The sequence below is a fragment of the Clostridium ragsdalei P11 genome, from assembly GCF_001675165.1.
Lineage (GTDB): Bacteria > Bacillota > Clostridia > Clostridiales > Clostridiaceae > Clostridium_B > Clostridium_B ragsdalei.
Genome location: NZ_LROS01000003.1, coordinates 57,672 through 113,803, shown reverse-complemented (window position 1 = coordinate 113,803; position 56,132 = coordinate 57,672). Strand labels below are relative to the sequence as shown.

The following is a 56,132-nucleotide window of genomic DNA, read 5'->3' as shown; positions in this document are numbered from 1 at the left end:
TTGTCGCCGGATTTGGCTTTTCTAACAAGCTCTTCTATGGTAACCACCGCCTTTTTATTTGATTATACAGGTAAAAGGGCAGTGCTTGACCATTTTTTGACATAATGGAAAATATTGATTTTTAAGACCTATATTCAATAATGATATCCGGTATCTTACTCGATCTTGGATTTGTTTTTTCATCAGAATATCCAAGTGCAACAATCTCAACCAGTTCTTGCAGCATCCAATATTTTATTAAGAATGTCTATTGGTGTTTATTTAGATTTATACTTTTGTAGACTACTTCTATGCTCATTTAGTTCATCTTATTAAATTAGAATTTTCTAAAGATTTTGTATTGCTTGATTATCGTTTATAATATTAATTGCATTTTTTAAATACTGTAATCCTTGATTTATTTGTAATGTATACCAATTGTAATGTATCTGAAATAAGCATAAAGAAATATACATCATATAATGTATAGATTTGATGATTTCATTTGTTTTTTTAAAATTGCTACTAATATTTGACTCAACATTGTTGTGTAGTATCTGACTAAGACGAGAGTCTAGATTTGCAATATTTCTATTAAATTCTAGAACAAATGGTATATTATCAAGTTGTGGAAGTTTGTTGAATTCACCCAATAAATAATATCGTGTAGTTCTATTGCAAGTATCTGTATTAAATGTCTGTTTAACAATATTTTTATATTCATCTGCTTCTTTGCTCTTATTAGTTGCAATATCAATTTCTCCATTTGCTTTAAATGTTCTTGAAGCTGAATAACAATTTAAATAATTCATATATGCGTAATAAGGTTTCCCTTTAATATAAAGATTTAAAATGTCAGCATATTTTTCCAAAGATGACCTCATTATACAATAGATAGGACGCAAATCAAACTGATTAATATCTGGCATACTTTTTAACAAAAAAGTAATTGTGGAGTAATCGGCAAAAATTGCATTATTAAGCCAACAAAAATAATCTTGAGCAATAACTATATCATTCCATCGAATTCTACAAGTATCATTTCGTAATTGCCAAAGATTTGTTGTTGCTACATCAATATTTTGACATAATGAATAATTTAAATTCATAATTTTATAATACCTCCTAAAATTAATCTTATAAATTTAATATTTATATTACTGAGCCTTTAAACTGGAATTTTAGTTGAGTATTTCAATAGTTTTCAATTATACATTTTAGTTAATTGTGTTACAAATCAAAAGAATAGCACCTTCAAGACGTGATTCTTCTTGAAATACTCTTGCTCCATGTGCAACTAAATACTCTTTCCATGACCGATTTATGAGTTCATATATCCACAAGGACATATCCCCATGATTATGACAGTAACGAAGAAGATTATTGATAAGATTTTTGCTTAAACCTTTATTTCTCAGTGTTCCTTTTAATAGAATATTTGTTATTCTGATTTGTGCTTCACAATGTTCATGCTCTCTTTCATAAAAGAATTGTAAAACCATTTCTTTGTTCTCAAATCTAATTTGGTAAATATTATCTCCAACAATAAAACTTGTCACATTTAACTGTTCTACTTTTTGTGATTCAAAGTATATTAACAAATAATCTATCAATTCTTTATCAAATCTATCATTGTACATATTTCTGTCTCCCTTTCAAATTTACTATTTATAGTACTAACCTTTAAATTGGAATTTGTCTGCATGGTGTTATAAATATAATAGAAGTAAATAAATTCAAATTTTTCTATAATACTTATTCAATGCATACAAACTGATTACGAGTAGGAATAATAGTTTCATTTTTATCTGCATAATTTTATCAGCAATTCAATCGATGTTTTAAGCTCATCCTGCGTATACGTTTGGCCGGAATCAGGATGATCTATAGCATTGCGAATATATGTAGGCAACGTCTTATAGTTTGTGGTATTACCATGAGCAGTATGTGAAGAAGGCTTCCCATGCTTTAAAGGATCGTACGATGGGTGCATAGCAATATACTCATCACAGGCCTTTACAGAAGTTTTGTTTTCCTTACTTTGTAGATATCCATACAACTCAATGTGATAGTCAGTTGATACAATTCCGAATACCAAATAGTTGTTTTCTGCCGATGTAATAGTTGGAAGTACAGATGGAGCGGTTATCCTTTTCGCTTCAATATTGCCGGCATTTTGACTTAGAGCGATGATCAGAACATTGTCAGGATCATTCAGTGCGGAACGCAAAACATATTCGGAATGTGTCGCAATTATCAATTGTGCGGTTTGTATTCTATCATTTGTGAACAGATTGCGATAATATTGAAGGATTTTTTCCTGCCATTTTGGATGCATGCTTAATTCTGGCTCATCAATAAGTATTATACCTCCATTTAGGTTGTTGCTGTTCTTCAGCAAATGTGCACCACGGAAGACAATCTGCTTTTCACCAGTACTTAAATCATCCACGGAAATTTTTTTGCCGTTTTTTTCGAATACAATTTTTTTCTCATCTGAGGATGTATTATCAACTCCTACGAACTTCATGATATCGAAAAAGTCATTAAATGCTTTTTCAAATCTGTACTTTTTTGAGGATTTCTGAAATTCTGGAAAGGATATGTCAATTCCAGCTTTGGTTATATTCATCCAATTTGAGTTGTCTTGAGTATCGATGTCAACAATTAACTGCTTGATAAATGTAAAATCTTCTTTGCTATCTTCTTCATATTTGTCTTCATCTAATTGTTGCATGGTAGTTGCAGTAATTTTTTGCGTTCTAAAACCAGAGCGCGCTTTCGAATACGCACATCCATAATGACGAATATCAAAAGTATCCCTATCAATATTAGGTTTGTTATTGTTTCTATTGCTATATATTCCTATCTCAGTACCATCATTCTCATTTTTTCTTAAGTGAAAGCCCATCATAGGATTATCCTTTGGTGTTATCAAATACGGCACACCATCAACCACATATCGAATATATTTGAACGGCTCTATTGAACCAAGATTGAGGAATGCTCCCAATGTTTCCAGGATTGTTGTTTTTCCGGTACCATTCTCGCCTGCCAATAAGATTGTATTATAAAGTGTTCCATCAGGTTTTGAAAAATCAAGTTCCAAATTATCTAATACATAGTGATTATTCCATTTAACATTTTTAATCATTGCTCCACCTATTCTTTCTTATGTTCTTATTCGAGTATAAATCTAAATTTACCATTATTGCTATAATGTGACCTTTTAAAATTGTCAAATTACTATTTATAATACTTAGTCTTAAGTTGAAATTAATAATCAACTTAAAATTGAAATTTATTTGCTACATTGACGTTAAATATAAATATTCATAAAAACTCAACTGCAAATTGGAATCATTACTTGAAGTAGTTGTGAAGTCCTGTAAGACCAAATTGGGAAATGTCTCCTATATAGGAACAGTCTAATTCATAAGAACACCATACACACTTTATTGCTCCCACCCATTCAATATGTTCACTTATAATTTGTTCACCTGTTTCTTCATCAATATCATACTCATCATTCGAATCTTTAAAACTAATTATACTTTTTTCTCCACATACAGGGCATATATCCATATAATCATGCAAGTATTCTTTTGGAATTGGAATCTCGAATTGTGCCGAAGCTAATATTTTCTGTTTAATTAAATTTTTCTGCCCTTTAGAATAAATCCACAATTTTTTATTTTTTGAGGTTTGATTATAAGCAGCACGACCAAGCTCCTTAAGTAATGCTATTTTTTTGTGATTAGTTTCAGGCTTCTTACATTCTTTAATTATTTCTTCAAAAGGATCAATACCACAATGGAGTAATGGATATCTCCATTTTTTATCAAGACCCTTATAATAAGGATGATTAAATATATCTTGAATAATTGGGAAAATTTCTTTACCAATGAAGTTGTCCAACTCCTCAAATTTAAGTATAAATCGGCCTCGGTGTACAGCCATATTTCTATATTTATTTAGTTTTTTTAAAGCGTTATATTTTTGCTTAATAAAATCAAACGAACCATCAGGATATATTTTAGTAACAAGTTTTTTTATTCGGTCTAGTGCATCCGAAAATTCAACAGAATTGACGCCATCTGTATTTGTGTCAATTTTGTGTATCAAATCATATAGAGGTTCTATTGAATCCTTGTTTTTATACGTTGTTATTAAGAGTTCACTATCATGTGCCAATAAGTCTTTTATAGTGAGTTCAAAGAAATGTTGAAAAAAAACAATGCAGTCAATATAATATTCAAAGTACATGGCTGGATACTGGCTATTATTATTATCATCTGAATCTCTTATAATTACGTTGCGATGAATACCTTCGTATGTGCTAAAAAAAGATACCATTGCTCGTTTTAGTGAGATAATACCTAATGGATTGATTTTATAATTATCTAGTGTTTCAATAAATTCAATTCTAAATCCCTCATTTGTATTCATTTTTATAGTATAGACCTCCTTTTCATTAACATTAAACGTGAACTTCATCCAAGTTGACATTATATAAGTAATTTGTAGTTCAAAACTGCACAACAAATTACCATTTATGAATATTCTTATATAATAAATCAAACACTAACACCATAATAACACCATTTAATACAAGAATGAACCAAAAAGTATAAATTATCCATCATCCCATCCAAGCAGCTTCCTCTCAAGTTTCTTAAAATCATACTGCCTGCACTTCCCCCCATGATCCCGCATATTCTTATACTCTTTAACATCATTGGGAGTCTTCAAGCCTTTCTTTCTCCAGTTCTGCAGTATTCTACCAACGTAGTTTATATTCCTGGCATTGTACTTTAAAGCCTCCTCAACTGCAAGGATAATCACATCGCAATCTATAACACCGCTCCACATACGCAGTTTTTCTTTCTCAGCTTCCCCTGCAGGGTGTATGTTCTCCTCAAAAAATGTCAGCACAGTACTATAGGCGTCAAAAGGTACAGGTTCATCTGCACTCTTATTACTCCTTACTTCTTGCTTATTATTTATTATTTTTTGTTTATTACTTATTACTTCTTTACTTATAGGCTCCTTGTAAGCCCCTTCCAAGGGGCTTGTAAGGGGCTCTTTTAATTCTGTAGGTTCATTTTCAGAATCAGCAGAATTCTCTATTTCTATTCCATCAAAAATATTTTCAACATCCAGTTCTTCATTAAGACACTGTTTATAAAATAGTGAAATAAATTCTTTATTTTTAACACTTTTAAGCTCTCTATTGACACATTTTACAGCATTTAAATTATTTGGTTTATTGTATTTAATCCAGTTTAAAATCATTATTTCTTTTGTTTCATCCAGGTAGAATATCTTTTTATACTCCTGAAATCTGAGAAGCAGTTTGTCCACTGTTTCCCTGTTGTAACCCGTCTGGGTTTCTATAATTCGCTTAGGAAGCTCATAAATACCACATTGTGTAGTGTTCGAATTAGTCATCAAGTATATGTAAAAAAATTTTTCCTCGGGAGTTAAATCTAAAACAAATCCATCATTCCAGAAGTCAGTATGAACCTGTCTGTATTTAGCCATATAATAACCTCCTCATACTTTGCAAAACGTTTTCTCAGACTGCCTAGCCGTTGAATTCAAAATCCTTAACGTTATTTTTGATCCACTGTATTAGCTCATATTTTGGTATTCTTATTTTCTTAGGTCCAAGTCTAAGTACGGGAATTTTCTTTTGATACACCATTTCGTAAGCGGAATTCCTTCCTATCCTAAGTACGCCGGCCATTTCTTTAACTGTCAATAATACTGGAAGTTCTTTTAATTTTTCTTCTACCATAAATTGATCCCCCTCATAAGTATAGAAGTTATTACTCTAAAAAAATTTTTTCTATAGTAGTGTTAAAAAAACTAGCTATTTCTCCAGCTTCTTTAATAGTAAAATTTCTAAGTCCGAGCTCTTTGCGGCTGTAACATGAGATACTCATGTGAAGCATATTTGCAAGATATTTTTGAGTTATGTTATTGCTGGTTCTAATCAATTTCAACTTATTATTCTGTTTCATAGGCTTCCCCCAAAATTATTTATACAGGAAATATATCATGAATTTTAACTTTAAATGCTTTAGCTATAGATTGTTGGCTTCTTTTTCTGGGATAATTTTTACCATTTTCCCAGCTCCAGTAGACTTTTTGATTTGTATTGCATTTTTGGGCTGCATATTCCTGAGTCCAGTTATTAACTATTCTCAGTACTTCTAATTTTTTGTTCCATGGTAAACCAGTTAATGTATCAATAGACATATATACACTTCCTTTACATAGGTTAAACGTTATTTACGTTAGCCATAATATAACATTATTTTTATATATATTCAATACTGGAAATTAATTAATTGGAGTCTTTTTTCAAAATTATCTGAAAAATACTTTTTATAACGTCTATTTACGTTGAATTATTGACATATTAACGTTATAAACGTATAATGTTAATAATATTATACAGATAAAAATATAGTGTTCATGATTTTATACAGTGTGCTGGTTAAATTTCAGAACTATTGAAAAATTTGCGTTTAGTTTTTTGTAGAAGAAAATTCATCTCTTGTGAGCGTATATTTTTAATGTTATAAATCAACTAGCACATCAGGTTAACAAATAGGTTATTCATAGGAGGTGGATATTTTAATGTTAAGTAAAAGGGATCTAGGAAAACTTATAAAAGAGGCAAGAAAATATAAATCTGAAAAAATAAATAAACTTTATACACAGCAGATGCTTGCTAATGATATAAAAAAATCTCAAAGTTATATTGGTGACCTGGAGTCGGGGAGGACTTATCCAAGTTTTGCTTTGCTAACTCAAATAGCAGATGCCTGTGGTGTTTCAATAGGCTTTTTTCAAGATAAGAATTCTATAAACAGTGATATAGATAAATTTATAAAAATGCAGCTTAGTAATACTAAAGACTCCGAAGTATTAAAAATAAGAGAGCATTTAAAAAGGGATCCTGAGGTTAAAATTAACTATATATATGACTATATTCACAATTCAAATAAAGAATTGGACAATGCTCAAAAGGATTTTCTTAAAACTTCAGAAGAATGTGTATGTTTTATGCTTAAACAAAATCCTATGATAAAATTTTTGGGAATTGACATAAAGAAATTAAAGAAGGAAGATATGTATAATCTAGTAGAGGATGTTATAAATCAATTAAAGCTTGTAAGTTATAAGTATAAAAAATAATGCAATGGACTTTATTAGATTTAATTCTTAATAGAAGTATTTTAGATAAATATAATGATTTTCATGAATAAAGTCCCTCGGTAAATCAAACACTAATACTAATAAAAGGTAAGGGGTGAGATATTATGCCTGGCGGTAATATAAGAAAGCGGGGTAAAAGATATAATGTAATTGTTGAGGTAGAAAGAAATCCAGTTACAGGAAAAAGATTGCAAAAAAGTATTGGTGGGTTTAAGACAAAGAAGGAAGCTGAAAAGGCTTTAATTGAAGCGGTATCAAATATAAATAAAAATGAGTTTATATTTCCTGAAAAAACACTTGTAAAAGATTTTCTAACACTGTGGCTTGATACTTATGCTATAAATTTATCGCCTACAACATACAATGGATATAAAATGATAATAAACAATCATTTAATTCCATCCATCGGAAATAAAGAGCTCCAAAAGCTTCAGCCGCTCCATATACAGAAGTATTATAATGAAAAACAGAAAACACTTAAGGGGAAAACCCTTCTGCAGCATCATAGAGTTTTAAGAAAAGCTTTAAATTATGCCTGGAAGATGCAGCTTATAAGCAGAAATCCAGCAGATATGGTAGATGCTCCAAAAGTTCAGAAATATAGGGCTGTAGTTTTGGAACCTCCTCAAGTAAAAACACTTTTAAGTGCTGTAGAAAACACCAGGTTTGAAATTCCTGTTAATTTAGCTCTGGCACTAGGCCTTAGACTTGGAGAGGTTTTGGGACTCAGGTGGTCTGATATTGATTTTGAAAATGGTATTATAAATATAGAACAAACACTGGTAAGGGCAGGGACTAAGCTTATATTTAAAGAACCTAAAACGGAAGAAAGTGCAAGGAGTATATCTGCTCCTCAGGAACTTTTAAAACTTCTAAAGCAGCATAAGAAAAATCAATTGGAACTTAAGGTGCGTTCTTATGGTGAATATGAAAACAAGCATAATTTAGTGTGTACGAGGGATAATGGCCAGCCGCTTAATACATCTTCTTTTTCCCATGCTTTTGGTGATTTTATAAAGAAGGTTGATATACCTCATATCAGGTTCCATGATTTGAGGCACACTAATGCAACATTGATGCTGCTTTCTGGTACCGCTCCTAAAGTTGCATCTTCAAGGCTTGGACACAGTACTATTGGTATAACTATGGATTTGTATTCTCATGTACTTAAGGATATGAATAAAGAGGCAGCGGATAAGTTGAATGATGTTATATATAAATAATTAGAAACCAGTACGCCTATGGTAAGTACTGGTTTCCAATAAAATCACTAATCTTTAGGTTTTATTCCTTATTAATATCTTTAATATATTTAACAAGTTCGCCTATTTTTGTATTTGAATTACTTTCAACGATAATTCTACAATTTTTCTTTTTACCGCCATTGTAAGCCACCTTTAAGATATGGAATAGCTCCATATTTTCCTTGTAAGTATCCTTTTTCAATTGCAGCATCTTTTCTAACTGGAAAATCATCTAGTGAATATAAATCTGTACTATTGTCTTCTTTCTTTTCAGTAAACCATATTTGATCTCTTCTGAAAATATCCTGATCTAAAAGGTTGGTATCATGAGTTGAAAAAATAAGTTGAGCATTTTTTGTGTTTATTTCTTTATCGTGAAATAGTTCTACTAAGAACCTTGTTAGTTTAGAGTGTAATCTTATATCAAGTTCATCTACCACAAGCGTTGCTCCTGTATCTAATACTTCAATCCACGGACCAAGAAGTCCAAAAAGTTTTTTAGTTCCATCTGATTCCTCATCCAAATCAAATTCTACCAGTTCTTCTGAGTTATTCATTTTATGAAGAGTACTAATGTTAAAAAGTTTATTTGAACTATCCAAAAGCTTGGATTTTGCATCTTTATTTAAATATTTTAATATTGGATCATCCTTTGCATCAACTTCAATTTCTGTGAATTTTATATCTTCAATATCACTAACTACGGTTTTTAATAAGGATTTAACCCTCTTGTTAATAGATTCATTTGATTTCATTAAATCCATTGTTAATTCTTGTAGATCACTGTGATGAATAAGAACAATTAAATTGTCATTAAGCCATTTAAATGGTATTTGAGCTTTATCATATTCCCATAAGCTTGCAACTGCAATAAAAAGTTTATTTGGTGAATTAAATTTATCTTTTATTGCAGTTTGTTTTTCTATATCATTAGTAAACTTATAATTATTAGTATTTTTTCTTTCAAAAATTATTGTCTGCCTTCCATTTGGATAATAGTAAAGATACTCATCAATAACTTTTTCAGATGTAGCTGAAAAACCATAAGCATACTTTATACCTTCTGTCTTAAATATAATATCAAACTTACTTGGACTATCAAGGCATGAGCTATCAAGTTTAAATGGTTCAACTTCAATTTTTTTACCTTGCTGCATTTCATGTGATTTCCCTAAAAAATCAGTTAAAAAACTTATTGCTTTTATCACATTTGTTTTTCCTGATGCATTAGCTCCATATATAGATGCTATTTTTAATCCATTTAGGTTTTTATCTGCATTTTTAATAATATTGTTTTTGTGTGAGGTGTCTTTTGAAGCTAACATACTAAGCGTTACTTTATCCTTTATAGAGAGGAAATTCTGAGCACTAAATTCTATTAACATATTATTATCCTCCAGTATTTTCTTTCAGTTGTTTGGTATGCTTTTTATATAATATTATGCATAGTTATATTGTATCTATAAATATGTGATAAAACCACAAAATTTATAAATAAAACATTAAAATATATAGATTTATTTTATAAACTTATATACAAGACGTTGTATGGTCACTATATTTATATTAAGATAAACTTTTAATTCTTTAAATAAATATGTTGATTATAAGCCACAATAATTTGAGCTTAATTTTAAATAATTCCTATTCCATTTTTATCTAAAAGATATATTCTCTAAAAAAATAAAAACCCTTTAATAAATGAATATTATGATGAATTAGAACCATGTGTGTACTGATAGAGAGCCATCAGATAAAATTCGAAAGTATCCGATTAAAATTATAGCAGTAGCCAGGGCTTTTATTTGAGTGTAGGAAAGACTAAAGCTTGGTCACTGTTTCAGATCAATAAATAATTAAACTTAAAAGAAGAACCGAATGCGTTCAGTTCTTCTAAGTATAGACTGCAGGTATCTCTTATAATTTTAAGAATACTGTACTCTTAGCTAAATGTTTCTTATATCATCCCAAATTAAAGAGTGGCAAAATAATCCCTATCAAACTTATCCAAATAATATTTCCTATCTCCATAATTATTTATTACATATTCTATATAATCACACACTTTAATATAATCTGATTCATATAAGTTTCTGCCTTCTTTTATTGTCTTAAATTGAAGTGTAATTGGTGCTTTCATTAAATTTATAGTATCAATATTTTCTATTTTAAGTACATCTGTAATATCACAGGCAAAATTCATTTCCTCTAAATCATTTATATCTTTATCAAAAAGTATAGCAAAATCAATGTCACTATCTTCTCTTTGATATTCAGTCCCATAAGAACCTACTATCCATACTGCTAAAATATCAGATTGCTGACTAAAATATTTTTTTAAGTTCTCTATTTTATTTTCTATATTTAGCACATTAGTACCTCCGGTTTTTAAGTTGTTTTTCTAAACTCAATTAGAAATTAATATTTTTAACTATAGTTTTAATGAAAACTTCAAAGTCCTTCAAATTATTTTGTGTTATTTCATAGATTATTTCATTGTTAACGTCAAAATACATATGAACAATTCTATTTCTGAATTTTGCCATAGCAAAGTAAGTATTTATATATTTCTTTTCAATAATGCCTTGGTTTGCAAGTATCTCAAAACTTTCCTTATTAGTTTCTGGCCTTCCCCATCTATTTCTAGCTATTATATGATTGCTTATATCAAGCATTGCTTCAATTGTTACTTGTAATAGGTACTTAGCACTATCTACATTCCTAAAATCTTCTATGAATATATACTTATCAATCTTTTGTAATTTGTTTAATTTTTCTAGATTACTCTGCATAAACATTATCTTTTGCTTTATTTTAGGTAAATCGACATTATTAATCATAAATTATCCCCCTATGTATCTCAGTTCAATAAGTACACAAATTAAGATTACTTTTTTTAGTATATCTCAAAATGTATTTTTATTTTAAAATATACAAATACGTATCTAGGCTTCTATTTACTGCTGCAACAACAATACCTATGAAATCCTCTAAATTATTTTCAACACTTGCTTTTTCAAGAGCACTCATATATTCATTTCTGTCTTCCATTCTTATAACAGTGATTGGATATCCACATCTCATAAGGATTAAATTCATAAGTAATCTTCCACATCTGCCATTTCCATCTATGAAAGGATGTATAAAAGTAAATTTATGATGAAATTCTGCTGCAAGCTTTATAGGATGCAATTTATTTTTATTTTCGTCATACCACTTGATTAAGTCTTCCATTTCTTGTGGAACTAAGAAGTGCTCTGGAGGTCTATGTTTGCTGCCGCTTATGAGTACATTCACATTTCTGTATCTTCCTGCATTTTCATTGTTTATAGTTTTAAGAATAATGTAATGTAAGTTTTTTATAACACTTTCAGTAATATCTATATTTTTATCAACTATATCTTCAATGTAGTCCATAGCTTCTTTGTGATTAATAACTTCAAGATGTTCTCTAAGAGTTTTTCCTTTTCCAATAGTGATTCCATCTTCCAAAATAACTTTAGTTTCAGTGATTGTAAGGGTATTTCCTTCAATAGCATTTGAATTATATGTAAGTTCCACATCAAAATACTCTTTCAAATTTTTAATAGCAGTTTTATCAAACGGTCTCTTACTATCAAGTATTTTTTTCTTTTTATCTATCTCTTTAATCATAATATCCCCCTTACAAACAAAATTGTTATTTATAAAATACTCTTAAGCGTATTATACCATACAAAATTTATATTTATGGTAAAATATGAATATCTCGTAATTAGTATTATCAACTTTACTGAATTTATTTAACAAGTACTAAAAAATTTTTTCTATAACTATATTATATCCACTTTTCTTATTTCACTAATTTATATAGAAGTCTAAAAATAGATGATATAACACTTGTAAGTGAAAAAAGTTTAGCAAAGGATTGGCTTGATCCGGAGGATGATTCTGAAGAATTAAGCTTTTTTTCAGAATTATATGGAGTTAATTTAGATGAATTAATGTAACTAAATAAACAAGGGTTTGTGGGAGCATTCACAGGTCTTTATATGCATGAAGCTGTAAATAGCTCTTTAAAATATTTCTAAGCAATTTGTAGTACACAGGTGAAAGGGTGGACATGCTTCTAATACTCGGCCAAGATATGAGTATTATGTAGAATTTGCTTATATGGCCGGCATTACAAGGCAAGTCCACCCTATATAAAAAGTTATACTCATTTTGTAAATATAAGTAATAATATGGATTTATATGATATAATTAGGACATGATATCTTGTTGTATAGATGTGTAGTGGATTATGTTTATAATTAGAAGTTGGAATTTTATATAGTTATAGTAATTATGTGAAGTTCATACAGTATTAAAAATGTAAATAAAATGAAATAACAGCAAGTAAAATCAAGCAGTAATCTCCCTATTTCTTTATAATAAATGTAGGACGATTGAAACGAGGTGAACAGACGAATGTACGAGTGGCAGAAGCAAATTCAAATAATCGTTGATGAAATTGACAGATGTATTAAAAATTATAATGATGAAGCCTTGACACTACGCTTTCTTTCTCGCAAGCTGGGTTATTCCGAATTTTATACAACTAGAAAATTCAAAGAAATATCGGGTATGCAATTTAGGGATTATCTGCGGCATAGAAAATTAGCCTTTGCACTAAAAGAGGTTCGAGATAGTGAAAAAAGCCTTTTGGATATTGCCTTTGATTATGGTTTTTCATCACATGAAGCTTTTACTAGAGCTTTCAAGGGAACATATGGTGTAACTCCAAGTGAATATCGAAAAAAGCCTAAGCCTGTCATTCTTCGTACAAAAATAAACCCTTTTGACCGCTACTTTTTAGGATTGGGAGAGATTGGTATGATGAAATCTACAGCTGATGTTAAAATTTATTTTGTAACCATTCCCGCACACAAATTTTTGCACATTAAAAACTATGAAAGTAATGGGTATTGGGATTTTTGGCAAAAGCAAAGCCTTATTCCGGGACAGGACTGCGAAACAATTTGCGGCTTACTCGATAGTATCAAGGGCAAATTGGATGATGATGGTGGGAGCGAATGTAACAGCGGCAGCGGTCAGATTATGGCGTACATTAATGACCCGGATGGCAGACTCTGTGATTGGGGGATTCCACGTACAGAGTGTTATGGTGTACGTCTTCCTTTTGATTATAAAGGCGAAGTACCACCACAAATGCTTATGATTGATGTTCCTGAAGCCGAGTATATTGTTTTTGAACACGGGCCATTCGATTATGAGCAGGAAAATCGTAGTGTGGAGGAAAAGATTGAAAAGGCAATGGCAACTTTTGATTTTGCAGCCACTGGTTACTGCTTTGATACTTCCCCCGGTAGAATAATTTACTTTTATTTTAATCCGGAACGGTTTTTTAAGTATATCAGACCAGTACGGAAGTAAATAAAATCGACTGCCTACCAACTATTGTTTCTAACAAGAAAACCAAACAGGAAATAACAAATTCCAATTTAAGGTTGAGTAATATAAATACTAATTTTGAAAGGGGGATAAGATATGCCTTCTAGTCAAGAATATTTATATTTTAGTGAGTAAGGATGTGATAAAAAATGATATTAAAAACTGATAGACTAATTTTACGTCCTTGGAAAGATGAAGATGCACAGCAGCTATATAAATATGCAAAAGATCCCAATGTAGGGCCTATAGCAGGGTGGCCTATTCATACTGATGTTGAAAACAGTCGTCAGATTATTAAAGATGTTCTTTCTGTGAATGAAACTTATGCGGTTGTTTTAAAAGGTAAGGATTTACCAATTGGTAGTATAGGACTTATGATTGGTGAAAAAAGCAACATGGCTTTAAGAAATGATGAAGGTGAAATTGGTTATTGGATTGGTGTTCCTTATTGGGGACAAGGGTTAATTCCAGAAGCAGTTAATGAGCTTATGAGACATGGTTTTGAAGAACTTGGACTTAAAGTTATTTGGTGCGGGTATTTTGATGGTAATGAAAAGTCTTGGCGTGTTCAAGAAAAATGCGGTTTTCAATATCATCATACAGAAAAAAACATAGAATGGAATCTAATGAATGATATTAGAACAGAACATATTACTTGCATTACAAAAGAAGAATGGTACAGCAGACTATAAGTGCAATACAAATTTACAAATTTCAATTTGTCTGATTGAACAAAGTTGGCATAATGGGTGCTTTGGCTAATGCATATATTTCTAAATCGGTGACATTATCCATATAATTAGTAATTAAAATTAGCATTTTGGATTGTTATATATCCAATCCGTCCTTATACTTACCCTGTAAAGGGCATGTATAAGATGGACTAGCCCTGGGATTGTTAAAGGTGCCAGACGTGCGTGAAAAATCCAATTTAATTAAATGCTTTGTGCGCAGTAGGATTGACCCCAGAGGAATACACCGGCAGTACAGTTAAAAAAGGAACTTCTTACGATTTATTAAGGAAGCACTTTATCCGCAGAAAGCTTTCCGTTTATTTTTGTCTTTGGACAAGCCATTGATTTGAACGCTGCAGGGGAGAGACTGCAATTTAGAGAGTGTGTATTTCAGAGATTATTGAGGTATAAAATAAGTGAAAAAGAAAGTGCTTGTCTAAAGCTTCCATGCGAGGGAATCCGAGCCTAGTATAAGACCGAGGAGCATTACTTCCTGGGTTTGGGGCGGAGCATCCAATTAAAATTAAAGCCACTGGCCAAGCTTTTTGTCTGAGTGAGGGAAGAGTTAAAGCTTGGCTAGTACTACATAAAAAATTTGGTTTACGAACATAAAAACATCGTAAAATTTTTTGAAATAATATGGCGTTTCGGTAAATTATTCACTTTTTAATTGTTACGTTAAAATTAAATATTAAGGCATACTGTATATAAATATTATGTTCATGGTCTTACTGTTATAGAAATACTGAAAAGTGAATAGTTATGATATCTCTTGAAACAGCAACCAATTGTGCTATAAATAATTACAATAAGCCTAACTTTGAGTCTTTTTCTGTAATTATTCTTATTGGCTTACATGGATTACCATATGCAATATAGTTATCTGGTATATCTTTTGTAACAACACTGCCCGCACCGATAACTACATTATCTCCAATATTAACGCCGCCACAAACCACAACATTGCAAGCAATCCAAACATTATTTCCAATATGGATTTCCTTTGCATATTCGGACACAGACACATGGCCGTCCTCATATTTCATGGCAATTCTCTCTTCTGGAATAAGTGGATGCGAGCTTGCCATAAGGGAAACATTGGGTCCCATCATGACATTATCACCAATATAGATTTTACCATCATCTAAAATTGTAGCATTAAAGTTTGCAACGAAATTTTCACCAATAAACGTATGGCACCCATAGTTAAATTGTATAGGACCTTGAAAATAGTATTTTTGCCCGATTCTTCCCATAAATTCTTTTATGATTGGCAGGCGGCTTTCATCATACTCATCAAGCAAATTAAATTTCTGGCATAGCATATGTGTCTTATGCTTAATATCTAGAAGTTCTTTCTTACGAGCATCAAACAGTCTGCCAGCAAATATTTTTTCTTCTTCCGTCATAAATTACCTCCTATAAATAATAGATTTAATTTCTCTAATTTTAAGCTGAAATTTTTATTTTATTTAGATAGCATTTGTACTACATTTAAAGTGTAAAACATTAAAATATTTAAAACAATTACTAAAATATTAATGTGGGCTAGTACAGATTTATAGGCGAAATCATTTTGACATAATAATATAAAGAAGGTTGACATCACTTTTATGATACCAACCTTCTTTATACTGGTATTAATTTATCCAAACAACCTATTCTATATATTAACTCCAACAATGCCATCAACTGCAAGCCCGCTGTCTCTCTGAAAACCCTTAACAGCCTCCAGGGTACTCCCTCCCAAAAATCCATCAGCACCACATCTTCCAACACTGTAACCTTTGCTCATAAGTTTTTCCTGAACAGCTTTTACATTGTTGTCCTCCAAATTAGAATTTATTCTTATAAGATACCCAGGATAAATTAACTTACACCCGCTTCCTGCAGACTCATTTTTTATCCTATCCAGCGGAAAATTCTCTCCAGGGCAATCCGCAGAATAAAGCTCCCTGTGACCATATACTTTACTTATTCCATACTTACTTAACGTGGAGCGGGTTAATTCTAATAATGCACTGTATTGAGTTTGACCCATAACCGCAACATTGAAATCTCTTTCAGCACATATTCCTATGGATCTGAAATTATATCATGGACAGTGAGTACCTACAGCCTTTTCACTTCTTCACGTATATACATTACCATCTTTCCTCACAAGATAATGATAACCGCAGCCGCACCATCCATTTTCAAGGTACCACCTGTGGATGTCCTCTATGCTGCACATCAAATTTTATCTGGCCTTTTAAAAGGGCATTGAAGTTATTTACTATGGAATTTGTACAGTAAGTTGTAAAAGAGCGGTGGCTGACCATTTTTTGACATAATGAAAAATATTGATTTTATGATAAAAGTTTACTATTAATTTATTTTATCTCCATAATTATAATAATCATCTACACTCATAGATCTAGAACTTAAATATGTAAAATTTCCACTATCTAAATTAAATTTCCATGAGTGTATATAAAACATAAAAGTTTCTGCATTATCATAAAGAGAGGTTTCAAATATATTATCTTCTGTCTGATTAAAGAAAAGACTTCTAGAATTACTTGTTAAAACCTCATTAGAATCATTATTATTAGGATCTAGAAATTTTGCTTGATTAAGTTTTCCATCTTTTATATAATACACTTTTACATAAGAAACATTCGTGCATCCAGGTATCCCTATTAAAAGAAAATCTGGATTTCCAGTCTGAGAATTTTGATGAACTCTGACTAACTTTCTACTTAAATTCATCCTAATTTTATTATCTTCTGAATAAGAACCATTATTTATATTATTACTACTAATATTATCATATATATCAGGTGTATCCTTACCCTGTTTTGCCACTGCTATTTTAAAATGATCTTTACCTATCGTATCTCCTTCTGACGCGCCAGCCCATGGTAAAGACCAATCATCATCTGAGTTAAATGATGCTTCATTGTTTATAGTTTTAAGAATAATGTAATGTAAGTTTTTTATAACACTTTCAGTAATATCTGTATTTTGTTCAAATAATGATTGCTAAAATATGTTATGAGTTTGGTTATTATTATAAATTATAATACTATAGTGGTATCATATATAAAATTCAAATAATGGTTTATGATTGATACTGTACGTAGTAAAATGTTTACATAAAGTATTATTGTTAATTTACCATAAAGTCTAAAAGAAGCAATTAAATAAACTCCGATCCATATTTAACCTTAGGCTAAAGGATAATAGGTTAAGGCTAATATAGACGTTTAGGGTGTGAAAAGTAATTTTTATGCCTGCTATTTTGCAAAGGAGTTCATATTCATATAGGTAAACTATGCCTATTATGAGTATGAACTTTTTATATTATCAAAATATTTTTAATTTTTATTTTATACAAAAAATATATAAGTATATTATTACTCAAGTTATTTTTAAAGATACATAGAAATTTGAGTGATAATGATTTTTAGTTTCTACCGAGCCCTGAAATAAAAGGGGTGAGAGTTATGATTACGCCTATTTATAAAAAAGAAGGAGTGGAATTATTAATGGAAAAAAAGGTATTAACTGTATGTCCTTATTGCGGTGCTGGATGTCAACTGTATCTAATTGTTAAAGATGGACAAATAGTAAGAGCAGAACCTGCTAATGGAAGAACAAATGAAGGAACTCTTTGTCTTAAAGGACGCTATGGTTGGGATTATCTAAATGATCCTCAACTTCTAACTCCACGTATAAAAAAACCTATGTTAAGAAAAAATGGTAAATTAGTAGAAGTAACTTGGGATGAAGCTATTAAGTTTACGTCAGAAAAATTAACAGAAATAAAAAATAAGTATGGTGCTGATTCTATAATGACTACAGGCTGTTCTAGAGGTCCTGGAAATGAGACAAATTATATAATGCAAAAATTTGCACGTGCTGTAATAGGTACAAACAATGTAGATAACTGTGCTAGAGTTTGTCATGGTCCCTCAGTAGCAGGATTAGCTACAGTACTTGGAAATGGTGCCATGTCAAATACTATTCCTGAAATTGAAAATGCAGATTTGCTTCTTATATTTGGATACAATCCAGCAGAATCTCATCCTATAGTTGCTAGAAGAGTAGTTAAAGCAAAGGAAAAAGGAGCAAAAATTATAGTTGTAGATCCTAGGGTCACAGAAAGTGTGAGAATATCTGATCTTTGGCTTCAATTAAAAGGTGGTACAAATATGGCACTTGTAAATGCATTTGCCAATGTACTACTTAATGAAAATTTGTATAACAAAGAATATGTTGCTAATTATACTGAAAACTTTGAAGAATATAAATCAATTATACAAAAATATAATCCAGAATATGCAGGGAAAATAACAAATGTCCCTGCTGAAGACATAAAAAAAGCCATGAGAATGTATGCTAACGCAAAAAATCCAATGATTCTTTATGGTATGGGGGTATGTCAATTTGGTCAAGCTGTAGATGTAGTTAAAGGTTTAGCTGGCTTAGCGTTAATGACAGGAAACTATGGCAGGCCTAGCGTTGGTATAGGTCCTGTAAGAGGACAAAATAATGTTCAGGGCGCTTGTGATATGGGTGCTATTCCTAATTGTTACCCTGGATATCAAAAGGTTACGGATAAAAATGTTAGAGAAAAATTTGAAAAGGCTTGGGGAGTAAAGCTTCCTGATAAAGTGGGATATCATTTAACAGAAGTGCCTGAGTTAGTTTTAAAAGAAAATAAACTGAAAGCTTATTATATAATGGGCGAGGATTGTGTTCAAAGTGACCCAAATGCAAACGATGTAAGAAAAGCTTTAGATAAATTGGAACTTGTAATAGTTCAAGATATATTTATGAATAAAACAACTTTACATGCTGATGTAATACTTCCGGCTACTGCTTGGGGAGAACATGAAGGTGTATACAGTTCTGCTGATAGAGGTTTTCAAATATTCCGAAAAGCTGTTGAACCAAAGGGAGATGTTAAACCAGATTGGCAGATAATTTGTGAGTTAGCTACTGCCATGGGATATCCTATGCATTATAATAATACAAAAGAAATATGGGATGAAATGAGAAGTCTTTCTCCAAAATTTGCTGGTGCTAGCTATGAAAGAATGGAAAAGTTAGGAGGAATAATTTGGCCTTGTCCTTCTGAAGATCATCCTGGAACTCCTGTGCTTTATGAAGGAAACATTTTTAGTACACCAAGTAAAAAAGGTATTTTATTTGCTGCAGAATGGAGACCTACACAAGAATCTCCAGATAAAGAATATCCATTAAGTTTATGTACAGTTAGAGAAATAGGTCACTACTCTGTAAGAACAATGACTGGTAATTGCCGTGCTCTCAAGGCACTTGAAGATGAACCAGGTAAAATTCAAATGAGTTTGGAAGATGCTGAAGAACTTGCTATAAATGATGGAGATCTAGTACGAGTAAGTTCAAGAAGAGGTTCTGTAATGTCAAGAGCCTTAGTTACAGATAGAGTTCGTAAGGGTAATACTTATATGACTTATCAATGGTGGATTGGAGCTTGTAATGACCTTACTGTTGATAACTTAGATCCTGTATCAAAAACACCTGAATATAAATATTGTGCAGTTAAAGTGGAGGCAATAAAGGATCAAGATAAAGCTGAAAAATGTTTATTAGAAACATACAATGAATTACGTAAAAAAATGGGAGTAAAAAATATGTAGCATTTAGTGAAGTCGAACACTTGTTATATACAAAATATATATTAAGAAAGGAATAAATATAATGAATACTTTTGTTGTTGCAGATCCTAACAAATGTCTAGGATGTAGAACCTGTGAGATAGCTTGTGTAGTAGCTCATTCCGACAAAGATATATTTACATCAGAAAGCACTGAAATTGAATTTTATCCACGTTTGAGTGTTGTAAAAACAGCTAAAGTTAGCGCACCAATTCAATGTAGACAGTGTGAAGATGCTCCTTGTGCTAACGCATGTCCAAATAAGTGTATTACGAATAAAAACGGAGTTGTCTTTATAAATAAAAGCTCTTGCATAGGTTGTAAAACTTGTCTTATGGCATGTCCTGTAGGTGCTATTGACTTAGTTCCTGAATTTAATAACGGAAAAAAGGTAGTGCAACATGGCCTAAAAGTTACAGATGATGGTAAGTTATGTTTTAAATACAAAATGGTAGGTAATAAGTGTGATTTATGTAATGGCAGAGAAAAGGGACCAGCTTGTGTAGAAGTTTGCCCAACTAATGCATTTAATATAGTTAAATCTGATGAGCTTCATGAATCTATTAAAGAAAAAAGAAAACAGAGTGCATTAAGATTAACTAATATAGGTTGATCCGTAAATTTTGTGATTTAAAAAGGGAATGGGTATAGATTTGTGTAAAAACCAAATCTATACCCATTCCTGATTTAATTATTAAAAACATTAAGTGCGGTTTCTGATAATATATAGTTATTTCAAATTTTTTTATAATTATATAATCTGTGAAACCTTCTATTTGATAATTTAGTACATTATATATTAGGGAGTTTACACAGATTATTTTATACCATCTAAAATTAAAGTTATTGTATACACTTTATAATAAATTTAAATATTGTTAAAAGTTCAATAGTTACTTTATATAAGTAATTGTTTATTTTTAACATAAACATTATAATACATATAGTTACCACGAATACCACATATACATGCATATATAAATCCCACGAATCCATATGTAAAAAAGGATAACATAATTGCTAATAGTGGTGATACCCATACACCTTTTGTTAGTGCCCATAAGGCACCGAATAAAAATGCGAACCAATTCCAACATTCCTGGCAAAATTGGTTACCATTTAAAGGCTTACAACCACAATTTGTACAATATTCAGCCTTATCATTAATTTTTGAACCGCAATTTCGACAGTACATAGTGTCCACCTTTCTATTTTAATTTGAAATATTATATTATAATAATAACCTATTTCTTATTTTTTTCTATAGGCATGAAGTTAAGCTAGTTGTTTTCCACATACAGGAGAAAGAGGGATAATTCAATAGTCTTTGCTGTTTCAATAATACTATAAATTACTGCACTAGCTTTAGTTCTCCTTGGACTTCTACTAAACAGCCAATTTTTTCGGCATAATTACTATTTTCTGTCTTTCTAAGCTTTTATATTGAAATTTGTTTTATGCTTAATAAGAAAATAGGCAGAAGAAATGGAATTAAATGAGAGAAGGATGGATTACTTTGTTGCTGAGATGTTATTAGGAAATGGGTATAAATATTATTATTCAATTGAGCTTTAATTCCAAGTTTTTTTATATATGTTCCAATTTTATTCTAGCATCACTTCAATATTCTACTAATAAGAGAGGCAATGAAATTTTTGATTTTTCCTATATGCACCTTATAATAATAATTTTCTTTCCTATTCAACCATCCCTTATTACTCCAAAATTTAAAATCAGCACAATTTTGTGGTGCCTTTGAAAATGACCTTTGCTGCATTTTAAAAGTTAAAAGTTTAATAAATGACGGCTTTATAACTTCTGTATTAATTATTTTACTGTAGAACAAATCCACTTGTTTATTTAATTTTTTCATTTCTTTCATTGACTTTATATTATCTCTTTCATGCAGTGGAGCATAAGTTAATCCAACTTTTCCACAGGTTATAAATCCCATTGTGCCAATTATAGCCAATATGTTCATATCTCTTTCCACCATGTATTTACTCGTTAATAATTTTACAATTTGTAAAATTGATAAATTTTGTCTATATATTTTCATTATATCATGTTTTGTGGATACCCTCTATACTACACGCTTTTTAACCTGCATGGTGGAGCACAATAAAAATATTATTTTTATGCTTACAGCTTACTATTTAATTGGTTTTATCTCCATAATTATAATAATCATCTACACTCATAGATTTAGAACCTAAATATGTAAAATTTCCACTATCTAAATTAAATTTCCATGAGTGTATATAAAACATAAAAGTTTCTGCATTATCATAAAGAGAGGTTTCAAATATATTATCTTCTATCTGATTAAAGAAAAGACTTCGATGCTGTGGAGAAGGTTAAGATGTATCAGCCGTCACTTGCTTGTCGTATCTACAATCAATCTCCAAGGCACTACTTAGAAAAAATTGTAGACGTCATAAAAGCTGGAGGTGGTATGCCTGCGTGCCATTTTGATGATACCCATATCAAAATGATGCTTAGAAAGGTATATAGCTTTGAAGATGCTAAGGATTATAGTCTGATGGGTTGTGTTGAACCTCAGAAAAGTGGAAGAGTACATCAGTGGACAGCAGGAGGTTTTACGCAGTGGCCTATTACAATAGAGATGGCCATGAATAAAGGTGTTTTAAAATCTTATGGTGATAAACAATGGTTAGATACAGGTGATATTGATGAGTTTAAAACCTATGAGGATTTTGAAGGTGCGGTAAAAAAGCAGCTTGATTATTTAATCCATATTAATTGTAGAGGTACTGTTATAATAGAAAAAGTATTTAGAGATGTGACACCTACACCATATATGTCTATTTTTATGGATGGTTGTATGGAAAATGGTAAAGATGTAATGGCAGGTGGTGCTGTTATGTATGAAGGGCCAGGCACAATATTTGCGGGACTTGGAACTTATGTTGACAGCATGGCAGCCATAAAAAAATTGGTTTATGAAGATAAAAAATATACTCTTTTTCAGATTAAAGAAGCTATGGATGCTAATTGGAAGGGATTTGAACAGATTCATAGAGATTGTTTAAATGCACCTAAGTATGGTAATGATGACGATTATGCAGATATGATTGCAAAAGAAATTGTTGATTATACTGAGCAAAAGATGAATTCATACAAATCACTTTATGCAAGGCAGATTCATGGAACATTATCTCAATCATTCAATACTCCTCTTGGAGAAATGATTGGAGCAACTCCTGATGGAAGAGCTGCTTATGCACCACTTTCTGATGCAATGAGTCCTTCACAGGGAGCAGACCAAAAAGGACCAACAGCTATAATAAAATCAGTATCTAAGATAAATGTTGAGTCCATGAGCTTAGGTATGGCCCATAATTTCAAGGTAAGCAAAAATTTTCTTGATGGAGCTGAAGGAAGAAACGCTATTATTACATTATTAAGGACAGCATCAATAATGGGCAATGGACAGATGCAGTTTAATTGTGTAGATAATGCAACTTTAATCGATGCTCAGAATCATCCTGAACAGCACAGAGATTTAATTGTACGTGTTGCAGGATATTGTGCATTCTTTGTAGAGCTTTGCAAAGAAGTTCAAGATGAAATCATAAGTCGAACTGTACTTGGATAATTTTAGAGCCATACTAGTTAGGAGGTAAATTAATATGAAAGTAAAAATTAATGAAGGTTGTATTGGCTGCGGCTTATGTGAAGGAACTTGTCCAAAAGTTTTTTCCATAAAGGATGATGGAAAATCTCATATTGATAAACAACCAGATCAATCAGATCTAAGTCAAGTACAAGATGCTATAGAATTATGTCCCGCACAAGTAATTGAATTGTCTAATTTGTAGAGCTTTTTAGTGTAAGCCAAAAATAATACAGTGTATTTGAGAATACTGTGTGAAAAGTAGAAAGCAGCTGAATTTTGCAATGATAGAATCCATGGAGCTTTTGTCGCCGGATTTGGTTTTTCTAACAAGCGCTTCTATGGTAACCACCACCTTTTTATTTGATTATACAGGTAAAAGGGAAGTGATTGGCCATTACTACAAACTACCCATTACTTATAGATCATGTACTAAGAGAAGCTAAGTTTTACTTAAGGTTGTAAAACTATAATGCATACATGTTTTATTTAAGAATATAATTTATTCGAAAATGATGATATAATATATAATGGATAATTATGATGGCTTAACATAGGAGGAAATAGATGATGGCGAACATATCTGGAAATGAACTTATGGATTCTTTCGATAAAGTACTTCCGTATTTACCTATACTTTTTGATAATGATATATCTCTTAGCGTTATAGATACAAAGAAGTATTTAAAGATACAAAATTGCGAAAATCTTCCTTTGAAGGCAAACGTTGGTGACCCAGTTCCTACAGGGGGAGCTGCCTTTGAGGCGCTGAAGACAGGAAATGTAATTATAAAAGATGTGCCTAAGGAAATATACGGTACAGCATTCAAATCATATGCAATTCCAATAAAAGATGACGATAATACAGTGGTAGGTGTTATTCTTGCAGGAAAAAGTCTAAAAAAAAGAAATGAAGTGTTAAGTCAATCTCAGGATCTGGCAGCATCACTTCAGCAAATTTCTGGAGCAATTCAAGAGGCTTCTTCTGGAATTCAAGTTGTAGTGGGAGCAAATGAGAATATATTACAAGAAGTAAAAGATGCCGCAGAAAACGTTACGGGTACTGATGATATTTTAAAGTTTGTTCAAAATGTATCAAGTCAAACCAATTTACTCGGGTTAAATGCAGCTATTGAGGCAGCAAGAGTTGGGGACTTAGGGAAAGGTTTTAGCGTAGTTGCTGAAGAAATAAGGAAGTTATCTAGTACTAGCAATGATTCAATTAAAAAGATAGATGAAGTATTAAAGAAAATTGAAAAGTCTGTAATAAATATATCTAATAAGGTGAATGAATCGAATACAGTTTTTAATGCTCAGGCTTCAGCAATTGAAGAAATCACTGTTTCTATTGATAAATTAACTTCTACTGCACAGATTTTAGAGGAATTATCACAGAAATTATAATACACACATGATATAGCTTACTGACGGGTTGGTTCTCGTCAGTATTATTTTTAATCCTAATTAGGGTTAAAAATAATACTTTTCAAGTGGAGATTATTTATATTATTCACAAACTACAGATAATATCTCCTAACAATTTTATACCCTTTTCCATTTGTTCGGTTTTGGTATTGCCATAACCAAATATTAATGCATTGTCTATTTGGAAAGCTGAATTATTACATATATAATGTTTATTCATAGCCGTAATCTCTATATTTTTATTGCTAATCCTGCTCATAAGGTTTTTGTCAAAAATAACGTCTTTAAACGCAGCTACAAAATGCATTCCAGCCTGGGCACCAGTAATTGTTACGCCCTCACCAAATTCTTTTTCAAGACATTGAATAAGATAATTTCGTTTTTTAAGATATAATCTTCGCATCTTGCTTACATGACGATCAAAAAGACCTATTTCTATAAACCTTGCTAATGCAATTTGTTCAAGATTTGGGGAATGTAAGTCAGCTGCATACTTTATATTTTCTATTTTACCAAGCAATTTATCAGGTAAAACCATATATCCTATTCGTAATGCTGGCATTAAAGTCTTAGAAAACGTTCCTACATAAATAACCTTTTCTGGATCTAAACATTGCATAGACTGTATTGGGTTTCCATAAAATCGAAATTCACTATCATAATCATCCTCCACAATGTAAGTATCATGTTTCTGAGCATATTTTATCATTTCAATTCTTCGATTAATGGGAAGGACTACTCCAGTTGGAAATTGATGACTTGGTGTGGTAAATATCAGTTTTGGAGGCTGTTTAGGTAATTCAGAAGTAACCATACCATATTCATCAACCCTAATTGGTTTCATTGTCACCTGATTACTCTCTAATGTATGAAGAATACCGTAACTAAGCGGATTCTCAACTAACACATATTCCTGGTCTTTCACCAATTGACATAATAGAGAAAAAGCTTGTGCTGCACCATTTGTAATCAGTATATTATCTGGGGAAGTGCATACACCCCTGACGCGTTCTAAATAGCTGGAAAGCTCAGAACGTAATTCATAATTTCCAAAAGAATTTTGATAATCCATCTGCGTGACTTCCATGTTAAGAATACTTTCTTTATACACCTGTGCCCATTTATTAATAGGTATATTGTCCAAATCAGGGATTCCTGTACGAAATGATATTTTTTCTATACCATTATCACTTTTAGTAAAGTGTGATTTCGTTTTTATTTTAACTTGTTGAAATTTTACCCCCTCACATACATAAGTCCCTGATCCACTTTTGGAATAAACATATCCTTCCGCCATTAACTGTTCATAACAATCTAGCACTACATTCCTTGCAATATTTAAATCTCTTGACAATTCTCGTGTTGAGGGAAGTTTATCCTTTGATTTCAGTTTGCCGCTCAGAATTAATTCTTTGTAATAAATATAAAGTTGTTTCCACAAAGAAATTCTAGATTTCCTATCAATATTTATAAAATTCATATAATCACCTTCCACACTTTTCCAATAATGGCTCCTTAAAAATTTTAAAAATGTGGATCTTATCACAACCACTATATAATGATACATTATATCATATCAGTTAATAGAAATATATTAGGAGGTCATTATGAATACATTCAGTTTTTTAATTACATCATTTATCATCATATTAATTCCAGGTACGGGAGTTACATATACCATTTCAACAGGAATAATAAAAGGGAAAAGAGCTAGCATATTTGCTGCTCTTGGTTGTACTATGGGTATTATACCGCATTTATGTGTAAGTATTGCACTTTCATCATTTCTTATGAAGATGAACAATAAAGCTTTCCTCGTTCTAAAACTAATTGGTGCCATATATTTGTTATATCTTGGTATTGGTATGATAAGATCAAAAACAAGTTTTGAACTAACCAATAGTAAATCAGAGAACAAAGTTAGTACAATAATTCGTAGTGGAATTCTTATCAACTTACTCAATCCGAAGCTTACTTTATTTTTTTTCTCATTCTTGCCCCAATACGCAAAGTCAACCAGCAATAATTATATGGCTGAATGTCTGCTTTATGGATTTGCATTTATGATTCTTACACTTTTGGTTTTTATAGGATATGGTTTACTAGCAGGAGTAACAAATAAGTTTTTTATAAATTCTCCCAAAAGGATATCCTTACTTCAAAAAATATTTGGTATTATCTTTATCGTTTTTGCTATCCAGCTTGCATTTAGTTCGATTTAGAATATTTAATTTTATTTATTTGACTATGTTCCTCTAATTCCATATTAATAAAAGAATTTATCATATTACGATATACTACATCTATTATATTGGGGTTTAAATTATTGTCCTCTGCAAGTCTGCGAACTTTTTCAATAATCATTTCTACTCTTTTTGGCGCTTTTACATCTTTAGTATCCTTTAGTGGAAGAACTTATCCAGGCGAGTAGAGCAGTGCTTATCCCCCACCTTAGTAGAAAAGCAGATATCCCAAATCTTTAATTTGGTGATAGTCGCTTTCGCTGCGTGCGATGGAGGTGTTAGCAATGATAGCGATCGGATAAATAATTTTATAAAAAAGCCACTTCATCCCGATATGGGACAAAGTGACTATTTGTTATGCCACCCATATTTATTTTTTACACTAATATAGAAAATAGTAGTTAAAAAGTTCTATGAAATAAAAAAAACATTTCATCCAAAAGGGCAAAATGAATATTCTGCTATACCACCTTAATATAAAACTAACTTTTCCAGGTACAAATATTACTCGATACCTCATCCTTTTAACGGTGGACCATCCGTTTTCTGCTACTACCATTTCGCATTGCATCTCAGAACCCCATTCAATATAGACTACAGCATTTGGCTCTCACTATCCCAAATTCACTTTAACTAAATTTCTATACTTACTATTTCTCTTCATCGATTTTAAATTTTTATTTTTTTATTATATATCTAATGCTGCAAAGAATCAATATCTAATTACAAATACTCATTATTAACTAAAAAAAATGTAATTACCTACTATGTTTATTTGGTACGATTGTTTTTATTTTTAATTGCAATAATTTGAATACGCCTGTAATCCGCTACCCATTGGTTGTTTTTCCATATGCTATTTTTGCAAAGCTTTTCTGTTTCAAGTAATATCTGATTCTTTTGTTCATCTGAAAATTCTAGTAAATCACTTGCAAAGAATTGACAAATCCAGTTGCGTAGTCCCTTTTCGCCATCAGCAAGCGGTGTTGGTCTATCATATTCAATGATATGTTTTACTTCAAAACCACCTTGATCTAATAATAACTTATATTCTTCCTTTGAAGGAAAAAAGAATGGTGAACAATAAGAATATCCCTTTTGTTCTATTACCTTTTCAAAAGCAGTTTGAATTTGACTTATATTATTTTTTGCTCCAAATTCACAAATCAATGTACCATTATCTTTTAAACAAGTATAAACAGAATGCAATAATTTTTCTTGATTCGATATCCAATGAAAAACCGCATTAGAAAAAACAGTATCGAAATCATTTTTAAAAGGCAAATTTGTTGCATCCTCCACTTGAAAGATTAAGTTAGGATAATTAGATTTTGCCTTATCAATCATATTTTTTGATAAATCTGTTCCAATAACAGTTGCACCGTTTTTTGCCAACTCATTTGTTAGTACCCCTGTACCACATCCTAAATCCAAAATTTTTTGCTCTTTTCCCACATTTACAAAATTAATCATAGACTTACCATATTCTGCTACAAAAGAATGTTTATTATCATATAGAGTACTATTCCATTCCATTTTTTTGCTACCTCCATAAATTGTTTTACTATATTATTACATAAAACTTTTATGAAGAATGTAAACTATGATACAATTAAAAAATAATTACTAAATGGAGGTATTTTTTCTTGAATACATGGGATTTATTTTTAGACCATAAAATAGGTATTCCTACTGAATTATTTGAAACCTTTAAGACAAAACCTGCACAGATGTTTAAAAATAATCAAATAATTTATCGTCAAGGAGAAATTGCTAAAAATTTTTATTACCTAAAAAAAGGAAGAGTTCAAGCTTTTGTAAACTCCCCAGATGGCTTAGAAAAAATTTTAACAATTTATAAAAAGGGAGAAATTTTTGGAGAAGCTTCTTTTTTTGATGGCTTTCCAAGAATGTCATCGGCAAAAACTTTTTCAGATTCAGAAATCATCAACATTAATAAATCTGACATTATGTTATATTTTCAAAGAGAGCCACTTCTTGCTTTGAATTTCATAGAGCTTCTATCGAAAAAGGTAAGAATGTTATCAAATGAAATTGACAATATTTCATTTTTACCAGCAGAGAAAAGAATTACCCAATATCTATTAAATATGAGTCTATATACTAATTGTTCTATTGATTGCACCCATGAAGATATTGGAAAGGCTGTAGGTGTAAGTAGAGTTACGGTAAGCAGAACTTTAAGCAAATTCTCTCAATATCAATGGATTAATACTAAATATAAAAAAATTCTCGTATTAAACAAAAATGCTCTTTTGAAGTTTTTAGAAACATAATTTATTAATTATAAAGAAAAATAGAGATTCTATAAATGGTCTCCACATTATACGATTATGACGGATAATTTTACCCTTGCGAATTAACTTACAAGTAGTCGAGTAGACTCACACCTCCCATTTTCTGATTTATCCAGTTCAAAGAGACGGCCAGCATTGGTATTAGCTAATCTGGAAGGTTACGATTTAATACTTTCACAGATAACAAGTCAAAATATATGAGTACATTCACATTTCTGTATCTTTCTGCATTTTCATTGTTTATAGTTTTAAGAATAATGTAATGTAAGTTTTTTATAACACTTTCAGTAATATCTATATTTTTATCAACGATATCTTCAACGTAGTCCATAGCCTCTTTGTGATTATTATATTCATAAATTTAGCAATGCTAAAATTACCCAAAATCAATACACTAGTGGATTTTAAATTTGCAATGTAGTATATTAATAAGTTGTACATATTAAATAGAAACAGCAGGGAGATAGAGATGGTTACATTAATATACAAATTTGATGAATACATTCTTTCGTATATAGCAAATAATATGCATAGTAACATTTTAGACAAGGTTATGATTGCATTTACTTCGCTTGGTAATACGGGGCTTATATGGATTGCAATTTCCATAGTACTTATAGCAAGTAAGAAATATAGAAAAGTTGGAATTATGGTTTTAACAGCTATTATAATAGGATCAATACTTGGTGAAGGATTGATAAAACATCTGGTTAAACGTACAAGGCCTTTTTATCTTGACCCAACTATTAAACTTTTAGTTGCAAAGCCAGCTTCCTATTCATTTCCATCAGGACATACTACGGCATCTTTTGCAGCAGCTAGTATATTATCCAGGTATTTCAAAAAATATGCGCCAGTATTTTTTACTGCAGCAATTTTAATAGCTTTTTCAAGAATATATTTATATGTGCATTATCCTACAGATGTGCTTGCTGGAATAGTGTTAGGACTCATATCTGGCAAAATAACAATATATTTATTTAAAAGAATTAAATCATATTTATTAAAAAAGCTTAAGTCTAGCATATAGGCTTGAGCTTTTTTAAAACAGTTGAATTTTACCGTGCTTTAGAATATTTATGGAACCAGTTAGAACAAGGCCCCATTGATTTATGAAGTATTGGCAATAGAGCTATTAGAAGAGCAATTCCCAGCAAAAAGGCTAATATAACAGTTGTCCCAGTATAATGCAGCATTTTTCCAGAAACATATAAATAATAGATACTTGGCAGCAAAAAAATTATAGATGTGATAACTCCTGGCACATAGTGCTTAAATTTGAAACTTCCAATTATTATATGGATTAAAAGCAGATGTAAAGTAACCCCTAAAAAAGTTGAATACCAAATAAAATAGCTTTTAAAAACTGCTGAAAGTAAACTGATCAATAAATAAAGTATAAATTCAAAATATATTCCAAGTGCAATAGTTGGTGATTGATAGAAATGCATGTAATCTAGACCAAAGGGCTGTCTCTTAGGCCAAGCCATATCGATTTCCTTTTTATAACGTTTGGCCCATACTTCTGTCATGAAGATCTCTTCGAAATCATGAAGCATAAAAATAATGGGAAACATTCATACGATAAAATTCATAGTATTCATAAAATACCTCCTTAATTGTCTCAGTTGTGTCAATTGACAATTTCTATTATAATAGATAAATGTATGCAGTCAATGATTTTGAAGCAAAAGCTACAAATTCAAAGATTTGTGACAAAAAAGGGGGGAATGATTATGACCGGTAAAAATAAAGGTAACACAGTATCTAATAGATCAAAATTATGGATGGAAAATGCTCTGTTAAAACTAATGAAAACAGAAAAATATCAAGAAATTACAATACAGGAGATTACAAATAACGCCAATCTTTCCAGAAGGACATTTTACCGAAACTATTCGTCAAAAGATCAAATCCTAGAATGCTGCTTTTATAAAATATGGCAGGAATATGAAGTGCTTATCTACCAGCAAATTGACTTATCCCTGCCCAATATTGCTAAAATATTTTTTACACTGATGAAAAAGCATTTAAACTTTCTCTTACTCGTTAACCGCCATCATTTGCTTCCATTTTTTCTTGCAAAAATTGATGAACTATTACCACCTGATTTTGATGAGGTAAAGGGGAAAAAGCTGTCTTTTTCAAAAGAAAATATTCAATATGCTATAACATTTAGTGTAGGTGGATTTATGCATATCTTAATACGATGGCTAAGCGATGGAGCACAGAAAACTCCAGAAGAAATGTCAGCAATTATAAAAGATTTTATTTCAATCTGCAATTATTCAGGCTTCTCAAAAAAGAATTAAATTTGCTGTCATGTATTAATAATTATTTTTTCAATCCGTTTAAAAATAGAGACCCAATTTCCTTTAGTAAATTTACATTATTGCCACTGATCTGAAGTGTTGAAACTAAATTATGAGTAATGTAGTACTGATTTATTTCTATATAAGCAGCAACTGCTTCATCAGATACATCTACTGTAATTAGTTTCTCATTTCGTCCTTGTTCAACCACTTTAAGAATTATAGTGTGTAAAAATTGTTTCTTTTCCTTACCTCCGAACAAATCTGTATCATTTAAATCATGGAGCTCTTCAGTTATAAATTGAGGTGAAAATTGTTTAGCAAAATCGACTTTAGACAAAAGTATTTTTTGTAACTTATTTAATATGGGGTCGCTGCTGTTCATAACCTTTTCTACAAACATACAGTAATCATCAATAATTTGCTTGATAAGCTCATTTTTTAAGTTGTCTTTGCTGCCAAAGTAATTGTATATGGTTTCAAGTGAAACAGGAGTTTGTTTTGAAATTTGTGCAATTGTAACATTTTTATATCCATATTCATTGAAGAGAGAAAGTGATGTATCTAAAATCGCTTTTCTCTTTTTTAATGTTCTTTTTTCAAATCCATTCATAGTAAAACCTCTAATTTTAGAATTTTAGTATATTATATTACGAAACCATTGACTTTTCAAGATACAGGACTATAATAATTTATAGAAACAGAATATTTAATAAAAATATTCTAAAACTTTTTTAAAGTTGAATGAACTTTTGCTTAGATCAAATAAGTAAATAGCATCTATATGAGGGAGGTAAATTAAATGAGTGAAAACAATGTAGATATTATGAATGAAAGTACAAACCACCATTATGATATGAAGTGGAAAGAAATCCACATTCCTATGAGGGATGGTTCATATCTGGCTGCAAATTTGTATCAACCAGATGCGAAAGGTAAATTTCCAGTATTAATGACAATGGGACCGTATGGAAAAGATGAGCATTTTGCATCACATCCAATAGCAGCCGAGTTATACAAACGGCAAGTGCAGGATAAAAGTCCTCATATGAGCGGCGGTACCCCTGATCCCGATTTTTGGGTACCCCAGGGGTATGTTGTGATTAGAATAGATGAAAGAGGAACAGGAAATACACCTGGAATTCTTGATGTATGGTCCGACACTTTAAAATATGATTATTATGATGCAATTGAATGGGCAGGGACTCAATCATTTGGCAGTGGCAAAGTAGGGCTTTTAGGATGTTCTTATTTTGCTATAACTCAGTGGATGGTAGCTGAAAAACAGCCTCCTCATCTTTCTTGCCTGGTAATGTGGGAAGGTATGCCGGATTTATATGCTGATGCATTACGTATGGGAGGAATTGTTCAGAGTGGATTTCTATCTCTTTGGTATAACAAGAGAGTTCTAGTCAAACAGTTTGGAAAAGGAAAACTTTCCGAAGATGAACTCAAAAATAATAGAACCGATTTTGAAAAATTGGTAAGGGAAAATGTTGTTCGAAATGAATATTGGAAAAAGAAATCTAGTGATCTAAGTCGTGTTACAGTACCATTTCTATCTGCAGGTAACTGGTTTTGTTCAGGAGCTATTTCTAGAGGAAATATTAATGGCTTTAAATATGCGGCTTCAAAAAATAAATGGCTGGAAATGCATATAGGAAGTCATTTTGCAGAATTTTACACAGAAGAAAGCAGAACAATGCAAAAACAATTTCTTGATTACTGGCTTAAGGGAATTGACACAGGGGTCATGAGACAGCCGAAAATAAAACTTGCAATGCCAAAAGGAGGTAAGGAATATAACTGGATATATGCAAATGAATATCCTCTGAAAAATACGAAGTGGACAAAATGTTATCTAGAGGCAAATTCACTAGAACTTCTTGAAGATCAACCGTTAAAAGAAAGCAAGCGCATATATGAAGGTGATAAGGACAAAGAATCTGCTGCATGGCAGGGACCAAAAAACTTTATAATGAATGAAGATAATCCAAAACGTATGATTTTTAAAACAAAGCCTCTAAATCATAAGATAATGCTTGCAGGGCCAATGAAATTAAGGTTATATGCTTCTTCAACTATTGATGATATGGACATTTATGTTTCACTTAGGAATATTGCCCCTGATGGAAAAGAGGTAGTAAATGTTGGCGCTTATACAACAAATTATCCAATAAGCCAGGGTTGGCTCAGGGCATCACTAAGGGGAATTGATGAAATACGTTCAACAGAATATAAACCATATTACACTTATGATAAAATTGAAAAATTAGTTCCAAATAAAATATATCCCATTGATATTGAGATTGCAGACAGTGCAATTATGCTTGAAAAAGGACATACATTATTGCTGGAAATCGGAAGTCAGGAGCAAAGTGGATGCGGAATGTTTTTACATCCTGATGATAAAATCTGGGATGCTGATGTTACAGTTTATACTGGAGGTCAATATAAATCATATTTACTACTACCTTTAATTCTATAATAGTAGTTCCCTTAATTTTTTCAATTTTGATGTGGTAAGGGGTGTTGTACTAAGAAATTAGCGCAACACCCCTTTTTATAGGTCAATATTTTAAATTCATAATAATTTCAAATTATCGGTTGAGTTGAATAAAATACTATTGTTAATGATTATATAAAAAATGGTTGACAATACTTTTCTGTTCATATATACTTCAATATATGCCAAGCATTGTTTTTAATAAGTTGTAATTACTATGAAACATTCATGTAGTTTTAATTAATTTTAGAATGTTTTGTTTACACTTAAGTATTTATATGGAGGAATTTAATATGAAAGATTTAGCAAAGGAAATTATTGCAGGAAGACGTTTAAAAAGAGGAGAAAATTTCAATTCTTTTTTGACTGCAGATGCTGATGAGCTATTTGAAGGTGCCAATATGATTCGTGAGGCTCTATGTGGCAATAAAGTTGATCTTTGTACCATTATAAATGGTCGCAGTGGTGGCTGTAGTGAAAACTGTAAATTCTGTGCCCAGTCTGTGTATAATCATACAGGAATTAAAGAATATGAATTTTTAGATCCTAATGTAATTCTGGAAGATTGTAAAAAAAATGAAGTGAGAGGCGTACACCGTTATTCTATTGTTACTGCTGGCCGAACTTTAACAGGGAAGGATTTTGATAAAGCTATTGAAGCATACAAAAAAATGCATAAAGAATGCAACATTAAACTTTGTGCTTCTCATGGTCTTTTGAATGAAGAAGAATTTATTCGTTTAAAAGAGGCTGGTGTTTCAATGTATCATACAAACATAGAGACATCCAAACGCAATTTTCCTAATGTTTGTACTACTCATACATATGAAGATAAATTTCGTGAAATTAGTTTGGCAAAAAAAGCAGGTCTTAGAGTTTGTTCTGGAGGTATCATTGGTATGGGAGAAATTTGGAATGACCGTATTGATATGGCTGTAAGCCTGTCAGAATTACAAGTAGATTCTATTCCTATCAATGTACTTAAGCCTATTAAAGGAACACCTTATGAGAATTTAGAGCCTCTTTCTAAAAGAGATATTTTAAGAACAATTGCTATCTTTCGTTATATTAATCCTACCGCATATATTCGTATGGCAGCAGGCAGAAACTACTTTAAAGACGGTGGTACGATGATATTCCTATCGGGTGCTAATGCTACAATAACTGGTGATATGTTAACTACTGTAGGTAATAACACTATACAGGATAAAAAGATGTTAACTAATTTAGGTTTTAATATCTCAAAGTAGCATTTAGCTATCAACAAAATTTAAATAGGAGGAGAAATTATGCAAAAGAAGTCTAATGTCTATCAAATGGCAATTATTGGGGTTATGGCTGCAGTTATCTGCATTCTTGGACCTCTATCAATTCCTATTGGTGTAGTACCAATTTCTTTTACAAACTTAGCAATCTATTTTGTACTTTACACACTTGGTATGAAAAAAGGTACTATCAGCTACATAATATATATGCTAATTGGTTTTGTTGGGGTTCCGGTATTCTCCGGTTTTACTGGCGGTCCATCTAAACTCTTAGGGCCAACTGGTGGGTATATTATAGGATTTATATTTATGGCACTGATTGCAGGATTTTTCATCGATGTTTTTTTTGATAAATGGTATTTATGCTTTGTAGGTATGGTACTGGGTACTGCTGTGTGTTATGTTTTTGGTACTATCTGGTTATCGTATCAGACTAATATATCAATAAGTGCAGCATTTGCTGCAGGTGTAATTCCTTTTATACCTGGAGACCTTGCTAAAATTTTAATTGCTACTTTTATAGGTTCTAAAATTCGTAAGCAACTAATTAGAGCTAATTTATTTTAGGCTTAATTAGCTTGAAATAAGAAAATTATATACATAATGTAGTTTTAGGCATGTCAAGAATATCTTTAAAAAGGATATCTTTAACATGCTATTTTTTTACGTATTATAGGAAATAGCCTATAGTTGGCTCTAAAAAAATTAAAAATAAAAGCCAAATTGACAGGTGAATATATATAGTTTTTAATGAACTTAAAACTGATTTTTAAACCATATGTTCTTTTAATGGAGCAGCAGTATTTGAATCTAGTTTTTTACAGATTTTTTCATAAACCAATAAACCATTTAAAAGAAGTAGTGCGCTAGTAATGAAAAATACATATTTCATACCAAAATATGAAGCTATTTGTCCACCAAGTAAAGAACCGGAAAAGGTACCTAAATAAAATGCGCTCATGTTAAAACCAAACATTCTTCCAGTAAGGGCTTCTGGTGTTATTTTCTTTACCAGTGTATTAATTGATGGTGCTAGTCCTGCTGTTACAAAACCTAATGAAAATCTTAATATGATAAGCTGCCAAGAATTTTTTACAAAAGCTTGAGGTATAAATATTAAACCAGCTATAATAAGTGATGCAAGCATAACCTTTTGAGGTCCAATTTTATCTGACAGTTTTCCAAGCCTTGGAGCTGCAATAATACTAGCAAGGCCAGAAGCAGAAAATGCCATTCCAGAAATTAAGGCAATATGGGCTGAGCTGCGAGATAATTGAGATATATATACTGTTATTATGGGTTCTATAGAATAAAAGGCAAGCTGTAAGATAAAAGAAGTAGCAAATAAAACAATAATTAAGTGACAATCAGGCAGCTGTTTCCAAACTTCTTTTGTACTGAGTACTTTTTTATCAGATTTTATAAAGTCTTCTTTTACAAATATTAAAGTTAGAATAAAAACAATTAGCATAAGGATACCAGTAAAGAAAAAAGTAAATTGCAATCCAAAAATTTCATCAAGATATCCTCCAATAAGTGGCCCAAGTAGTGAACCAGAAATAGAAGCTGTGGACAGTACACCTAATGCCCAACCAGAATGTTCTTTTTCAGTTTGAGTTGCAATTAATGTCATACAAGCTGTACTGTAACCTGCCACAACTCCTTGGAGCATTCTTAAACCAATAAGTTGATATATATTTTGTGCAAGTCCCATAGTTGAAATTACAATAGACATTCCAATACTTGCACGTAAGAGCATTGGTTTTCTACCAATTTTATCAGCTGCATATCCCCAAATTGGTGAAAATATTGCTAAAACTACAAAAGTAACTCCAAAGGCAACTCCAGATATTTGTTCAATAGTAGAGATGTCATGAATACCAAGTTGTTTGATGTAAAGGGGCATTATTGGGGCTATTTGGCTTAGTCCCAAGGCAGTTACAAATGCTCCTAACCAACATACAAGTAGGTTTCTTTTCCAAATTTTCAATGATGTCAAGCCTTCTTTCACAATTACCAACATTAGTTATATGATATATCATACTGCTCAATTTTCAAAGAATAAATTTGAATTACATTTAAATAAATTAACAGTTTTATTTGATAGATCATAAGTTAATATAGTTGTAACTTTTTTCAGTAATATGTAGGGCAAAATAGATGTATTTGAGAGGGGATTAAAAATGAGTAATGCTTCTGTTCGTACTAGTTATCAGCTGAGGAAAGTATCTAGGGATCAGTTAAAGGGTAACTGGGGTAAGTGTATTTTAGTGTGCCTTGTGTATTCACTAATTATTATTGGTATAAATTTTATGCCGCATACAGGTATCATTATTTCTTTTTTGATTGTTGGACCACTTACCCTTGGTGTTGTAGGATGCTTTATAAAACTTGTAAAATCTGAGAAGTTCCAAGTGGAGGATCTGTTCGATGGGTTTAAAAATCTAGGTTCTTCAATAATACTATATGTTGTTATGAGTATATTTATTTTTTTATGGTCACTGTTACTTATTATACCAGGATTAATAGCATCATTGAGGTACTCTATGGCGATGTATGTTCTTAGTGAAAACCCAGATATGCCTGCACTTGAGGCACTTGATGAGAGCAAGAAAATGATGTATGGACACAAATGGGAGTTATTTTGCTTATTGATCAGCTTTTTAGGATGGATAATACTTTCAGTTGTTACTTTTGGCATAGGATTTATTTTTGTATGTCCTTATATGCAGGCGGTTACCGCAAATTTCTATCAGGATGTAAAGTCTGTATCAATATTGAATAACTAACAATAGTAATTTCTTCAATTTATTGATCAGGACTAGTACTATGCTAGTCCTGATCAGCTATTAGATATTTGTGGTATGGCAGTAAATTTGAAGTTTATTGTTTCTCTGCTGTGTGGAACCAAGAAAAGACTTTGATAGTTTAGATAGGATTTATATATCCAGCCATTGACTATGTAATAATTCGTAAAGGTGGCGAAAATATAGATATGGAACAGTTTATAGTAGAGGGAAAGTTTCTGTAATAGAAGTGGAGCAATGCATAATGTTTAAATACTAAGATAATCTGTGAATTAATTAGATATTATGAGTTTAAGGCGTTTATTTTATTGTGATAGGAGAAAAATATTTTTATATACGGTGTAAACGATATATAAAAATATTGACTATACAAGCATAGAAGTGTAAAATAAAATCAGAAATTAGTTAAATATTTAAAATAAAATAAAAATTTATACAATGATGTATGAAAAAGCGATGAAGCTTCTAAAAGAATATTTATATTCTTAGGAAGCTTTTTTTATTTTATTGGTAGCTATCAAAAAATTACAAAATTTAATATGACTAATGTGAAGTTTCATAGATATTTTATTAAATTGGAGTATGATTATTGTGAAAAATTTTAATGTTAAACCAAAGGTTTATTTTGGTACTGATGCTTTAAATCATTTGTGTGAATTAAAATGTAAGAAAGCTTTAATCGCTGCAGATCCATTTATGGTTAAGTCATCAACGGTTGATAAAATTACTGAACAGCTTGATAAGGCACATATAGAGTATGATATATTTTCAGATATAGTACCAGATCCTCCTGTTGAAGTTATTATAAAAGGAGTGCAGGAAGCTGTTAAATTTAAACCTGATGTACTTATAGCACTTGGAGGAGGATCAGCTATTGATTCTGCAAAAGGAATAAGGTATTTTTGTCAGTATGTAAATAATGAATTGAATAACGAAATGAAAGAGCCCCTGTTTATAGCAATTCCGACAACAAGTGGTACAGGCTCTGAGGTTACTAACTTTTGTATTGTAACTGATAAGCAAAAAGGAGTCAAATATGCTCTTGTTGATGACAATTTGACGCCGGATCAGGCGGTACTTGATATTGAACTTGTAAAATCAGTGCCAAAAGCTACCACATCAGAAACAGGAATAGACGTACTTACACATGGAATTGAAGCATATGTTTCTACAAATAGATCAGATTATTCTGATGCACTGGCAGAAAAATCAATAAAAATGGTATTTAAATACTTGTTAGCCGCATATGAAAATGGAGATGATGAAGAAGCTAGAACGAAGATGCATAATGCATCCTGCATAGCAGGTATGGCATTTACAAATGCTTCCCTTGGACTTAACCATGGCATGGCTCATGCACTTGGTGGAAAAATTCATATACCGCATGGAAGAGCAAATGGACTACTTCTTCCATACGTAATAGAGTATAATGCAAACCTTAAAAACTTACAAGGAAAGATAAACCATTCTAGTGCAGCATATAGGTATACTGAAATATCAAAATTCTTGGGACTTCCAGCATCTAACCAATTTGAAGGTGTTAGGAGTTTGATTGCAGCAGTTAAGATACTGATGAATAAACTTAACTTACCTAAATGTATTAATAATTGTGAAGTTTTATGTGAAAATTTGGATAATGAGATTCATGAGTTATCGATAACTGCCCTAAATGATAGATGTACAAAAACAAATCCGAGAATTCCTGAAATAAAGGATGTTGAAAATTTGTTTAAGAGGGTTTTTTCTAAAGAATAAATTAAATCTATAACTTTATTAAAGGAATGGTGACTTTGGAAAAAAGAGATAGAATAATTGAAGAATTTGTTCCTGGTAAGCAGGTAACATTATCTCATATAATTGCACATCCAGATAAAGATCTTTATCAAAAATTAGGATTATCTGGTGAATACAATGAAGCGGTAGGTATATTGACACTGACGCCAAGTGAAGCTGCAATAATAGCTGGTGATGTTGCTACTAAATCGGGAAATGTAAAAATAGGATTTATGGATAGATTCAGTGGAGCTCTGGTTATAGTTGGAGATATAGGAAGTGTGGAAACTGCACTGGATGGAATAATTCTTTTACTTAGAGATGTACTTAATTTTACAGTATCACCCATAACAAAATCATAGGAGGAGAAGGTTTGAAAAGAGTAATGTTTGTAGGCAGAACAGGCTGTGGTAAAACTACGCTGTATCAGGCTATACATAATAAAGATATTAAATATAAAAAGACCCAGGCAATGAACTTCTTCAGTGATACTATAGATACCCCAGGTGAATATGTAGAAAATGTAAGATACTATAGAGCTCTTAATAATACTTCTTCTGATTGTGATGTCATAGCACTTGTACATGATTGTACGAGTAAAGTAAGTATTTTTCCACCTGGCTTTAGTTCTATGTTTTCCAAACCTGTTATTGGAATTATAACAAAAATTGATTTGTGCAATGATGAACAAGCACTAAAAGCAGCAGAAAATTTTTTAGTTAGCGCAGGTGCAAGGTATATTTTTAAAGTTAGCTCAATGAAAAGTGAAGGTATTAATGCATTAAAGAAATGGCTTGATATAAATTAATACTATGTATTTGAAATTTTATGCTACAATGAGGTAGAAAGTGATTAAAGGGAGAGGATAGTATGAAAAGAATAGTGATAGCCGATGATGAACCTATTACTAGGATGGACATTAAAGAAATACTCGAATCGTCCGGTTACAATGTTGTAGGTGAGGCGGTAGATGGATTTGATGCAATAGAACTATGCAGAAAAAATTTACCGGACTTAGTAATTATGGATATCAAAATGCCTTTAGTAGATGGACTAGCTGCTGCAAAGATAATTAATGATGAAAATATTGCAGGTGCAGTATTAATTCTAAGTGCATACAGCGGCAGTGAATTTATTGAGAGGGCTAAAGAGGCTCAGGTCATAAGTTATGTAGTGAAGCCTGTGGATGAAAAAAATTTAATACCAGCAGTAGAAATAGCTATATCGAAATCAGAAGAAATGAAGGATATGAAAAATAATGTAAAAAATGCTAAGGATAAGCTTGAAGCTAGAAAGAGAATTGAAAAGGCAAAGGGATTGTTAATGGACAAATATAAGATCAGTGAAGGTGAGGCTTTTACACGACTTAGAACATTAAGTATGAATAAAAGGTGCTCTATGAAAGATATTGCTTCAACTATAATAGTATCTTTTGATATATGATTTGGGGTATACATTAATATGAATACGATTTTAAATTTATGCAAAATGTACACAAATCTTTCTGAAAGCGATATCAAAAAAATAATAGAAGTATCAAAGATACTTCCAACAATATCTGATCTTGTCCAAGCAGACGTATTTATAGATTGTCCTACAAAAGATTTGAATAAAGCTATAGTTGTATCTGAAGCAAAACCTGTAAATTGTCAGTCTATGTATAAAAATAGTGTAATTGGTGAACTGGCACTACGTGAAAACGAGCCGGCAGCGCTAAGGACACTTGAACTTGGAATTTCAACAAAAGATATGAAGGCTGTTACTCAGGAGAATGAAAATGTAAGCCAAACAGTTGCCCCAATAAGAAATAGGAATAAGAATGTCATAGGGGTCATAATAGTGGAAAAAGACATAACAGAAGATATTAATAAAAACAAGTATATGGAAATGTTAGCTGAAACTACAGAGGAACTTACCAATAATCTTCTTTCATTAACAGGAAATGAGGGAACTATTACGAATTATTTGGATGATGCTATTATAATCTTTGATGAAAATGGAGTTGTGGAGTTCACTAACTCGGTTGCAAATGGGTTATATAAAGCCCTTGGATATAAAGATAATATAGTGGGCATGCATTTTAATAACGTATGTCTTGACGATAATTCATTTAAAAATGTTATGTCAAAAAAGCAGTTTAGTGTTTCAGAAGTAAACATAAGTAATTACACTTTACAAGTGAAATATGTATTTGAAAATTTAAGGTCAGTTGGGATAGTTATGATGATAAAAGATATAACAAAATTTAAACAGCAAGAAAAAGAATTGATGCTAAAGTCTGTTGCCTTTAAAGAAATACATCATAGAGTTAAGAATAATTTACAGATGATTGCAAGTCTTCTTAACTTGCAGGCAAGGAGAATAGAAAATGAACAGACTAAAATTGCACTTAAGCAAAGTATGAATCGCATATTAAGCATAGCTGCAACGCATGAAATCCTATCACAAAATGGAATGGATGATGTTGATATAAAAGAAGTTATAGGAAAAGTTGTTGAAAAAATAAAAATGTATAGCTGCAGTTCATCAAGGAAGATATATATTGATGTTTCTGGTAATAATTTTAAAGTCAATTCAGATAAGGCAACATCTATATCACTTGTAGTAAATGAACTTATTGAAAATTCTATTGAACATGCTTTTGAGGAAAAAGAGGAGGGAAGTATACATATTAAAATAGACAATGGTAAGATGTATTCAAGCATATCTGTTATTGATGACGGAATAGGATTTGATATAGATAATGTTGACAGGAAAAGTCTTGGACTTAATATAGTAAAAAGCATTGTTAAGGAAAAGCTTTTAGGAGATCTTAATATGAGTTCAAACAATAGAGGTACTAAAGTTGTTTTTGATTTTAAAAATAGCGAAAATTAAATTTTAACACAATGAAGTGTTATGTATGGCAATGGAGCCCAAAGTTAAAAAACTTTGGACTTTTGTTTTTTGAAAAATTTCATCTAAATATTAATAGAAGGGAAGTGATAAATTGAAGCAGGAAATATTGAGTGTGGGAATTGATATTGGAACATCTACGACACAACTTGTTTTTAGCAGGATTACTATTGAAAATATGGCATCTAGTTTTTCAATACCCAAAATAAATATAGTAGATAAAAAGGTTATATATAAAAGTAATATTTATTTTACACCTTTGATATCACAAAATGAAATAGATGGTTCATCAGTAAGAAAAATTGTAGAATCTGAATATAAGAAAGCAGGTATAAAACCTGAAGAAGTTGAAACGGGAGCAATAATAATTACTGGTGAAACTGCAAGAAAAGAAAATGCAAGAGAGATTCTAGATGAAATGAGCGGTCTCGCCGGAGATTTTGTAGTTGCTACAGCAGGGCCTGATTTGGAATCCATTATTGCAGGCAAAGGAGCAGGCACAAACATTATATCAAAAGAAGAAAATTGTACTGCAGCTAATATGGATATTGGAGGAGGAACTACAAATCTTGCAGTTTTTAAAGAAGGTGAAGTAATTGACACTGGTTGTCTTGATATAGGAGGGCGACTTATAAAAATAGATAAAAATACACATCAGATAACATATATTGCTTCTAAAATTAAAAAACTAGCTGATAAATATGGAATAAACATAAAAGTTGGTGAAATACCTGACATTTCTGATGTTGAAAATATTGTTAGAAAGATGGTGGAGCTTCTTGAACAATCTGTTGGAATGAAAAACCAAACGCATGAATATGAAGAAATAATCACCAACAAAGGTCTTAAATTAAATTACAACATTGATTGTATTACTTTTTCTGGAGGAGTAGCAAATTATATATATGCTGGAGGCGATGAAGAAGATGTTTATAAATATGGAGATATTGGTATACTGCTTGGAAGATGTATAAAGAATTCCATACTTACGCAAAAATTTAATTTGGAAAAATCCAGAGAAACTATAAGAGCTACAGTTGTAGGTGCAGGATCTCATACCACTGATATAAGTGGAAGCACAATAACCTATACAAAGAATGTGTTTCCTATAAAAAATGTTCCTGTAGTTAGAGTTCATCAAAGAAATAATAGTATTGATTGCAGTTATATATCAGAAACTTTAAAGGAAAGGCTTCATTGGTTTAAGGTGGAAAATGAATTCCAACAAGTTGCAATTGCAATAGATGGTACTAAAAGTCCAAGCTTTAAGGAGGTGCAGCAAATGGCATCTTCTGTAATAAGTGGAGTTTCAGATATCTTAGATGAGGAATATCCTCTATTTGTAATAGTTGAAAATGATATGGGCAAGGTACTTGGACAAACAATATATAAGATGCTTGATTATAAAAAAGATGTCATTTGTATTGACAGTATAAAAGTAGAAGCAGGTGATTACGTAGATGTAGGCAAACCGCTTATGCATGGACGTGTTGTTCCTGTAGTTATTAAAACGTTAGCTTTTAGTTCATAAAAGGGGTGAAGATAAATGATTTTAAAAACCAAATTATTTGGTCAAACGTATGAATTTAAATCAGTTAAAGAGGTGCTTGCAAAAGCAAATGAGGAAAAATCAGGAGATAAACTTGCTGGTATAGCTGCATCTACAGTTTCTGAGAGAATTGCTGCAAAAGTGGTTTTAAGCCATTTGACATTAGCAGATCTTAGAAATAATCCTGTGGTTGACTATGATGAAGATGAAGTAACAAGAATAATACAGGATTCTGTAAATGAAAAAATTTATAATGAAATTAGAAATTGGTCAGTTAGTGAACTTAGAGAATGGATATTAGATATTAAAACAACTGGTGAGCAAATAAAAAGGGTAAGCAGAGGACTTACAAGTGAGATGGTTGCTGCAGTTGCAAAACTTATGTCAAACATGGATCTTATTGTTGGAGCAAGGAAAATTAGAAGAACAGCTCACTGCAATACTACTATAGGGCTAGAAGGAACTCTTTCATCAAGATTACAGCCAAATCATACCACAGATGATATTGATGGCATAGTAGCATCTCTTATGGAAGGTTTATCCTATGGAATTGGTGATGCTGTAATAGGATTAAATCCTGTTGAAGATACAGTAGATAATGTAACTAAAATTTTAAATAAATTTGATGAAATAAAGAATAAGTGGGAAATACCTACGCAGGCTTGTGTGCTTGCACATGTAACAACACAGATGGAAGCTATCAAAAAGGGTGCTCCTTCAGATTTGATTTTCCAGAGTATTGCTGGTACTCAAAAGGGTAATGAAGCTTTTGGAATAACTGCAAGTATGCTGGATGAAGCAAAGGAAATTGTTACAAAGCTTGGAACATCCACAGGCCCTAATGTAATGTATTTTGAAACAGGTCAGGGTTCTGAACTTTCGTCAAATGCACATAATGGTGCAGATCAAGTGACATTGGAAGCTAGGTGTTATGGGCTGGCAAAAAGGTATAGTCCATTTCTTGTAAATACAGTTGTTGGATTTATAGGACCTGAATTTTTATATGATAATAAACAGGTTACAAGAGCTGGACTTGAGGATCATTTTATGGGAAAACTTACTGGAATACCTATGGGATGTGATGCTTGTTATACAAATCATATGAAAGCAGATCAGAATGATATTGAAAATTTGGCTGTACTTCTTGCGACGGCTGGTTGTAATTACTTTATGGGTGTACCTTTTGGTGATGATGTAATGCTTAATTACCAATGTACAAGTTATCACGACACTCCAACACTTAGACAATTACTTGGATTGAAGCCTATAAAGGAATTTGATCAGTGGCTTGAAAAAATGGGAATAACTAAAGATGGCAAATTCACTGAAATTGCTGGAGATGCGTCTATATTTCTTAAATAATAAGGGGTGAAAATAATGGTATCAGAAAATGAATTAAAAAAGATGATTGAGCAGGTTCTATGTGAGGTGGTTTCTGCTGATAAAAAGGATACTGATAAATTAGATATAAGTAACAGCAGTGTGCAAAATGATATATCTGGCGGCATTTTACCTGATATAACAGAAAAAAATTTGAGAGACCTTTTTTATGTGCCCAATCCAGAGAATAGAGAAGCATATATGAAAGCAAAACAAATGACATCTGCAAGGCTTGGTATGTGGAGAACAGGAACAAGGTATAACACAGAATCGCTTTTGAGATTTAGAGCAGATCATGCTGCGGCAATGGATGCCGTATTTACAAGTGTTCCTGAAGAATTTATAAAAAAGATGAATTTGTTTTCAATAAAAACAAAGTGTAAAGATAAAGATGAATATCTTACGAGACCTGATCTTGGAAGACAATTTGAAAAAGAAGAGTTAGACAAAGTAAGAGAAAAATGCATAATGAAACCACAAGTTCAGATTTACGTATCAGATGGACTTAGTTCAACTTCAATTGAATCAAATGTAAGTGATGTTTTGCCTGCAATGATTCAAGGACTTGAAGGCTATGGAATAAAGGTAGGTACACCGTTTTTTGTAAAATATGGCAGAGTGCCTGCCATGGATGTTATATCAGAAACACTTGATGCTGAAGTTACGTGTGTACTTATTGGAGAAAGACCGGGACTTGTAACAGCTGAAAGTATGAGTGCCTATATGGCTTATAGAGCAACTGTTAATATGCCTGAAGCTAGAAGAACCGTTGTTTCTAATATTCATAGAGGAGGAACACCTCCGGTAGAAGCAGGAGCTCATATTGCGGATATTATAAAAACTATTTTAGAAGAGAAAAAAAGTGGAGTTGATTTAAAACTTTAATTAGGAGGAAAAGCATATGAAAAATGATCCAATAAAAGCCCGTGTGTTGAGCGTAAAAATAATTCCTAGTGTTGACCCTGATTTGGCACAAGCGCTAAATTTGCAGTCAAATCAAAGAAGTCTTGGACTTATAACTTCCGATATAGATGATGTTTCATATACAGCAATTGATGAAGCTACAAAAAAAGCTGATGTTGAAGTAGTATATGCAAAATCTATGTATGCAGGTTCAGGAAATGCAAGCACAAAACTTGCAGGAGAATTTATAGGAATTCTTGCGGCTCCTAATCCTGCTGAAATTAGAAGTGGATTAGATGCAGCAGTAGAGTTCATAAATAGTAAAGCTTGTTTTTATAGTGCAAATGATGAGGACGATATTATTTATTATGCACAATGTATTTCAAGAACAGGTACATATCTTTCAAAAGTAGCTGGTATACCAGAGGGTGAAGCAATAGCTTATCTTATAGCACCACCTCTTGAAGCAATATATGGACTAGATGCAGCTTTAAAGGCAGCAGATGTAAAAGTTGCAACATTTTATGGACCTCCATCTGAGACTAATTTTGGAGGAGGGCTTTTGACAGGAAGCCAATCTGCTTGTAAAGCTGCTTGTGATGCATTTGCCAATTCAGTAAAATTTGTAGCCGATAATCCTACTCAGTTTTAAAAATGTATAGTCAAGCATTAGGCATGGTTGAAACATTAGGATATATAGCAGCTGTAGAAGCACTGGATGTCTCTCTAAAATCTGCAAATGTTAAATTTGCTGGTTGTGAACTTATAAGGGAGGGGCTTGTTACTATCAAGGTTACGGGTGATGTTGGTGCTGTAAATGCATCTATTGAAGCTGCTAAAACAGCAGTAAATAAAGTGGGAAAATTAATCTCGGCATTTGTTATACCACGGCCTGCTGATGATGTATTTAAATTTTTCTGTGAAACAGAAAAGAAAGATATGGTGCTTAAAGAAATACAGGAAAAACCAGAAGAGTTGGAAAAGCTTGAATGTGTAAAAAAATTACAGAAATTGGAAAAGCAAGAAAAATTAGATGAAATAGAAAAGCCAGAGGAGATAGAAGAGAGAGAAGATCCAGAAGAGCAGGATATAGAGGAACCAGATCAGAAAGAATCAGAACCAGAAGGTTCAGAAAATCTGGAAAAACTAGCTCCAGATGAATCAAATCAGGAACAACCAGAGAGAGTAAAAGTTGATGAGGAGAGAAAATCAGGGTCACTTCTCGAAATAAAACAAAAACTTGAAAGAATGAAAGTTATTGAACTCAGAAATATGGCTAGAAAAATGAATTTAAGTTCATTGACTAAGAAGGACATTAAATTTGGCAAGAAAAAGCAGCTGATTAAAGCAATTTTAGAGTACTATACAAGGAGGTTAAAGTAAATGGAAAATATAGATAGGGATTTACAATCTATACAAGATGTAAGGCGGCTTGTTGAAAAGGCAAGACAAGCTCAACAAGAATATTGTAAATTCAGTCAGGAAAAGATGAATAAAATTATTGAGCATGTAGCGGAATCTGCTGGCTTACAAGCTGAAAGATTAGCAAAACTTGCTGTAGAAGAAACAACTTTTGGAAATTTACCTGATAAGATAATTAAAAATAAGTTTGCTAGTGAAATAGTGTATGAAAATATAAAGGACATGAAGTTAGTAGGTATTTTAAGAGATGACAAAGATAGAAAAGTATTAGAGATAGGTTCACCTGTAGGTATTATTGCAGGGCTTGTACCATCAACTAATCCTACTTCTACTGTTATATATAAAAGTCTTATAGCTTTAAAATCGGGAAATGCAATTGTATTTAGTCCTCATCCAAAGGCAAGACATTGCATTGCAGAAGCTATAAAGGTTGTAAGTGATGCAGCTGTTGAGGCAGGAGCACCTTTAGGAATGGTTTCCGGAATGAGTATACTTACTATGGAAGGAACTCATGAGCTTATGAAAAACGTTGATCTCATACTAGCAACAGGTGGATCAGCTATGGTAAAGGCAGCATACAGTTCAGGAACTCCGGCTATAGGAGTTGGACCTGGAAATGGACCTGCTTTTATTGAAAAAACAGCAAATATAAAACTTGCAGTAAAAAGAATAATGGATAGTAAAACTTTTGACAATGGGGTAATATGTGCTTCAGAACAGTCCATAGTAGTTGAAAAATGTATAAAAGATGAAGTTGTAGATGAGCTTAAACGCCAAGGAGCATACTTCTTATCTAAAGAACAATCAGAAAAAGTAGCAAAGTTTATATTGAGAGCAAATGGTACTATGAATCCTCAAATTGTAGGAAAATCAGCTCAGAAAATAGCTGAAATGGCAGGTATAACTGTAGATCCAAATGCAAGAATATTGATTTCAGAGCAGACGACAGTTGGAAAAGATAACCCATTTTCAAGGGAAAAGCTTACAACGATTTTAGCATTCTACTGTGAAGAAAATTGGGAAAAAGCTTGCGAGAGATGCATTGAGCTTTTAAATAATGAAGGTATAGGACATACTCTCATAATACATTCAAATAATGAAGAAATAGTAAAAGAATTTGGACTTAAAAAACCTGTATCCAGAATACTTGTAAACACGCCAGGATCACTTGGAGGAATAGGAGCTACTACAAATCTAGTGCCTGCACTTACACTTGGATGCGGAGCAGTTGGAGGAAGTGCAACTTCTGATAATGTAGGACCTAGGAATCTTATAAATATAAGAAGAGTTGCCTATGGAGTAAAGGAAATAGAAGATATAAAAAATTTTGTAAGTAATTGTAGTGACAGAGAAACCTCACACACTGTTTTGGATATTTCTGATCAGTACATTGAACTTATAACTAAAAAAATAGCTGAAAAGCTTAGTTTGTAAAATATAGGGAGGAATTAATATGACAAATACAAATGCTTTAGGAATGATTGAAACAAAGGGATTGGTAGCAGCAATAGAAGCTTCTGATGCTATGGTAAAAGCAGCAAACGTAACACTTATAGGTAAGGTACATGTAGGTGGAGGACTTGTAACTGTAATGGTAAGAGGAGATGTTGGAGCTGTAAAAGCTGCAACAGATGCAGGTGCTGCAGCTGCTGAAAGAGTTGGAGAACTTCTTTCCGTACATGTAATACCAAGACCTCATAATGAAGTTGAATACATTTTACCTAAGGTAGAGAGAGTAGAAGACTAAAAAAAGATAAAAGCCCGGGATAAAAAATACCCGGGTAATATACATTCTTAAAAGGATGTGATGGTATGAGTGTATTAACGGAGTATGAGCTTAGAACGAGTTTAAGAAATAAAAATATTTCTGAATATGCTATAACAAAAAATGTTATAGTTACTCCTTCTGCAAGGCAGTACTTAAATGACAAGAATATAAAACTTGTTATTAAAGAAGAGAATGACGAAAAAAAATCTGCTCTGCCCAATAATGTGGCACCTATAGATAAAACTATAAAACCTGTGTATGTAACACTTCAGGGAGGATATTATGAAAAAAAGCCTGAGTTTATGACACAACTTTATGGAAACAAACTTGTTTATAAAGATCATCCAAGAATAATACTTCGAGGTGAACTTGATAACCTTGAATCCAATATACTTGAAGCCCAGGTTAAGGCTGAAAAAAATAAATGTTCCAGCCTTGCAAAAGACCTGGGGGAAGTTCTTAAATTTGTAAGAAATATTTTAAGAGCAGAAGTACTTGAAGAAAAACTTGGAGATTTGGTTTTACTTGGAATGAATGACAGTGAACTTAGGGAAATGTCACATCATCCCAAAAAATATTTTAATGTGGATCATTTTATAACACAAGCGGATATGGGTGAAATGGTAGTAATGCTTAATTCTTTGAGAAGCTATTCACGAAAAGTTGAAATATGTGCGTTTAAAGCTTTTAAAAATATGGAAGGTGTTCTGACAAGAGAGGACATTGTCATGCATTTAAACAGGCTCAGCAGTTGTTTTTATATAATGATGTGCAAGTATAGAGCAGGAATGTATAAATAAAGAGGTGAAGTAATTGAACAATTATGATATTGAAACTGTTGCAAATAAGATATTAGAGATGATTTTAAACCATAGACCCATTCCTATAGAAGTATCTGGAAGGCATGTTCATTTATCACAGGAGGATATGGAGAATCTTTTTGGTGAAGGGTATAGGCTTACAAAGAAAAAGGACCTTTCTCAACCTGGACAGTTTCAAAGCAATGAAAAGGTAATGCTTATTGGACCTAAAGGTGTTATAAAAAATGTGTCAGTGCTTGGACCTGTTAGAAATGAAACACAGGTGGAAGTTTCTAAAACAGATGCTGCTGCTCTTGGTATTAATCCTCCAGTTAGAGAATCTGGAAATTTAAAAAAAAGTGCATCACTTATTATTGCTGCAGGAAAGTCTGTTATAAAGGCTGATGAAAAAGTGATTGTGGCCAAAAGACATATCCACATGACTCCATTTGATGCAAAATTATATGGAGTACAAAATGGGGATAACGTAAAAATTCAGACCTTAGGAGAAAGATCTCTTATATTTGGTGATGTAGTTATAAGGGTGAGCAATAAATATAAAACGGCTATGCACATTGATTTTGATGAAGCTAATGCATGTTGTTATCTAAAGGGAATGAATGCAAAGATAGTTAAATAGGAGGTGCCTGCTGTGAATCTTGAAGAGATAAATAACTTTGTAAGTTCAGTAGAAAAAAGTATAAAGTATCCTGTAAAAGCAGATAAAAATGAAAAATATTTGGTGGGAGTTGATCTTGGCACTTCCTACATAGTGATAGTTGTGCTTGATAGTAATAAAAATCCTGTAGCTTGTGAAATGGAATATGCTGAAGTGGTTAAAGATGGATTGGTAGTAGATTTTACTGGAGCAAGTGATATAGTAAGAAGATTAAAAAAGAAAATTCAAGAAAAAACAGGAATAGAACTTGTTAAAGCAGCTATTGCTGTTCCTCCTGGCACAGGGAAAAGAGATGCTGATACTCATAGATATATAGTGGAGGGAGTGGGAATGGATGTTACTGCAATACTTGATGAACCTACTGCAGCAAATTCAGTTCTCAATATAGAAGATGGAGTTGTAGTAGATATAGGTGGTGGAACTACAGGACTTTCCATATTTGAAAATGGAAAAACTATATACACAGCTGATGAACCTACAGGGGGTACACATTTATCTCTTGTAATAGCTGGACAGTATGGGATAAGTTTTACTGAAGCAGAAAAAATGAAAAAAACAAGTGAAAAACAGAATGAAATTTTTAATATTGTAAGACCTGTAATACAGAAAGTGGCTTCCATAATAAAAAGTCACATAAGAGAATTTAAAGTAAACACGATCTATCTTGTAGGTGGTACATGTTGTTTAAAAGGATTTGAGAGTGTTATTGAGAAAGAAACTGGCATAAAAACAGTTAAACCGTCAAATCCATTGCTAGTAACTCCAATAGGAATTGCTTTAAACTGTTCTAATAAAGAAGGTGATTAAATGGATATTAATGCTATTGTTGATGTGGTTACACGGGAAATAATGAAAAGATTGAAGGATGAAAATGGATATCCTCAGAAATCCTTAAAAAGAATTTTGGTGCTTGATAAAAGTAGAGATGAAAGTTTTAAAATTATAGAGCAGAAATTGGATTTTCTTGGATATGAAATAGACTATATGGAAGACAAAAAGGATATTCTCACATATGAAAAAATTATAATTACATCCTTGAGCAATAAGGAAATTGTAAATATAGCCATGGGATTGGAAAGTGGTATAAAAGGGCAGATAGTTCTTGAAGCACTTTTGTTAGGCAAAAAAGTATTTTTACTCGATGATGGTATAGCGTATAGGAAATATGCAGCTACTTCTAACAAGGCTTTGTATAAACTTTATGAGGAGTATGAAAAAAAGCTTTGTGAGTATGGGGTATGCATAGTGGATAGAGAAAACTTTGTAGATGAATTTAGTGGATTTAAACAGAATAGCAGGGATGAGGAGAATATTAAGAACAGTGCAATTGATCATAAAAATGAAGGCGCGGATAAAAAAAATAAAAATATGCTTGAATTTACAGGCAAAAAGTTGATAACTGAATCGGAAATTAGAAAAGCTTGTGAAAAAGGATATATGGATATAAGAATTCCTAAAAATGCCATTATAACTTCTCTTGCTGTTGATTACATAAAGATAAATGGGTTAAAAGTTAATAGAATATGATGACTTCAAAGGAAAGGATTGTTATATGCAAATAGGTAGAATTGTTGGAAATGTATGGGCAACGAAGAAAGATGATGACCTTAATGGACTTAAGTTTCTTGTTGTTCAACCCATAGATTGTTATTCTCATTATGAAGGGCATACGTTTATAGCGGTAGACAGCATAGGATCTGGTATAGGAGAGATAGTTCTCGTAGTAAAGGGAAGTTCTGCTAGAGTATGTCTTGGTAAAAAATATATACCTGTAGACGCAACCATTGTTGGTATAGTAGATAACGTGGAGGTAGATAAAGGTGAGAAAAAATAATTTTTAATGTAGTTTAAAGGAGGTTTAATATGGGAATAAATCAGATAATTGTTTATATAATGGTAATATTTATGGTATTTGGAGCTTTGGACAAGTGTATAGGAAATAAATTTGGACTTGGTGAAAAATTTGAAGAAGGTTTCAATGCTATGGGTTCTCTTACAATTTCTATGGTTGGAGTTGTTTCTCTAGCTCCAGTATTAGCTAAAGTATTGAAACCAGTTGTTGTACCTATTTATACTGCACTTGGTGCAGACCCTTCAATGTTTGCAACGACATTTCTTGCATGTGATATGGGCGGGTATCCTCTTGCACTTAAATTGGCACTTTCACATGATGCAGGGCAATTTGCAGGTTTAATATTAGGTTCAATGATGGGAGCTACTATTGTATTCACTATTCCTGTAGCACTTGGAATAATAAAAAAAGAAGATAGAAAATTCCTTGCAAAAGGTGTACTTGCAGGTATAATGACAATTCCAGTAGGATGCTTCTTTGGTGGTATTGCAGCTGGATTCAACATAGTTATGATATTAAAAAATCTTGTACCTATAATAATATTTGCAGCATTAATAGCAATAGGTTTGTGGAGAGTACCTAATGGTATGATCAAGGGATTCAACATATTTGGAAATGCTGTTACAGTAATGATAACAGTAGGACTTGCTGCCATAATAATTCAAACGCTTACAGGTATTGTAGTAATACCTGGAATGGCTCCACTTTCAGATGGTATATTGATTGTAGGAAATATTGCAATTATGCTTGCAGGTGCATTCCCACTTGTTTATGTTATAACAAAAGTTTTCAAAAAGCCTCTTATGAAGCTTGGTGGACTTTTAGGTATGGGAGATGTTGCTGCAGCAGGAATGGTTGCAACTCTTGCAAATGACATACCTATGATTCAAATGATGAAGGACATGGATGATAGAGGAAAAGTATTAAATGTTGCGTTTGCAGTAAGTGCAGCTTTTGTGTTCGGCGATCATCTTGGATTTGCAGCAGGTGTAAACAAGCAGATGATATTTCCAATGATTGTAGGAAAGCTTATAGGTGGAATAAGTGCTGTGGCAGTTGCTTCACTTATAGCACCAAAAAGTACTATTAAGAAAAATACTGTTGAAAAAATTGATGTTAAAAATGCTTAAAGAGAGGTGTGTTTGAAATGGCTGAAATTAATGAAAAGTTTATTGAAGAAATAGTAAAAAAAATTTTATCTGAAAAATTATCAAGTAATAATGATTTTGAAAAGGAAGTTGGTCCTGGAGGAGTTATTCATGTAAAAACTGATACAGTAAAATGTCAAAAGTTCGATACAGGAAAAGAAGGAGACAATGTACTGCTTACAGATGTATTAACTCTTGATGAAAGTCCATATATGGGATGTGGTATTATGGAAATGACTGAAACTACATTTGATTGGACACTTAAGTATGAAGAAATAGATTATATTATAGAAGGCAGGCTTGAGATTGTAATAGGTGATAAAAGGATTGGCGGAAATAAGGGTGACATTTTAATGATACCAAGAAATTCAAAAATTAAATTTTCTGCACCTAAATATGCAAAGTTCATGTACTGTACTTATCCTGCTGACTGGGCTGAAGAAAATAAGTAGTTAGATATATTTAATGAATTAAAATGATAATGCCTCTATGCGGAAAGTTCCCGTATAGGGGCTTTTTAGCGTGTATGATATGGACAATTATATATAAAAATGTAACTATTTAGGCATTTTTTCAATAGTGTTATAAGACTTGTAAAAATTATTACCATTATTAATATCATCAATTAACTGTGATAGACCTTTTTGACCTACAATAGATAACCATCTATGTACTTCATGCTTTGCCAAAGTGTAATTTAACACTCTTGTATCTAAATCAGCCGCATAAAATTGTGTAGATGAATTTAAAGTCTTCATATCAGGTACCTTTGTGCCATTTTGAGTTTTCTTTATCCATTGCTCTTCAGAGTATTTAGGTCTATTATCTACTTGCATTGCCATTCCCTCATCAAACCACACAGGTATTTTTGTACTTTTACTTTTATTAATCCTGTAGGCGAACTCACTGTGAGTGAGTTCGTGAGAAATTACATTAGTATTTAACCCCTCTGGTCCCAGAACTATGTAGCTACCTAGTATAGTTTTTTGTGTAGCTCCTGTTTTATTTTCAACACCAAATTTTTTTAAGGCTGTTGAATCTTTGCTAATTATAAAGACAGGTTTAGCATTGAAACTTCCATATAAATTGGACACAATGTTTTTAGATTTGGAAATGGTACTCAATATATTATTTATATCTTTA

Annotated in this window: 60 protein-coding genes, 3 pseudogenes and 1 riboswitch (1 of these 64 only partly in view); of the genes and pseudogenes, 37 read left to right on the top strand and 26 right to left on the bottom strand. The window is 31.8% G+C overall.

The features are described 5' to 3' along the window. Window positions 1-326 precede the first annotated feature (326 nt). From CLRAG_RS01675 to CLRAG_RS01640, 8 genes are all read right to left on the bottom strand, one after another. Entirely contained in the window at window positions 327-1,088 is a 762-nt protein-coding gene (locus tag CLRAG_RS01675; protein WP_065076778.1) for a hypothetical protein, read from the bottom strand. A 108-nt stretch (window positions 1,089-1,196) separates the two neighbouring features. Continuing rightward, window positions 1,197-1,619, bottom strand: a complete 423-nt coding sequence (locus tag CLRAG_RS01670; protein WP_065076777.1) for a hypothetical protein — start codon at window positions 1,617-1,619, stop codon at window positions 1,197-1,199. Window positions 1,620-1,783: 164 nt separating this feature from the next. Next, window positions 1,784-3,133, bottom strand: coding sequence for an AAA family ATPase (locus tag CLRAG_RS01665; protein WP_065076776.1), 1,350 nt, complete (start codon window positions 3,131-3,133; stop codon window positions 1,784-1,786). A gap of 209 nt (window positions 3,134-3,342) precedes the next feature. Continuing rightward, the gene (locus tag CLRAG_RS01660; protein ID WP_065076775.1) at window positions 3,343-4,428 is read right to left on the bottom strand and encodes a hypothetical protein; all 1,086 of its coding nucleotides are present in this window, start codon (window positions 4,426-4,428) and stop codon (window positions 3,343-3,345) included. Between the two features lie 186 nt (window positions 4,429-4,614). Continuing rightward, entirely contained in the window at window positions 4,615-5,523 is a 909-nt protein-coding gene (locus CLRAG_RS01655) for a DnaD domain-containing protein (RefSeq protein WP_065076774.1), read from the bottom strand. Window positions 5,524-5,566: 43 nt separating this feature from the next. Beyond that, entirely contained in the window at window positions 5,567-5,779 is a 213-nt protein-coding gene (locus tag CLRAG_RS01650) for a helix-turn-helix domain-containing protein (RefSeq protein ID WP_013239881.1), read from the bottom strand. Window positions 5,780-5,810: 31 nt separating this feature from the next. Beyond that, window positions 5,811-6,005 carry a helix-turn-helix transcriptional regulator gene (locus tag CLRAG_RS01645; RefSeq protein WP_065076773.1) on the bottom strand — a complete coding sequence of 65 codons (195 nt, stop codon included), beginning with the start codon at window positions 6,003-6,005 and terminating at the stop codon, window positions 5,811-5,813. Between the two features lie 19 nt (window positions 6,006-6,024). Then, window positions 6,025-6,243, bottom strand: a complete 219-nt coding sequence (locus tag CLRAG_RS01640) for a helix-turn-helix transcriptional regulator (protein ID WP_065076772.1) — start codon at window positions 6,241-6,243, stop codon at window positions 6,025-6,027. A 384-nt stretch (window positions 6,244-6,627) separates the two neighbouring features. Between CLRAG_RS01640 and CLRAG_RS01635 the strand changes: the two genes are divergently transcribed. Then, window positions 6,628-7,188, top strand: a complete 561-nt coding sequence (locus CLRAG_RS01635; RefSeq protein ID WP_065076771.1) for a helix-turn-helix domain-containing protein — start codon at window positions 6,628-6,630, stop codon at window positions 7,186-7,188. A 125-nt stretch (window positions 7,189-7,313) separates the two neighbouring features. Beyond that, entirely contained in the window at window positions 7,314-8,432 is a 1,119-nt protein-coding gene (locus CLRAG_RS01630) for a site-specific integrase (RefSeq protein WP_065076770.1), read from the top strand. A gap of 152 nt (window positions 8,433-8,584) precedes the next feature. On the opposite strand, the gene CLRAG_RS01625 is transcribed toward CLRAG_RS01630, so the two are convergent. From CLRAG_RS01625 to CLRAG_RS01610, 4 genes are all read right to left on the bottom strand, one after another. Next, window positions 8,585-9,838: an AAA family ATPase gene (locus CLRAG_RS01625; RefSeq protein ID WP_065076769.1), complete on the bottom strand. Its 1,254-nt coding sequence runs from the start codon at window positions 9,836-9,838 to the stop codon at window positions 8,585-8,587. Window positions 9,839-10,425: 587 nt separating this feature from the next. Further along, complete coding sequence (gene mntA, locus CLRAG_RS01620; RefSeq protein WP_065076768.1) at window positions 10,426-10,824, bottom strand: type VII toxin-antitoxin system MntA family adenylyltransferase antitoxin; 399 nt, start codon at window positions 10,822-10,824, stop codon at window positions 10,426-10,428. 40 nt (window positions 10,825-10,864) lie between these two features. After that, window positions 10,865-11,293, bottom strand: coding sequence for a type VII toxin-antitoxin system HepT family RNase toxin (gene hepT, locus CLRAG_RS01615; protein WP_065076767.1), 429 nt, complete (start codon window positions 11,291-11,293; stop codon window positions 10,865-10,867). Between the two features lie 79 nt (window positions 11,294-11,372). Continuing rightward, window positions 11,373-12,107 (bottom strand): Fic family protein, encoded by a 735-nt coding sequence (locus tag CLRAG_RS01610; RefSeq protein ID WP_065076766.1) that lies wholly within the window; start codon window positions 12,105-12,107, stop codon window positions 11,373-11,375. A gap of 795 nt (window positions 12,108-12,902) precedes the next feature. On the opposite strand from CLRAG_RS01610, the gene CLRAG_RS01605 reads away from it, so the two are divergent. Beyond that, the gene (locus CLRAG_RS01605) at window positions 12,903-13,868 is read left to right on the top strand and encodes a helix-turn-helix transcriptional regulator (RefSeq protein WP_065076765.1); all 966 of its coding nucleotides are present in this window, start codon (window positions 12,903-12,905) and stop codon (window positions 13,866-13,868) included. Window positions 13,869-14,035: 167 nt separating this feature from the next. Beyond that, on the top strand, window positions 14,036-14,578 hold the full coding sequence (locus CLRAG_RS01600) for a GNAT family N-acetyltransferase (protein WP_065076764.1): 543 nt from the start codon (window positions 14,036-14,038) through the stop codon (window positions 14,576-14,578). Between the two features lie 845 nt (window positions 14,579-15,423). Here CLRAG_RS01600 and CLRAG_RS01595 read toward each other — a convergent pair. The 4 genes and pseudogenes from CLRAG_RS01595 to CLRAG_RS01585 form a co-directional block, all read right to left on the bottom strand. Further along, window positions 15,424-16,029, bottom strand: a complete 606-nt coding sequence (locus tag CLRAG_RS01595; protein ID WP_065076763.1) for a sugar O-acetyltransferase — start codon at window positions 16,027-16,029, stop codon at window positions 15,424-15,426. 254 nt (window positions 16,030-16,283) lie between these two features. Then, the gene (locus tag CLRAG_RS21300; RefSeq protein ID WP_338030816.1) at window positions 16,284-16,454 is read right to left on the bottom strand and encodes a peptidoglycan-binding domain-containing protein; all 171 of its coding nucleotides are present in this window, start codon (window positions 16,452-16,454) and stop codon (window positions 16,284-16,286) included. A gap of 102 nt (window positions 16,455-16,556) precedes the next feature. Next, window positions 16,557-16,703, bottom strand: a pseudogene (locus CLRAG_RS21295) (peptidoglycan recognition protein family protein); the annotation flags it as partial. A 284-nt stretch (window positions 16,704-16,987) separates the two neighbouring features. Next, complete coding sequence (locus CLRAG_RS01585) at window positions 16,988-17,467, bottom strand: hypothetical protein (RefSeq protein ID WP_065076761.1); 480 nt, start codon at window positions 17,465-17,467, stop codon at window positions 16,988-16,990. 331 nt (window positions 17,468-17,798) lie between these two features. Beyond that, a riboswitch (molybdenum cofactor riboswitch) is annotated at window positions 17,799-17,930 on the top strand. Window positions 17,931-18,150: 220 nt separating this feature from the next. Between CLRAG_RS01585 and fdhF the strand changes: the two genes are divergently transcribed. Then, entirely contained in the window at window positions 18,151-20,289 is a 2,139-nt protein-coding gene (fdhF, locus tag CLRAG_RS01580; RefSeq protein WP_065076782.1) for a formate dehydrogenase subunit alpha, read from the top strand. A 61-nt stretch (window positions 20,290-20,350) separates the two neighbouring features. Next, the gene (locus tag CLRAG_RS01575) at window positions 20,351-20,920 is read left to right on the top strand and encodes a 4Fe-4S dicluster domain-containing protein (protein WP_065076760.1); all 570 of its coding nucleotides are present in this window, start codon (window positions 20,351-20,353) and stop codon (window positions 20,918-20,920) included. A gap of 285 nt (window positions 20,921-21,205) precedes the next feature. On the opposite strand, the gene CLRAG_RS01570 is transcribed toward CLRAG_RS01575, so the two are convergent. After that, window positions 21,206-21,502: a zinc ribbon domain-containing protein gene (locus tag CLRAG_RS01570; RefSeq protein WP_065076759.1), complete on the bottom strand. Its 297-nt coding sequence runs from the start codon at window positions 21,500-21,502 to the stop codon at window positions 21,206-21,208. Between the two features lie 420 nt (window positions 21,503-21,922). After that, window positions 21,923-22,288, bottom strand: coding sequence for a hypothetical protein (locus CLRAG_RS01565; RefSeq protein WP_242872073.1), 366 nt, complete (start codon window positions 22,286-22,288; stop codon window positions 21,923-21,925). 360 nt (window positions 22,289-22,648) lie between these two features. Between CLRAG_RS01565 and CLRAG_RS01560 the strand changes: the two are divergent. From CLRAG_RS01560 to CLRAG_RS01550, 4 genes and pseudogenes are all read left to right on the top strand, one after another. Then, a pseudogene (locus tag CLRAG_RS01560) lies at window positions 22,649-23,926 on the top strand (pyruvate formate lyase family protein); the annotation flags it as partial. Window positions 23,927-23,960: 34 nt separating this feature from the next. Next, window positions 23,961-24,149, top strand: a complete 189-nt coding sequence (locus CLRAG_RS01555; protein ID WP_065076758.1) for a ferredoxin — start codon at window positions 23,961-23,963, stop codon at window positions 24,147-24,149. A 185-nt stretch (window positions 24,150-24,334) separates the two neighbouring features. Next, a complete protein-coding gene (locus CLRAG_RS21355; RefSeq protein WP_083985492.1) occupies window positions 24,335-24,409 on the top strand; it encodes a DUF2935 domain-containing protein in 75 nt (24 codons plus the stop codon). A 102-nt stretch (window positions 24,410-24,511) separates the two neighbouring features. Next, a complete protein-coding gene (locus CLRAG_RS01550; RefSeq protein WP_338030815.1) occupies window positions 24,512-25,348 on the top strand; it encodes a methyl-accepting chemotaxis protein in 837 nt (278 codons plus the stop codon). A 106-nt stretch (window positions 25,349-25,454) separates the two neighbouring features. Here CLRAG_RS01550 and pdxR read toward each other — a convergent pair whose 3' ends face one another. Beyond that, the gene (pdxR, locus tag CLRAG_RS01545; RefSeq protein ID WP_065076757.1) at window positions 25,455-26,849 is read right to left on the bottom strand and encodes a MocR-like pyridoxine biosynthesis transcription factor PdxR; all 1,395 of its coding nucleotides are present in this window, start codon (window positions 26,847-26,849) and stop codon (window positions 25,455-25,457) included. Window positions 26,850-26,976: 127 nt separating this feature from the next. Between pdxR and CLRAG_RS01540 the strand changes: the two genes are divergently transcribed. Then, on the top strand, window positions 26,977-27,591 hold the full coding sequence (locus CLRAG_RS01540; protein WP_065076756.1) for a LysE family translocator: 615 nt from the start codon (window positions 26,977-26,979) through the stop codon (window positions 27,589-27,591). Here the strand turns inward: CLRAG_RS01540 and CLRAG_RS21290 are convergent. Beyond that, window positions 27,578-27,754: pseudogene (locus tag CLRAG_RS21290) on the bottom strand (chorismate mutase); the annotation flags it as partial. The gene CLRAG_RS01540 and the pseudogene CLRAG_RS21290 sit on opposite strands and share 14 nt — an antisense overlap. Before the next feature lie 629 nt (window positions 27,755-28,383). Further along, window positions 28,384-29,148, bottom strand: coding sequence for a class I SAM-dependent methyltransferase (locus CLRAG_RS01535; protein WP_065076755.1), 765 nt, complete (start codon window positions 29,146-29,148; stop codon window positions 28,384-28,386). Between the two features lie 110 nt (window positions 29,149-29,258). Here CLRAG_RS01535 and CLRAG_RS01530 point away from each other — a divergent pair, with 110 nt between their 5' ends. Next, window positions 29,259-29,909, top strand: a complete 651-nt coding sequence (locus CLRAG_RS01530) for a Crp/Fnr family transcriptional regulator (RefSeq protein ID WP_065076754.1) — start codon at window positions 29,259-29,261, stop codon at window positions 29,907-29,909. A 166-nt stretch (window positions 29,910-30,075) separates the two neighbouring features. On the opposite strand, the gene CLRAG_RS20345 is transcribed toward CLRAG_RS01530, so the two are convergent. Further along, a complete protein-coding gene (locus CLRAG_RS20345; protein WP_065076753.1) occupies window positions 30,076-30,261 on the bottom strand; it encodes a hypothetical protein in 186 nt (61 codons plus the stop codon). A gap of 138 nt (window positions 30,262-30,399) precedes the next feature. Between CLRAG_RS20345 and CLRAG_RS01520 the strand changes: the two genes are divergently transcribed. Further along, a complete protein-coding gene (locus tag CLRAG_RS01520) occupies window positions 30,400-30,960 on the top strand; it encodes a phosphatase PAP2 family protein (RefSeq protein WP_065076752.1) in 561 nt (186 codons plus the stop codon). A 28-nt stretch (window positions 30,961-30,988) separates the two neighbouring features. On the opposite strand, the gene CLRAG_RS01515 is transcribed toward CLRAG_RS01520, so the two are convergent. Beyond that, window positions 30,989-31,507, bottom strand: coding sequence for an HXXEE domain-containing protein (locus tag CLRAG_RS01515; RefSeq protein ID WP_275507564.1), 519 nt, complete (start codon window positions 31,505-31,507; stop codon window positions 30,989-30,991). A 159-nt stretch (window positions 31,508-31,666) separates the two neighbouring features. On the opposite strand from CLRAG_RS01515, the gene CLRAG_RS01510 reads away from it, so the two are divergent. Then, a complete protein-coding gene (locus tag CLRAG_RS01510; RefSeq protein WP_065076751.1) occupies window positions 31,667-32,242 on the top strand; it encodes a TetR/AcrR family transcriptional regulator in 576 nt (191 codons plus the stop codon). A gap of 22 nt (window positions 32,243-32,264) precedes the next feature. Here CLRAG_RS01510 and CLRAG_RS01505 read toward each other — a convergent pair whose 3' ends face one another. Beyond that, window positions 32,265-32,855 carry a TetR/AcrR family transcriptional regulator gene (locus CLRAG_RS01505; protein WP_065076750.1) on the bottom strand — a complete coding sequence of 197 codons (591 nt, stop codon included), beginning with the start codon at window positions 32,853-32,855 and terminating at the stop codon, window positions 32,265-32,267. 189 nt (window positions 32,856-33,044) lie between these two features. On the opposite strand from CLRAG_RS01505, the gene CLRAG_RS01500 reads away from it, so the two are divergent. The 3 genes from CLRAG_RS01500 to CLRAG_RS01490 all read left to right on the top strand — a co-directional run bounded on the left by CLRAG_RS01500 (window position 33,045) and on the right by CLRAG_RS01490 (window position 36,580). Next, complete coding sequence (locus tag CLRAG_RS01500) at window positions 33,045-34,730, top strand: CocE/NonD family hydrolase (protein ID WP_065076749.1); 1,686 nt, start codon at window positions 33,045-33,047, stop codon at window positions 34,728-34,730. Between the two features lie 311 nt (window positions 34,731-35,041). Beyond that, window positions 35,042-35,998, top strand: a complete 957-nt coding sequence (bioB, locus tag CLRAG_RS01495) for a biotin synthase BioB (protein WP_065076748.1) — start codon at window positions 35,042-35,044, stop codon at window positions 35,996-35,998. 39 nt (window positions 35,999-36,037) lie between these two features. Further along, window positions 36,038-36,580 carry a biotin transporter BioY gene (locus CLRAG_RS01490; protein WP_065076747.1) on the top strand — a complete coding sequence of 181 codons (543 nt, stop codon included), beginning with the start codon at window positions 36,038-36,040 and terminating at the stop codon, window positions 36,578-36,580. A gap of 202 nt (window positions 36,581-36,782) precedes the next feature. Here CLRAG_RS01490 and CLRAG_RS01485 read toward each other — a convergent pair whose 3' ends face one another. Further along, entirely contained in the window at window positions 36,783-38,003 is a 1,221-nt protein-coding gene (locus CLRAG_RS01485; protein ID WP_065076746.1) for a multidrug efflux MFS transporter, read from the bottom strand. Window positions 38,004-38,196: 193 nt separating this feature from the next. Here CLRAG_RS01485 and CLRAG_RS01480 point away from each other — a divergent pair, with 193 nt between their 5' ends. From CLRAG_RS01480 to CLRAG_RS01385, 20 genes are all read left to right on the top strand, one after another. Continuing rightward, window positions 38,197-38,802 (top strand): DUF975 family protein, encoded by a 606-nt coding sequence (locus CLRAG_RS01480; protein ID WP_065076745.1) that lies wholly within the window; start codon window positions 38,197-38,199, stop codon window positions 38,800-38,802. Between the two features lie 609 nt (window positions 38,803-39,411). Beyond that, on the top strand, window positions 39,412-40,575 hold the full coding sequence (locus CLRAG_RS01475) for a 1-propanol dehydrogenase PduQ (protein ID WP_083985486.1): 1,164 nt from the start codon (window positions 39,412-39,414) through the stop codon (window positions 40,573-40,575). 26 nt (window positions 40,576-40,601) lie between these two features. Then, a complete protein-coding gene (eutS, locus tag CLRAG_RS01470) occupies window positions 40,602-40,955 on the top strand; it encodes an ethanolamine utilization microcompartment protein EutS (RefSeq protein WP_065076743.1) in 354 nt (117 codons plus the stop codon). Between the two features lie 11 nt (window positions 40,956-40,966). Continuing rightward, window positions 40,967-41,401 (top strand): EutP/PduV family microcompartment system protein, encoded by a 435-nt coding sequence (locus tag CLRAG_RS01465; protein ID WP_065076742.1) that lies wholly within the window; start codon window positions 40,967-40,969, stop codon window positions 41,399-41,401. Between the two features lie 62 nt (window positions 41,402-41,463). Beyond that, complete coding sequence (locus tag CLRAG_RS01460) at window positions 41,464-42,036, top strand: ANTAR domain-containing response regulator (protein WP_065076741.1); 573 nt, start codon at window positions 41,464-41,466, stop codon at window positions 42,034-42,036. A gap of 18 nt (window positions 42,037-42,054) precedes the next feature. Then, the gene (locus CLRAG_RS01455; RefSeq protein WP_065076740.1) at window positions 42,055-43,470 is read left to right on the top strand and encodes a histidine kinase N-terminal domain-containing protein; all 1,416 of its coding nucleotides are present in this window, start codon (window positions 42,055-42,057) and stop codon (window positions 43,468-43,470) included. A gap of 112 nt (window positions 43,471-43,582) precedes the next feature. Further along, the gene (eutA, locus tag CLRAG_RS01450; RefSeq protein ID WP_065076739.1) at window positions 43,583-45,019 is read left to right on the top strand and encodes an ethanolamine ammonia-lyase reactivating factor EutA; all 1,437 of its coding nucleotides are present in this window, start codon (window positions 43,583-43,585) and stop codon (window positions 45,017-45,019) included. A 15-nt stretch (window positions 45,020-45,034) separates the two neighbouring features. Beyond that, window positions 45,035-46,399 (top strand): ethanolamine ammonia-lyase subunit EutB, encoded by a 1,365-nt coding sequence (locus CLRAG_RS01445; protein WP_065076738.1) that lies wholly within the window; start codon window positions 45,035-45,037, stop codon window positions 46,397-46,399. Between the two features lie 15 nt (window positions 46,400-46,414). Continuing rightward, the gene (eutC, locus tag CLRAG_RS01440; protein WP_065076737.1) at window positions 46,415-47,302 is read left to right on the top strand and encodes an ethanolamine ammonia-lyase subunit EutC; all 888 of its coding nucleotides are present in this window, start codon (window positions 46,415-46,417) and stop codon (window positions 47,300-47,302) included. A 16-nt stretch (window positions 47,303-47,318) separates the two neighbouring features. Further along, window positions 47,319-47,972 carry an ethanolamine utilization microcompartment protein EutL gene (gene eutL, locus CLRAG_RS01435; RefSeq protein ID WP_065076736.1) on the top strand — a complete coding sequence of 218 codons (654 nt, stop codon included), beginning with the start codon at window positions 47,319-47,321 and terminating at the stop codon, window positions 47,970-47,972. A gap of 2 nt (window positions 47,973-47,974) precedes the next feature. Beyond that, window positions 47,975-48,703, top strand: a complete 729-nt coding sequence (locus CLRAG_RS21190; protein ID WP_065076735.1) for a BMC domain-containing protein — start codon at window positions 47,975-47,977, stop codon at window positions 48,701-48,703. Then, a complete protein-coding gene (locus CLRAG_RS01425) occupies window positions 48,704-50,176 on the top strand; it encodes an acetaldehyde dehydrogenase (acetylating) (protein ID WP_065076734.1) in 1,473 nt (490 codons plus the stop codon). Between the two features lie 19 nt (window positions 50,177-50,195). Next, window positions 50,196-50,489 carry an ethanolamine utilization microcompartment protein EutM gene (eutM, locus tag CLRAG_RS01420; RefSeq protein WP_065076733.1) on the top strand — a complete coding sequence of 98 codons (294 nt, stop codon included), beginning with the start codon at window positions 50,196-50,198 and terminating at the stop codon, window positions 50,487-50,489. Between the two features lie 65 nt (window positions 50,490-50,554). Next, on the top strand, window positions 50,555-51,310 hold the full coding sequence (locus CLRAG_RS01415) for a cobalamin adenosyltransferase (protein WP_065076732.1): 756 nt from the start codon (window positions 50,555-50,557) through the stop codon (window positions 51,308-51,310). Window positions 51,311-51,323: 13 nt separating this feature from the next. Continuing rightward, window positions 51,324-51,950, top strand: a complete 627-nt coding sequence (gene pduL / locus CLRAG_RS01410) for a phosphate propanoyltransferase (RefSeq protein WP_065076731.1) — start codon at window positions 51,324-51,326, stop codon at window positions 51,948-51,950. 12 nt (window positions 51,951-51,962) lie between these two features. Next, window positions 51,963-52,796: an ethanolamine utilization protein EutJ gene (eutJ, locus tag CLRAG_RS01405; RefSeq protein WP_065076730.1), complete on the top strand. Its 834-nt coding sequence runs from the start codon at window positions 51,963-51,965 to the stop codon at window positions 52,794-52,796. After that, on the top strand, window positions 52,797-53,516 hold the full coding sequence (locus tag CLRAG_RS01400; RefSeq protein ID WP_065076729.1) for a hypothetical protein: 720 nt from the start codon (window positions 52,797-52,799) through the stop codon (window positions 53,514-53,516). It begins immediately after the preceding gene. Window positions 53,517-53,541: 25 nt separating this feature from the next. Beyond that, a complete protein-coding gene (locus tag CLRAG_RS01395; protein ID WP_065076728.1) occupies window positions 53,542-53,823 on the top strand; it encodes a EutN/CcmL family microcompartment protein in 282 nt (93 codons plus the stop codon). Window positions 53,824-53,852: 29 nt separating this feature from the next. Continuing rightward, window positions 53,853-54,971 carry an ethanolamine utilization protein EutH gene (eutH, locus tag CLRAG_RS01390; RefSeq protein WP_065076727.1) on the top strand — a complete coding sequence of 373 codons (1,119 nt, stop codon included), beginning with the start codon at window positions 53,853-53,855 and terminating at the stop codon, window positions 54,969-54,971. Between the two features lie 17 nt (window positions 54,972-54,988). Continuing rightward, on the top strand, window positions 54,989-55,441 hold the full coding sequence (locus tag CLRAG_RS01385; protein WP_065076726.1) for a cupin domain-containing protein: 453 nt from the start codon (window positions 54,989-54,991) through the stop codon (window positions 55,439-55,441). Between the two features lie 105 nt (window positions 55,442-55,546). Here the strand turns inward: CLRAG_RS01385 and CLRAG_RS01380 are convergent, their stop codons facing one another. Beyond that, window positions 55,547-56,132: the 3' portion of a hypothetical protein gene (locus CLRAG_RS01380; RefSeq protein WP_065076725.1), read on the bottom strand. Its footprint extends 167 nt past the window's final position; 586 of the gene's 753 nt are visible here — the last part of the coding sequence; its start codon lies off the right edge, out of view; it ends in the stop codon at window positions 55,547-55,549.

Bases quoted from the DNA above. Each gene is read 5' to 3' on its own strand.
- eutM (WP_065076733.1), top strand. From the start codon at position 50,196: ATGACAAATACAAATGCTTTAGGAATGATTGAAACAAAGGGATTGGTA.
- CLRAG_RS20345 (WP_065076753.1), bottom strand. From the start codon at position 30,261: ATGGACTACGTTGAAGATATCGTTGATAAAAATATAGATATTACTGAA.
- bioB (WP_065076748.1), top strand. From the start codon at position 35,042: ATGAAAGATTTAGCAAAGGAAATTATTGCAGGAAGACGTTTAAAAAGA.
- CLRAG_RS01625 (WP_065076769.1), bottom strand. From the start codon at position 9,838: ATGTTAATAGAATTTAGTGCTCAGAATTTCCTCTCTATAAAGGATAAA.
- eutS (WP_065076743.1), top strand. From the start codon at position 40,602: ATGGTGACTTTGGAAAAAAGAGATAGAATAATTGAAGAATTTGTTCCT.
- CLRAG_RS01505 (WP_065076750.1), bottom strand. From the start codon at position 32,855: ATGAATGGATTTGAAAAAAGAACATTAAAAAAGAGAAAAGCGATTTTA.
- CLRAG_RS01535 (WP_065076755.1), bottom strand. From the start codon at position 29,148: ATGGAATGGAATAGTACTCTATATGATAATAAACATTCTTTTGTAGCA.
- CLRAG_RS21190 (WP_065076735.1), top strand. From the start codon at position 47,975: ATGTATAGTCAAGCATTAGGCATGGTTGAAACATTAGGATATATAGCA.
- CLRAG_RS01550 (WP_338030815.1), top strand. From the start codon at position 24,512: ATGATGGCGAACATATCTGGAAATGAACTTATGGATTCTTTCGATAAA.
- pdxR (WP_065076757.1), bottom strand. From the start codon at position 26,849: ATGAATTTTATAAATATTGATAGGAAATCTAGAATTTCTTTGTGGAAA.
- CLRAG_RS01650 (WP_013239881.1), bottom strand. From the start codon at position 5,779: ATGGTAGAAGAAAAATTAAAAGAACTTCCAGTATTATTGACAGTTAAA.
- CLRAG_RS01675 (WP_065076778.1), bottom strand. From the start codon at position 1,088: ATGAATTTAAATTATTCATTATGTCAAAATATTGATGTAGCAACAACA.
- CLRAG_RS01660 (WP_065076775.1), bottom strand. From the start codon at position 4,428: ATGAATACAAATGAGGGATTTAGAATTGAATTTATTGAAACACTAGAT.
- CLRAG_RS01500 (WP_065076749.1), top strand. From the start codon at position 33,045: ATGAGTGAAAACAATGTAGATATTATGAATGAAAGTACAAACCACCAT.
- CLRAG_RS01540 (WP_065076756.1), top strand. From the start codon at position 26,977: ATGAATACATTCAGTTTTTTAATTACATCATTTATCATCATATTAATT.
- CLRAG_RS01490 (WP_065076747.1), top strand. From the start codon at position 36,038: ATGCAAAAGAAGTCTAATGTCTATCAAATGGCAATTATTGGGGTTATG.
- CLRAG_RS01520 (WP_065076752.1), top strand. From the start codon at position 30,400: ATGGTTACATTAATATACAAATTTGATGAATACATTCTTTCGTATATA.
- CLRAG_RS01570 (WP_065076759.1), bottom strand. From the start codon at position 21,502: ATGTACTGTCGAAATTGCGGTTCAAAAATTAATGATAAGGCTGAATAT.
- CLRAG_RS01595 (WP_065076763.1), bottom strand. From the start codon at position 16,029: ATGACGGAAGAAGAAAAAATATTTGCTGGCAGACTGTTTGATGCTCGT.
- CLRAG_RS01665 (WP_065076776.1), bottom strand. From the start codon at position 3,133: ATGATTAAAAATGTTAAATGGAATAATCACTATGTATTAGATAATTTG.
- CLRAG_RS01555 (WP_065076758.1), top strand. From the start codon at position 23,961: ATGAAAGTAAAAATTAATGAAGGTTGTATTGGCTGCGGCTTATGTGAA.
- CLRAG_RS01635 (WP_065076771.1), top strand. From the start codon at position 6,628: ATGTTAAGTAAAAGGGATCTAGGAAAACTTATAAAAGAGGCAAGAAAA.
- CLRAG_RS01425 (WP_065076734.1), top strand. From the start codon at position 48,704: ATGGAAAATATAGATAGGGATTTACAATCTATACAAGATGTAAGGCGG.
- CLRAG_RS01600 (WP_065076764.1), top strand. From the start codon at position 14,036: ATGATATTAAAAACTGATAGACTAATTTTACGTCCTTGGAAAGATGAA.
- CLRAG_RS01670 (WP_065076777.1), bottom strand. From the start codon at position 1,619: ATGTACAATGATAGATTTGATAAAGAATTGATAGATTATTTGTTAATA.
- CLRAG_RS01395 (WP_065076728.1), top strand. From the start codon at position 53,542: ATGCAAATAGGTAGAATTGTTGGAAATGTATGGGCAACGAAGAAAGAT.
- CLRAG_RS01455 (WP_065076740.1), top strand. From the start codon at position 42,055: ATGAATACGATTTTAAATTTATGCAAAATGTACACAAATCTTTCTGAA.
- CLRAG_RS01645 (WP_065076773.1), bottom strand. From the start codon at position 6,005: ATGAAACAGAATAATAAGTTGAAATTGATTAGAACCAGCAATAACATA.
- CLRAG_RS01400 (WP_065076729.1), top strand. From the start codon at position 52,797: ATGGATATTAATGCTATTGTTGATGTGGTTACACGGGAAATAATGAAA.
- eutC (WP_065076737.1), top strand. From the start codon at position 46,415: ATGGTATCAGAAAATGAATTAAAAAAGATGATTGAGCAGGTTCTATGT.
- CLRAG_RS01480 (WP_065076745.1), top strand. From the start codon at position 38,197: ATGAGTAATGCTTCTGTTCGTACTAGTTATCAGCTGAGGAAAGTATCT.
- CLRAG_RS01630 (WP_065076770.1), top strand. From the start codon at position 7,314: ATGCCTGGCGGTAATATAAGAAAGCGGGGTAAAAGATATAATGTAATT.
- CLRAG_RS01655 (WP_065076774.1), bottom strand. From the start codon at position 5,523: ATGGCTAAATACAGACAGGTTCATACTGACTTCTGGAATGATGGATTT.
- eutL (WP_065076736.1), top strand. From the start codon at position 47,319: ATGAAAAATGATCCAATAAAAGCCCGTGTGTTGAGCGTAAAAATAATT.
- CLRAG_RS01385 (WP_065076726.1), top strand. From the start codon at position 54,989: ATGGCTGAAATTAATGAAAAGTTTATTGAAGAAATAGTAAAAAAAATT.
- CLRAG_RS01610 (WP_065076766.1), bottom strand. From the start codon at position 12,107: ATGATTAAAGAGATAGATAAAAAGAAAAAAATACTTGATAGTAAGAGA.
- hepT (WP_065076767.1), bottom strand. From the start codon at position 11,293: ATGATTAATAATGTCGATTTACCTAAAATAAAGCAAAAGATAATGTTT.
- CLRAG_RS01605 (WP_065076765.1), top strand. From the start codon at position 12,903: ATGTACGAGTGGCAGAAGCAAATTCAAATAATCGTTGATGAAATTGAC.
- CLRAG_RS01575 (WP_065076760.1), top strand. From the start codon at position 20,351: ATGAATACTTTTGTTGTTGCAGATCCTAACAAATGTCTAGGATGTAGA.
- CLRAG_RS01640 (WP_065076772.1), bottom strand. From the start codon at position 6,243: ATGTCTATTGATACATTAACTGGTTTACCATGGAACAAAAAATTAGAA.
- CLRAG_RS01445 (WP_065076738.1), top strand. From the start codon at position 45,035: ATGATTTTAAAAACCAAATTATTTGGTCAAACGTATGAATTTAAATCA.
- eutH (WP_065076727.1), top strand. From the start codon at position 53,853: ATGGGAATAAATCAGATAATTGTTTATATAATGGTAATATTTATGGTA.
- fdhF (WP_065076782.1), top strand. From the start codon at position 18,151: ATGGAAAAAAAGGTATTAACTGTATGTCCTTATTGCGGTGCTGGATGT.
- CLRAG_RS01460 (WP_065076741.1), top strand. From the start codon at position 41,464: ATGAAAAGAATAGTGATAGCCGATGATGAACCTATTACTAGGATGGAC.
- CLRAG_RS01415 (WP_065076732.1), top strand. From the start codon at position 50,555: ATGAGTGTATTAACGGAGTATGAGCTTAGAACGAGTTTAAGAAATAAA.
- CLRAG_RS01565 (WP_242872073.1), bottom strand. From the start codon at position 22,288: ATGAACATATTGGCTATAATTGGCACAATGGGATTTATAACCTGTGGA.
- CLRAG_RS01510 (WP_065076751.1), top strand. From the start codon at position 31,667: ATGACCGGTAAAAATAAAGGTAACACAGTATCTAATAGATCAAAATTA.
- CLRAG_RS01515 (WP_275507564.1), bottom strand. From the start codon at position 31,507: ATGTTTCCCATTATTTTTATGCTTCATGATTTCGAAGAGATCTTCATG.